At 32.6% G+C, this 57,671-nt stretch carries 55 protein-coding genes, 4 tRNA genes, 1 rRNA gene and 1 other annotated feature (1 of these 61 running past the window's edge); of the genes, 50 read left to right on the forward strand and 10 right to left on the reverse strand.

All coding sequences use genetic code 11. From position 1 onward, the window contains the following. The 4 genes from rrf to RD055328_RS02145 form a co-directional block, all read left to right on the forward strand. Window positions 1-92 (forward strand): 5S ribosomal RNA (gene rrf, locus RD055328_RS02130); the annotation flags it as partial. Window positions 93-97: 5 nt separating this feature from the next. Continuing rightward, window positions 98-170: transfer RNA gene (locus tag RD055328_RS02135), tRNA-Asn, on the forward strand. Window positions 171-245: 75 nt separating this feature from the next. Then, window positions 246-334: transfer RNA gene (locus RD055328_RS02140), tRNA-Ser, on the forward strand. Window positions 335-529: 195 nt separating this feature from the next. Then, window positions 530-2,329 carry a heavy metal translocating P-type ATPase gene (locus RD055328_RS02145; protein WP_244087168.1) on the forward strand — a complete coding sequence of 600 codons (1,800 nt, stop codon included), beginning with the start codon at window positions 530-532 and terminating at the stop codon, window positions 2,327-2,329. A gap of 32 nt (window positions 2,330-2,361) precedes the next feature. Here RD055328_RS02145 and RD055328_RS02150 read toward each other — a convergent pair whose 3' ends face one another. Beyond that, a complete protein-coding gene (locus RD055328_RS02150) occupies window positions 2,362-2,988 on the reverse strand; it encodes a DNA-3-methyladenine glycosylase (RefSeq protein ID WP_244087169.1) in 627 nt (208 codons plus the stop codon). Between the two features lie 63 nt (window positions 2,989-3,051). On the opposite strand from RD055328_RS02150, the gene RD055328_RS02155 reads away from it, so the two are divergent. The 3 genes from RD055328_RS02155 to RD055328_RS02165 all read left to right on the forward strand — a co-directional run bounded on the left by RD055328_RS02155 (window position 3,052) and on the right by RD055328_RS02165 (window position 4,042). Continuing rightward, a tRNA-Glu gene (locus RD055328_RS02155) sits at window positions 3,052-3,123 on the forward strand. Between the two features lie 8 nt (window positions 3,124-3,131). Beyond that, window positions 3,132-3,204, forward strand: a tRNA-Val gene (locus RD055328_RS02160). A 133-nt stretch (window positions 3,205-3,337) separates the two neighbouring features. Beyond that, window positions 3,338-4,042 (forward strand): DsbA family protein, encoded by a 705-nt coding sequence (locus tag RD055328_RS02165; protein ID WP_244087170.1) that lies wholly within the window; start codon window positions 3,338-3,340, stop codon window positions 4,040-4,042. 34 nt (window positions 4,043-4,076) lie between these two features. Here RD055328_RS02165 and RD055328_RS02170 read toward each other — a convergent pair whose 3' ends face one another. Continuing rightward, entirely contained in the window at window positions 4,077-4,772 is a 696-nt protein-coding gene (locus tag RD055328_RS02170; protein WP_244087171.1) for a hypothetical protein, read from the reverse strand. A 126-nt stretch (window positions 4,773-4,898) separates the two neighbouring features. On the opposite strand from RD055328_RS02170, the gene metK reads away from it, so the two are divergent. Then, entirely contained in the window at window positions 4,899-6,086 is a 1,188-nt protein-coding gene (gene metK, locus RD055328_RS02175) for a methionine adenosyltransferase (RefSeq protein WP_244087172.1), read from the forward strand. Window positions 6,087-6,192: 106 nt separating this feature from the next. After that, on the forward strand, window positions 6,193-7,665 hold the full coding sequence (locus RD055328_RS02180) for an MDR family MFS transporter (RefSeq protein ID WP_244087173.1): 1,473 nt from the start codon (window positions 6,193-6,195) through the stop codon (window positions 7,663-7,665). A 9-nt stretch (window positions 7,666-7,674) separates the two neighbouring features. On the opposite strand, the gene RD055328_RS02185 is transcribed toward RD055328_RS02180, so the two are convergent. Further along, complete coding sequence (locus tag RD055328_RS02185; protein WP_244087174.1) at window positions 7,675-8,280, reverse strand: phosphatase PAP2 family protein; 606 nt, start codon at window positions 8,278-8,280, stop codon at window positions 7,675-7,677. A 322-nt stretch (window positions 8,281-8,602) separates the two neighbouring features. Between RD055328_RS02185 and leuS the strand changes: the two genes are divergently transcribed. From leuS to RD055328_RS02205, 4 genes are all read left to right on the forward strand, one after another. Continuing rightward, a complete protein-coding gene (leuS, locus tag RD055328_RS02190) occupies window positions 8,603-11,023 on the forward strand; it encodes a leucine--tRNA ligase (RefSeq protein ID WP_244087175.1) in 2,421 nt (806 codons plus the stop codon). 235 nt (window positions 11,024-11,258) lie between these two features. Next, on the forward strand, window positions 11,259-12,662 hold the full coding sequence (locus RD055328_RS02195; RefSeq protein ID WP_244087176.1) for a helix-turn-helix domain-containing protein: 1,404 nt from the start codon (window positions 11,259-11,261) through the stop codon (window positions 12,660-12,662). Window positions 12,663-12,733: 71 nt separating this feature from the next. Then, the gene (locus tag RD055328_RS02200; RefSeq protein ID WP_244087177.1) at window positions 12,734-13,087 is read left to right on the forward strand and encodes a MarR family winged helix-turn-helix transcriptional regulator; all 354 of its coding nucleotides are present in this window, start codon (window positions 12,734-12,736) and stop codon (window positions 13,085-13,087) included. Window positions 13,088-13,209: 122 nt separating this feature from the next. Further along, entirely contained in the window at window positions 13,210-14,874 is a 1,665-nt protein-coding gene (locus RD055328_RS02205) for a polysaccharide biosynthesis protein (RefSeq protein WP_244087178.1), read from the forward strand. Window positions 14,875-14,883: 9 nt separating this feature from the next. Here RD055328_RS02205 and RD055328_RS02210 read toward each other — a convergent pair whose 3' ends face one another. Together RD055328_RS02210 and RD055328_RS02215 are read right to left on the reverse strand one after the other, a co-directional pair. Further along, a complete protein-coding gene (locus tag RD055328_RS02210; RefSeq protein WP_244087179.1) occupies window positions 14,884-15,708 on the reverse strand; it encodes an NAD(P)H-hydrate dehydratase in 825 nt (274 codons plus the stop codon). A 95-nt stretch (window positions 15,709-15,803) separates the two neighbouring features. Further along, window positions 15,804-16,046, reverse strand: coding sequence for a zinc ribbon domain-containing protein (locus RD055328_RS02215; RefSeq protein ID WP_244087180.1), 243 nt, complete (start codon window positions 16,044-16,046; stop codon window positions 15,804-15,806). Between the two features lie 142 nt (window positions 16,047-16,188). Between RD055328_RS02215 and RD055328_RS02220 the strand changes: the two genes are divergently transcribed. From RD055328_RS02220 to RD055328_RS02235, 4 genes are all read left to right on the forward strand, one after another. Then, window positions 16,189-16,347, forward strand: coding sequence for a hypothetical protein (locus RD055328_RS02220; protein WP_244087181.1), 159 nt, complete (start codon window positions 16,189-16,191; stop codon window positions 16,345-16,347). Window positions 16,348-16,393: 46 nt separating this feature from the next. Then, window positions 16,394-16,753: an iron chaperone gene (locus RD055328_RS02225; protein WP_244087182.1), complete on the forward strand. Its 360-nt coding sequence runs from the start codon at window positions 16,394-16,396 to the stop codon at window positions 16,751-16,753. 276 nt (window positions 16,754-17,029) lie between these two features. Next, the gene (argS, locus tag RD055328_RS02230; protein ID WP_244087183.1) at window positions 17,030-18,724 is read left to right on the forward strand and encodes an arginine--tRNA ligase; all 1,695 of its coding nucleotides are present in this window, start codon (window positions 17,030-17,032) and stop codon (window positions 18,722-18,724) included. 93 nt (window positions 18,725-18,817) lie between these two features. Beyond that, window positions 18,818-19,726: a prenyltransferase gene (locus RD055328_RS02235; protein WP_244087184.1), complete on the forward strand. Its 909-nt coding sequence runs from the start codon at window positions 18,818-18,820 to the stop codon at window positions 19,724-19,726. Here RD055328_RS02235 and RD055328_RS02240 read toward each other — a convergent pair. Continuing rightward, window positions 19,723-20,589 carry an RluA family pseudouridine synthase gene (locus tag RD055328_RS02240; protein ID WP_244087185.1) on the reverse strand — a complete coding sequence of 289 codons (867 nt, stop codon included), beginning with the start codon at window positions 20,587-20,589 and terminating at the stop codon, window positions 19,723-19,725. The two genes, RD055328_RS02235 and RD055328_RS02240, sit on opposite strands and share 4 nt — an antisense overlap. Window positions 20,590-20,681: 92 nt before the next feature. On the opposite strand from RD055328_RS02240, the gene RD055328_RS02245 reads away from it, so the two are divergent. The 5 genes from RD055328_RS02245 (at window position 20,682) to RD055328_RS02265 (ending at window position 27,993) form a co-directional block, all read left to right on the forward strand. Beyond that, window positions 20,682-22,748, forward strand: coding sequence for a PBP1A family penicillin-binding protein (locus RD055328_RS02245; protein WP_244087186.1), 2,067 nt, complete (start codon window positions 20,682-20,684; stop codon window positions 22,746-22,748). A 177-nt stretch (window positions 22,749-22,925) separates the two neighbouring features. After that, entirely contained in the window at window positions 22,926-23,270 is a 345-nt protein-coding gene (locus RD055328_RS02250; protein WP_244087187.1) for a YlbF family regulator, read from the forward strand. 150 nt (window positions 23,271-23,420) lie between these two features. Further along, window positions 23,421-24,605 (forward strand): DNA repair exonuclease, encoded by a 1,185-nt coding sequence (locus RD055328_RS02255; RefSeq protein WP_244087188.1) that lies wholly within the window; start codon window positions 23,421-23,423, stop codon window positions 24,603-24,605. A 3-nt stretch (window positions 24,606-24,608) separates the two neighbouring features. Continuing rightward, window positions 24,609-27,068, forward strand: a complete 2,460-nt coding sequence (locus tag RD055328_RS02260; protein ID WP_244087189.1) for an AAA family ATPase — start codon at window positions 24,609-24,611, stop codon at window positions 27,066-27,068. Then, window positions 27,058-27,993: a 3'-5' exoribonuclease YhaM family protein gene (locus tag RD055328_RS02265; protein WP_244087190.1), complete on the forward strand. Its 936-nt coding sequence runs from the start codon at window positions 27,058-27,060 to the stop codon at window positions 27,991-27,993. The genes RD055328_RS02260 and RD055328_RS02265 overlap by 11 nt, the downstream gene beginning before the upstream one ends. A 43-nt stretch (window positions 27,994-28,036) precedes the next feature. Here RD055328_RS02265 and RD055328_RS02270 read toward each other — a convergent pair whose 3' ends face one another. The 3 genes from RD055328_RS02270 to RD055328_RS02280 form a co-directional block, all read right to left on the reverse strand. Further along, window positions 28,037-28,927: a peptidylprolyl isomerase gene (locus RD055328_RS02270; protein WP_244087191.1), complete on the reverse strand. Its 891-nt coding sequence runs from the start codon at window positions 28,925-28,927 to the stop codon at window positions 28,037-28,039. A gap of 127 nt (window positions 28,928-29,054) precedes the next feature. Then, entirely contained in the window at window positions 29,055-29,336 is a 282-nt protein-coding gene (locus RD055328_RS02275) for a YtxH domain-containing protein (RefSeq protein WP_244087192.1), read from the reverse strand. A gap of 3 nt (window positions 29,337-29,339) precedes the next feature. Continuing rightward, complete coding sequence (locus tag RD055328_RS02280) at window positions 29,340-29,780, reverse strand: HIT family protein (protein ID WP_244087193.1); 441 nt, start codon at window positions 29,778-29,780, stop codon at window positions 29,340-29,342. A gap of 167 nt (window positions 29,781-29,947) precedes the next feature. On the opposite strand from RD055328_RS02280, the gene RD055328_RS02285 reads away from it, so the two are divergent. From RD055328_RS02285 to trmB, 3 genes are read left to right on the forward strand one after another with little or no spacing between them, the layout of a single operon-like run. Then, complete coding sequence (locus RD055328_RS02285) at window positions 29,948-30,682, forward strand: ABC transporter ATP-binding protein (protein WP_244087194.1); 735 nt, start codon at window positions 29,948-29,950, stop codon at window positions 30,680-30,682. Next, window positions 30,682-31,884 carry an ABC transporter permease gene (locus RD055328_RS02290; protein ID WP_244087195.1) on the forward strand — a complete coding sequence of 401 codons (1,203 nt, stop codon included), beginning with the start codon at window positions 30,682-30,684 and terminating at the stop codon, window positions 31,882-31,884. The genes RD055328_RS02285 and RD055328_RS02290 overlap by 1 nt, the downstream gene beginning before the upstream one ends. Window positions 31,885-31,899: 15 nt before the next feature. Next, window positions 31,900-32,541, forward strand: coding sequence for a tRNA (guanosine(46)-N7)-methyltransferase TrmB (trmB, locus tag RD055328_RS02295; RefSeq protein ID WP_244087196.1), 642 nt, complete (start codon window positions 31,900-31,902; stop codon window positions 32,539-32,541). Here trmB and RD055328_RS02300 read toward each other — a convergent pair whose 3' ends face one another. Further along, window positions 32,542-32,853 (reverse strand): hypothetical protein, encoded by a 312-nt coding sequence (locus RD055328_RS02300; RefSeq protein ID WP_244087197.1) that lies wholly within the window; start codon window positions 32,851-32,853, stop codon window positions 32,542-32,544. Window positions 32,854-32,967: 114 nt separating this feature from the next. Between RD055328_RS02300 and RD055328_RS02305 the strand changes: the two genes are divergently transcribed. From RD055328_RS02305 to RD055328_RS02425, 25 genes are all read left to right on the forward strand, one after another. Further along, window positions 32,968-33,291 carry a thioredoxin family protein gene (locus RD055328_RS02305; RefSeq protein WP_244087198.1) on the forward strand — a complete coding sequence of 108 codons (324 nt, stop codon included), beginning with the start codon at window positions 32,968-32,970 and terminating at the stop codon, window positions 33,289-33,291. A 51-nt stretch (window positions 33,292-33,342) separates the two neighbouring features. Then, window positions 33,343-33,960, forward strand: coding sequence for a YtpR family tRNA-binding protein (gene ytpR / locus RD055328_RS02310; RefSeq protein WP_244087199.1), 618 nt, complete (start codon window positions 33,343-33,345; stop codon window positions 33,958-33,960). Window positions 33,961-33,964: 4 nt separating this feature from the next. Beyond that, the gene (gene murC, locus RD055328_RS02315; protein WP_244087200.1) at window positions 33,965-35,293 is read left to right on the forward strand and encodes a UDP-N-acetylmuramate--L-alanine ligase; all 1,329 of its coding nucleotides are present in this window, start codon (window positions 33,965-33,967) and stop codon (window positions 35,291-35,293) included. A 90-nt stretch (window positions 35,294-35,383) separates the two neighbouring features. Further along, a complete protein-coding gene (gene polA, locus RD055328_RS02320) occupies window positions 35,384-38,035 on the forward strand; it encodes a DNA polymerase I (RefSeq protein ID WP_244087201.1) in 2,652 nt (883 codons plus the stop codon). A gap of 16 nt (window positions 38,036-38,051) precedes the next feature. Then, window positions 38,052-38,882 carry a bifunctional DNA-formamidopyrimidine glycosylase/DNA-(apurinic or apyrimidinic site) lyase gene (gene mutM, locus RD055328_RS02325; RefSeq protein ID WP_244087202.1) on the forward strand — a complete coding sequence of 277 codons (831 nt, stop codon included), beginning with the start codon at window positions 38,052-38,054 and terminating at the stop codon, window positions 38,880-38,882. Further along, complete coding sequence (coaE, locus tag RD055328_RS02330) at window positions 38,882-39,475, forward strand: dephospho-CoA kinase (protein ID WP_244087203.1); 594 nt, start codon at window positions 38,882-38,884, stop codon at window positions 39,473-39,475. The genes mutM and coaE overlap by 1 nt, the downstream gene beginning before the upstream one ends. Window positions 39,476-39,533: 58 nt before the next feature. Continuing rightward, entirely contained in the window at window positions 39,534-40,013 is a 480-nt protein-coding gene (gene nrdR, locus RD055328_RS02335; RefSeq protein WP_244087204.1) for a transcriptional regulator NrdR, read from the forward strand. A 12-nt stretch (window positions 40,014-40,025) separates the two neighbouring features. Further along, window positions 40,026-41,348 carry a DnaD domain protein gene (locus RD055328_RS02340; protein ID WP_244087205.1) on the forward strand — a complete coding sequence of 441 codons (1,323 nt, stop codon included), beginning with the start codon at window positions 40,026-40,028 and terminating at the stop codon, window positions 41,346-41,348. Window positions 41,349-41,358: 10 nt separating this feature from the next. Then, entirely contained in the window at window positions 41,359-42,297 is a 939-nt protein-coding gene (gene dnaI, locus RD055328_RS02345) for a primosomal protein DnaI (RefSeq protein WP_244087206.1), read from the forward strand. 264 nt (window positions 42,298-42,561) lie between these two features. Next, entirely contained in the window at window positions 42,562-44,502 is a 1,941-nt protein-coding gene (gene thrS / locus RD055328_RS02350; RefSeq protein ID WP_244087207.1) for a threonine--tRNA ligase, read from the forward strand. Window positions 44,503-44,547: 45 nt separating this feature from the next. Next, window positions 44,548-44,654: a sequence feature (ribosomal protein L20 leader region), on the forward strand. Window positions 44,655-44,698: 44 nt separating this feature from the next. Then, window positions 44,699-45,211: a translation initiation factor IF-3 gene (gene infC / locus RD055328_RS02355; protein WP_244087208.1), complete on the forward strand. Its 513-nt coding sequence runs from the start codon at window positions 44,699-44,701 to the stop codon at window positions 45,209-45,211. A gap of 15 nt (window positions 45,212-45,226) precedes the next feature. Beyond that, window positions 45,227-45,427: a 50S ribosomal protein L35 gene (gene rpmI, locus RD055328_RS02360; RefSeq protein ID WP_244087209.1), complete on the forward strand. Its 201-nt coding sequence runs from the start codon at window positions 45,227-45,229 to the stop codon at window positions 45,425-45,427. A gap of 53 nt (window positions 45,428-45,480) precedes the next feature. After that, window positions 45,481-45,837 (forward strand): 50S ribosomal protein L20, encoded by a 357-nt coding sequence (gene rplT, locus RD055328_RS02365; protein ID WP_244087210.1) that lies wholly within the window; start codon window positions 45,481-45,483, stop codon window positions 45,835-45,837. A gap of 74 nt (window positions 45,838-45,911) precedes the next feature. Continuing rightward, window positions 45,912-46,430: a YqeG family HAD IIIA-type phosphatase gene (locus RD055328_RS02370; protein WP_244087211.1), complete on the forward strand. Its 519-nt coding sequence runs from the start codon at window positions 45,912-45,914 to the stop codon at window positions 46,428-46,430. Further along, window positions 46,431-47,546 carry a ribosome biogenesis GTPase YqeH gene (yqeH, locus tag RD055328_RS02375; RefSeq protein ID WP_244087212.1) on the forward strand — a complete coding sequence of 372 codons (1,116 nt, stop codon included), beginning with the start codon at window positions 46,431-46,433 and terminating at the stop codon, window positions 47,544-47,546. Then, a complete protein-coding gene (locus tag RD055328_RS02380; RefSeq protein WP_244087213.1) occupies window positions 47,546-47,860 on the forward strand; it encodes a YhbY family RNA-binding protein in 315 nt (104 codons plus the stop codon). The genes yqeH and RD055328_RS02380 overlap by 1 nt, the downstream gene beginning before the upstream one ends. 14 nt (window positions 47,861-47,874) lie before the next feature. Continuing rightward, window positions 47,875-48,501: a nicotinate-nucleotide adenylyltransferase gene (locus RD055328_RS02385; RefSeq protein WP_244087214.1), complete on the forward strand. Its 627-nt coding sequence runs from the start codon at window positions 47,875-47,877 to the stop codon at window positions 48,499-48,501. Next, window positions 48,494-49,084: a bis(5'-nucleosyl)-tetraphosphatase (symmetrical) YqeK gene (gene yqeK, locus RD055328_RS02390; RefSeq protein ID WP_244087215.1), complete on the forward strand. Its 591-nt coding sequence runs from the start codon at window positions 48,494-48,496 to the stop codon at window positions 49,082-49,084. The genes RD055328_RS02385 and yqeK overlap by 8 nt, the downstream gene beginning before the upstream one ends. Window position 49,085: 1 nt before the next feature. Then, window positions 49,086-49,442: a ribosome silencing factor gene (gene rsfS, locus RD055328_RS02395; protein WP_244087216.1), complete on the forward strand. Its 357-nt coding sequence runs from the start codon at window positions 49,086-49,088 to the stop codon at window positions 49,440-49,442. Beyond that, window positions 49,442-50,170, forward strand: coding sequence for a class I SAM-dependent methyltransferase (locus tag RD055328_RS02400; protein WP_244087217.1), 729 nt, complete (start codon window positions 49,442-49,444; stop codon window positions 50,168-50,170). Before rsfS ends, RD055328_RS02400 begins: the two co-directional genes overlap by 1 nt. A gap of 8 nt (window positions 50,171-50,178) precedes the next feature. Then, complete coding sequence (locus RD055328_RS02405) at window positions 50,179-51,303, forward strand: nucleotidyltransferase (protein ID WP_244087218.1); 1,125 nt, start codon at window positions 50,179-50,181, stop codon at window positions 51,301-51,303. Between the two features lies 1 nt (window position 51,304). After that, complete coding sequence (locus RD055328_RS02410) at window positions 51,305-51,841, forward strand: DUF177 domain-containing protein (protein WP_244087219.1); 537 nt, start codon at window positions 51,305-51,307, stop codon at window positions 51,839-51,841. A 61-nt stretch (window positions 51,842-51,902) separates the two neighbouring features. Then, complete coding sequence (gndA, locus tag RD055328_RS02415) at window positions 51,903-53,324, forward strand: NADP-dependent phosphogluconate dehydrogenase (protein ID WP_244087220.1); 1,422 nt, start codon at window positions 51,903-51,905, stop codon at window positions 53,322-53,324. A 165-nt stretch (window positions 53,325-53,489) separates the two neighbouring features. Next, entirely contained in the window at window positions 53,490-56,825 is a 3,336-nt protein-coding gene (locus tag RD055328_RS02420) for an LPXTG cell wall anchor domain-containing protein (RefSeq protein ID WP_244087221.1), read from the forward strand. Between the two features lie 159 nt (window positions 56,826-56,984). Further along, a protein-coding gene (locus RD055328_RS02425; protein ID WP_244087222.1) for an LPXTG cell wall anchor domain-containing protein crosses the window boundary here: on the forward strand, window positions 56,985-57,671 show its beginning. Its footprint extends 2,607 nt past the window's final position; only the first 687 of its 3,294 coding nucleotides appear in the window; its start codon is at window positions 56,985-56,987; its stop codon lies off the right edge, out of view.

Below are 57,671 nucleotides of genomic sequence, written 5' to 3' on the forward strand. Positions count from 1 at the left end.
CACCTGTTCCCATGTCGAACACAGAAGTTAAGCTTCTTAACGCCGATAGTAGTTGGTGGGAAACTGCCTGCGAGGATAGGAAGTTGCCACGCTTTATTCCGGTTTAGCTCAGTTGGTAGAGCACCTGACTGTTAATCAGGTTGTCGTCAGTTCGAGTCTGACAACCGGAGTTATAAAAAAGCATTGAATCTTTGATTCAATGCTTTTTGTTTTAATTAATCAATGGTACAATCTTTATTATTGATGGAGAGTTGTCCGAGCGGCCGAAGGAGCACGGTTGGAAACCGTGTATATGTTTAACGATGTATCAAGGGTTCGAATCCCTTACTCTCCGGTTTGATGTATTCTGGATTGTTCAGAATTATCCATCTTCATATAAAAAGCCTACAAACGTTAATTTGTAGGCTTTTTTATTTTGCGCTACTAAACTACATTTAAATGATACAAATATGATATTCACTTATCTTTTGTTATTTAGAATTATTCCATGTTATAATTTATTTATCAAATAAACGATGGGAGTACACATATGAAAATAAATAATAATAAAGTTAAATTGAGTATTGTACTTATAATCGCATTAATTTCTGGAGTTTTAGAATTCATTTTCCATTATAAAATAATGGCACAATCCTTGATTACAATTCTTGGCTCTATTCTTGCATTAATAATGTTTATAGATATGATTAAAGTTTTGAAATCCGGTAAATTTGGAGTAGATTTGTTAGCTATTACTGCTGTGGTAGCAACTCTTGCGGTCGGACAATACTGGGCTTCATTAATTGTTTTGTTAATGCTTACTGGTGGAGATACATTAGAAGATTTTGCGGCTAGTAAAGCGAATACTGAGTTAAAAGAGCTTCTGTCCAATACTCCTAAAGATGCTCATCTACTTGTTGATGGGAAAATTTCTAACATCGATGTTGATGATGTAAAAGTAGATGATATTTTAATTGTAAAACCGTCAGAACTTGTTCCAGTTGATGGGATTTTGATTGAAGGTACTTCAGATTTAAATGAAGCATCCCTAACTGGTGAATCTGTTCCGGTCACTAAAACTGTAGGTGATTCAGTAATGTCTGGATCAATTAACGGTGACAATTCTATTTCTATGAAAGCCACTACCTTAGCTAAAGATAGTCAATATCAAGAGATTATTAAACTGGTTAAGCAATCAGAAGAAAGACCAGCTCATTTCGTAAGAATGGCGGATCGTTACGCTGTACCATTTACTCTTTTAGCATATTTGATCGCTGGAATTAGCTATTTCATAAGTAAAGATCCGGTGAGAATTGCTCAAGTCTTAGTTGTAGCTTCACCTTGTCCATTGATTCTAGCTGCTCCTATTTCGTTGATTTCTGGAATGAGTCGTTCTAGTAGAAATGGTATTATTGTCAAAACTGGTACAACTATTGAAAAGTTATCTAAGATTAAGTCGATTGCTTTTGATAAGACGGGAACAATCACTTCTGGTAAATTAAAAGTTGATGAAATTGTTAATGATTCACAATTGTCAGATAACGAGTTATATATTTTAGCAGCAAGTGTTGAACAACAATCAAATCATATTTTGGCTAGGTCTTTAGTGGAGTATGTTGGTGCAAGTAAATTAAAGATCGCTGACGACGTTAATGAGGTTACTGCTAAAGGTGTCAGTGGAGTAATTGACTCCAAATTAGTTAAAGTCGGAAAATTAAGCTTCGTTGATTCTAAAAAAGAAAAAATTGGCTTAGAAAAAACTGCCGTGCATATTTCAATTGATAATGAATATGCTGGGTCAATTCTATTCAGTGATCAAATTAGACCTGAAGCGGCTCAAACTATGAATGAACTTAAAGAAATGAATGTCCATAATATAATCATGTTAACCGGAGATCATCAATCTGTTGCTCAAAAAGTTGCTAAAGAAATAAATATTACTCAAGTTTATGCTGGTTGCTTACCTCAAGATAAAATTGATGTGTTAGACAAAACAGCTAAACAGGATAAGCCAATTGCCATGGTAGGTGATGGTGTTAATGATGCACCGTCCTTAGTAGTTGCAGATGTCGGTATTGCAATGGGTGCCAGTGGAGCAACGGCAGCTAGTGAGTCAGCCGATGCGGTAATTGTTAGAGATGACTTATCTAAAGTAACTAAAGCTATTCAAATTTCTAAAGATACAATGCGAATATCTAAGGAATCAGTTTTAATTGGAATTTTCATTTGTATTGGCTTAATGATAATTGCTGCTTTTGGATTTATTCCAACAATTATTGGTGCGTTGTTCCAAGAAGTTGTTGATACTGTAACAATACTTTATGCCTTGAAAGCTAGACGAGATAGATGATAAAAAAGAGTGTGCATTCGCACACTCTTTTTTTATTTCCAACCATAATTTTTTAAGTCGAATTCAGATTTTTTAGATTTAGAAACATAGGGATTTCCTTGAACATAATATCTTAATTTCTTTGAAGTCCAAGGCTCTTTATTATTTACACCAATTCTTGGTGAATTAGTAATTATTTTTGGTTCACGGATCCGCTCATCTGATAGGAATAGTTTGTCTGTATTTAACATAGTTCCGGATAAGTCTTTATCTAAAATTCCAAATGCACGCATCCATTTAGCTGGTCCGTTAGTTAACTCAAAAGGCTGACTAACCTGTCGATTATTATTCATTACGTCTATACCTTCAAGAGGTTCTAATCCGCGAATGAGGATACCGTTTGGATTACCAGAAACTTGAGCGCTAATGTCCATGTCTAAATAACTGTGAATTGAATAAATATATATTGTACCTCCAGATTGATATAAAGGATCGTTACTTGGCGTATGACGTCCATTATAGCTGTGTGCGGCCTTGTCTTTTATTCCTAGATAAGCTTCAGTTTCTACAATTAAACCCGATATAAGTCCATAATTTGTCTTATAAGAGAGAGTTCTACCTAATAAGTCTTGGGCAATTTGTTGAGTTGGTAAATTTTCGAAAAAGTCTTGAATATTCATAATTTCTCCTTGCCTTGTTAACTAGTTATACTATATAATATTTCTTGTACTTAAAACAGATATGGCCCCTTGGTCAAGTGGTTAAGACACCGCCCTTTCACGGCGGTAACATGGGTTCAAATCCCGTAGGGGTCATCTTAACTGGAGGATTAGCTCAGTTGGGAGAGCATCTGCCTTACAAGCAGAGGGTCACAGGTTCGAGCCCTGTATCCTCCATCTATAAAGAAACTAATAGAGAAATCTATTAGTTTCTTTTTTTATTCTCTACGCAGTCAAATAAATTGACAGTTTTTAATATCTAAGTTGTAATAATAGGATATTAAAGTGCTTGCATTATTAGGGGGATAATATGAAAATTGAGTTTTTTCATGATGTGATTTGTAGTTTTTGTTTTCCAATGTCATATAGAATGCATAGTATCAAAGAAGAATTACCCGAAGTAGAAATTATTCATAGGTCTTTTGCTCTGGGATGGGAACCTGACGCATTTGTACAGATGTTTGGATCAAGGGAAGCAGTGAAGCCTGAAGTATTAAATCATTGGGAGCATGCTAATAGAATAGACGAGTTACATAGATTTAATATTGATGGAATGAAAAAAGAAGATTTCTTATTTCCAACATCAAAATATGGCTTAATCGCTGCTAAAGCTGCAGGATTAGTTGGCGGACAAGATGTCTATTGGGAAGTATTTGATAAGCTTCAAGAGGGTCTATTCATGCGTAGCATGAATGTTGAAGACTTAGCAGTGATTCGTACTCTTGTAAAAGAAACAAGCATTGATTTTAATGCTTGGGAAAAACAATTTGAAGATTCTAACACTGTTGAAGCAGTTATGAGTGATTTTGAATTAGCTCAAAAATATGGAATTAATAGCATACCTACACTGATCGTGAATGGTAAATATCTTATCAATGGTGCTCAAAGAAAAGACAAAATTATTGAAACGTTAAAAATGATTCAACAACAAGAAGAACAAGAAAAGAAATTGGTATCTATCAACAATGAAGGTGGAACTTGTAACCTTAAAGATGGAAAATGGGAATGTGATTAAATAAAAAACCTGCTATTAATAGCAGGTTTTTTATTTAGAAAAGTTGCATCAAGCTTAGAAACAATCTTGCCCAACAAGATTTAAGTGAAATATTGAAGAAGTATTTTATTAATATAAATACTAGTAAAGTAGATGCCATTGATATGGCTTGCATTACTGAAATATATTCTGCAAGAACTATTAAAACCACTAACGTAATTACAGCAAGTAATCCAAATAATGATTTATAATTAACTTCAATATAATTTGTAGTTAACGAGAAGGTATTAATTAGAAGAATTAATATAATAATCGGATAACTAATAAATTTTGTTAATGAATATGTAAGAATAATCATTAAAAATGTTGGAGTAAGAAAGTTAAATATTAGATCAGTTAAGAGTGGAGTCGATTTTTTAACATATTTAGCAACAATGAAAAGTAATAATTGAAAAATACTGATAGTTGTAATTAAACTATTAAGTTTAAAGCTGAAAATAACACTTAGTATCAAGAAAATCGTTAAAAATAATATATCGAAATATTTATTAGGATTCTTTGGAATGAAGATATCTTTATAGACATAGATTAGTGCAATAAAGATAATTACATAAATATATCCTTTCATAGGAGTGATAGAAAATCTACTTGCAAAAATAAATGGGAAAAGAATGATACTTGCGATATCAATGATTGTATCGATTAATCTCAGTGACAAAGGTCTTTTTTTATTAATTTTTAAGTTTTTCATATTACTTATGTTAGTGAACTTTGTTTATTACGTCAATCAAATATGTTAATATTATTAGTTGTTACAATTAGGAATCCTGATGGGGTCCGTATAGAGGATCTTCCCTGTAACCGAAAGGTGGATATTATGAAAGAAAAACATTTTTTTACTTCAGAATCTGTTTCTGAAGGGCATCCTGATAAAATAGCTGATCAAATAAGTGATTCAATTTTAGATGCTATTTTAACTCAAGATAAGGATGCAAGAGTAGCTTGTGAGACAACTGTATCTACAGGATTAGTTTTAGTTGTTGGTGAAATATCAACATCAGCTTACGTTGATATTCAGTCTATAATTAGACAAACAATCAAAGATATTGGTTATGATAATGCAAGCATTGGCTTTGATGGCAATACTTGTGCCGTCTTAATTGCATTAGATGAACAATCTAGCGATATCGCTATGGGTGTTGATGACGCGATAGAATACCGTGAAAAAGGTATTGATCCGTTAGACAAGATTGGTGCTGGTGATCAAGGATTAATGTTTGGTTATGCAACCAATGAAACACCTGAATTTATGCCTTTATCATTATCACTTTCTCATAAATTAATGAGAAAAATTGCGCAAGTACGCAAAGATAATGAATTAGATTACTTACGACCTGACGCAAAGGCTCAAGTAACTGTTGAATACGATGAAAACGAAATACCTTTCCGTGTAGATACAGTTGTCTTGAGTACGCAACACAATGAAGAAGTACAATTGGCACAATTGAAAAAAGATATCGAAGATAAAGTTATTAGAAACGTAATTTCTGATGACTTGATTGATGAAGATACGAAATTCATTATTAATCCTACTGGCCGTTTTGTGATCGGTGGTCCACAAGGTGATTCTGGACTAACTGGTCGTAAGATTATTGTCGATACCTATGGTGGCTTAGCTCATCACGGTGGTGGTGCTTTTTCAGGAAAAGATGCTACAAAAGTTGATCGTTCAGCAAGTTACGCTGCACGATATATTGCTAAAAATATGGTTGCTGCTAAAATTGCTGAAAAATTTGAAATACAAATTGCTTATGCAATTGGCGTGGCTCAACCGGTATCAATTCATGTTGATACTTTTGGAACAAGTGAAATCAGTGAAGAAAAAATTATTGCCTGCATTCGAGAATTATTTGATCTAAGACCTGCAGGTATTATTGAAATGTTAGATTTACAAAGGCCCATATATAAACAAACTTCAGTATATGGTCATTTTGGACGTACAGATGTTGATCTTCCTTGGGAACATTTAGACAAGGTTGAAGATATTAAAAAATATCTAAATTGACGAGTTTAAGAGGCGTTCTTTGAAGAAGTATCTTCTTCAAAGCGTCTTTTTTTATGTGAAAAATGGTATGTGAATTGATGTTTTTAATTCATGCTTAGGAGAAATTATGAATCAAAAAAGAGAAACAAATGTAAAAGTAGTAACTGTAGCAGTCTTTGTTGCCACATTTATGACAGCCGTTGAAGGAACAATTGTTTCAACAGCGATGCCAACAATTATTGGGAGTCTGCATGGAGTATCATTGATGAATTGGGTTTTTTCAATTTATCTATTAATGACAGCTTTATCAACTCCAATTTATGGAAAAATGGCTGATATTATTGGCCGTAAGCCAGTATTTATATTCGGATTGATATTATTTACAATCGGTTCGTTATTATGTGGACTGTCTAATTCGATGGAAATGTTGATTCTGTCTCGAGTTATTCAAGGTCTTGGTGCTGGTTCAATACAACCAGTAGCCTTCACAATTATTGCAGATATTTATCCGATTGAAAAACGTGCTCGAGTAATTGGACTTAATGGATCAGCTTGGGGGATTGCTGCAATTATTGCACCATTAATTGGTGGATTTATTGTAGAACATCTTAGTTGGCATTGGGTCTTCATGATTAATATTCCAATCGGAATTATTACTATCTTTATGATTTATTATGGCCTAATTGAAAATGTTGAACGTAAGAAGACAGTAGTAGATTATAAAGGTACGATATTATTAGTAGCGTTATTATTATCAATGATGCTTGGAATGCAGAGTTTATCAAATAAAAGTGTAGTAGTACCTATCACACTTTTTGCAATATCTATCATTGCGCTAATTGCTTTTATCTATGTCGAAAAACGCGCTGAAGATTCCATTATTCCTTTGAAATTATTCACGAATAAAACATTCGTGATTCAGAATATGATAGCTCTTCTTGTTAGTGGTTATCTAATAGGTTTTGAAGCTTACATTCCAACATGGATGCAAGGGGTACTCGGATTACGTGCTTCTCTTGGCGGATTTGCTGTTACACCAAGTTCTATAATGTGGATTATAGCTTCATTATGGGCTGGTTATTTACTTAAGAAAATGGCACCTAACAGAATTATTTATATCAGTTTAATATTCTTATTTATTTCTGCTTTAGGGTTAGTCTTAGCTCCAATTACTTCGCCATTCTGGTATTTCTTATTAGTTGCAACTGTTTCGGGTATGGGCTTTGGTTTAACTATTACCACTACAACTGTTGCTACACAATCTGCAGTTCCTGAAGATGAAATTGGAGTTGCGACTAGCTTCAATACATTAAGTCGTATGATTGGTCAGACGTTAATGGTATCTGTCTTTGGAATTGTACTTAATCAAAAAATGATTAGTGGTGTAGCTGCTAACGATAAGTACACTATGGATATGATGAATAAGTTGATTGATCCACAGACGGCTACTTCATTACCACAAGAATTATTACCTGGATTACGTAAGATTTTGTTTGAAGGACTACATAATATTTACATAGTAGGACTTATCTTAATCATCTTGACATTAGTATTAAACTTAATGGAAATTCGCAACAAAAAATTAATAAGTGACAAATAAAAAGACGACCTAAGAAGGTCGTCTTTTTGTAAATAGTGAGGCAATTATTATAGTGATTGTAAGACTATAAGATAATCCGGCTAAGACATCAGAGAAGTAGTGAACTCCTAAGTATATCCGAGAAAATCCGATTAGAAGTGGCATGATAAATAGGATTATTTTTAACCAAGTGAATTTTTTCTTAGATATCATTGTAATAACAAAAATCAATCCAAGAAATAATGCCATTGAACTGGCTGAATGCCCACTTGGGAAACTGTAACCACCAGCATCAACTAAATGTAAGACACTTGGACGAGGTCTTTGAATAAATTGTTTAATAAGATGGTTGATTGTAGCAATTGCAGATACATTAATTGCTATAAACAAAGCAGGAGCAAACTTCTTGTTGAAAAATAGAGCTAAAACAACAATAGTTGTAATAATAGTGATACTTAATGTATTCCCGATAGTAGTGATGAATTTTATAATAGGCGTAATTGAAGGAGCACTATTATAGATTATATTAGTAATTTTAGTATCAAATAAATTCAGACTGTTTGGTGCGAAATATATTAAACTTGCAAACAATGAAAATATAAGAAAACCAGAAATAGCAGTTATTTTTTTTGTCATATTATATATCCTTTAGAATAATTACTTTACTACTGAAAGCATTTTAAGTAAAATAGATTGTGAACTTGATAGAAGTAGTAAATGTTGATTAACTTTTCAGAAAGTCTGCGGGAATGCGAGCAGATATTAATGACATTGAACTTAGCTATCGTAAGTAAGTTTCAATTATTAAATAATTGCGGTTATCTGCCGATATCAGATTAAAGAGCTATCCATTACTGGGTAGAATTTAGGTGGTACCGCGAGAAATCGTCCTATTGTTTATAAAGAACAGTGGACGATTTTTTTATTACTGTACATAAAAAATTGGAGGACATCAAACGTGACTTATAATCATAATGTTACAGAAAAAAAATGGCAAGAGTATTGGGCTAAAAACAAATCATTTAAAACTACTGAAGATGAAAACAAGAAGAATTACTATGCACTAGATATGTTTCCTTATCCATCGGGACAAGGACTTCACGTAGGACATCCAGAAGGATATACAGCAACAGATATCTTGTCACGTATGAAACGTGCCCAAGGGTATAATGTTTTACATCCAATGGGATGGGATGCTTTTGGATTGCCTGCAGAACAGTATGCTCTTGATACAGGGAATGATCCTGCCGAGTTTACTGAAAAAAACATTGAAACTTTCAAACGTCAAATTAATTCTCTTGGATTCTCATATGATTGGGAAAGAGAAATTAACACAACCGATCCAGAATATTACAAATGGACACAATGGATTTTTGAACAATTATATAAAAAAGGTTTAGCATATGAAGCTGAAGTTGCTGTTAACTGGAGTCCAGATTTAGGAACAGTGGTTGCTAACGAAGAAGTTATTGACGGAAAGACTGAACGTGGCGGTTTTCCAATTATCAGAAAACCAATGCGTCAATGGATGCTTAAGATTACTGCTTATGCAGATCGACTAATTGATGATTTGGATTCCGTTGATTGGCCAGAAAATATCAAAGAAATGCAACGTAATTGGATTGGTCGCTCAACAGGAGCAGAAATCACATTTAATGTTGAAGGTTCAAAGAAAAACTTTGAAGTATTCACAACTAGAGCTGATACCATTTTTGGTGCCACTTATATCGTTATGGCACCTGAACATGAATTAGTCAAAGAAATCATGACAGATGAACAACACTTCTCAGTTGAAAAATATATTGAAGAAGCTTCACACAAATCAGATCTTGATCGTACAGATCTTAATCATGATAAGACTGGTGTCTTCACTGGTGCTTATGCAATTAATCCAATTACTAATGAGAAAATGCCAATCTGGATTTCAGATTATGTTTTAGCAAGTTATGGAACTGGTGCAATAATGTCTGTTCCTGCTCATGATGAACGTGATTATGATTTTGCTAAGAAATTCGAATTGCCTATCAAACAAGTTATTGAAGGTGGTGACATTGAAGAAGAAGCCTATACAGGAGACGGTGTTCACATCAACTCAGACTTCTTAGATGGTTTGGATAAACAAACTGCCATTGATAAGATGATTGAAGTACTAGAAGAGAAAAAAGTTGGACACAAACAAGTAAACTATCGTTTACGTGACTGGCTATTCTCAAGACAACGCTACTGGGGTGAACCAATTCCTGTTATTCATTGGGAAGATGGTGAGACAACACTAGTACCAGAAGATGAATTACCATTGGTATTGCCTAAAACAAAAGATATTAAGCCTTCAGGTACAGGTGAAAGCCCATTAGCTAACTTATCAGACTGGTTGAATGTTACTGATGAGAACGGTCGTAAAGGACGTCGTGAGACAAATACGATGCCACAATGGGCTGGTAGCTCATGGTATTACTTAAGATATATCGATCCACACAATTCAGAAGCTATTGCAGATAAGAAGAAGTTAGAAGACTGGATGCCAGTTGATATGTATATCGGTGGCGCTGAACATGCTGTACTTCACTTATTATATGCACGTTTCTGGCATAAGGTAATGTATGATCTTGGAATTGTTCCAACTAAAGAACCATTCCAAAAACTATATAATCAAGGGATGATTCTTGGTGATAATCACGAGAAGATGTCTAAATCAAAAGGTAACGTTGTTAATCCAGATGACGTTGTTGAAGAATATGGTGCAGATACACTTAGACTTTATGAAATGTTCATGGGACCATTAGATGCGTCAATTTCATGGAGCGAAGAAGGATTAGCCGGATCACATAGATTCTTAGAACGTGTATGGAGATTGTTCATTAATGATGACGATGAAAGCACATTAAAGGATACAATTGTTAATGATAACGACGATATTCTTGAAAAAGTCTATAACGAAACAGTTAAGAAAGTTACTGAGGACTTTGAAGAAATGCACTTCAATACTGCCATTTCTCAAATGATGGTCTTCGTTAATGAAGCGAATAAAGCAAAATCTGTACCACGAGAATATGCTGAAGGATTCGTTAAACTGTTAGCACCAATTGCACCACATATGATGGAAGAAATTTGGAATAAGTTAGGACATGATGAATCATTAACTTATGCTGAATGGCCAAGTTATAGTGAGAATGCTTTGGTTGATGATCAAGTAGAAATTATCGTACAAGTAAATGGTAAGCTACGTGGTAAAGTAGAAGTACCGCTAGATACACCTAACGATATTACCCAAGAATTAGCTCTTAATGAAGAGAATGTTAAGAAGTTCATTGGTGACAAAGAAGTAGTAAAAATTATCGTCGTACCAAATAGAATTGTAAATATTGTTATAAAAGGGTAAATAAAAAGGACTCACCTAAGTGAGTCCTTTTTATTTCAAAAAAATTTCAACAAATCAACATACAAATATTTTATGATGGTGTATAAATAATTGATACGATGAAATATTTACTCAAATTTGATTTGTATGTGAATTAATGAAAATTAAATTCCAAAAAATTTTTAAAAATCAAAAATAGTTTGTAAAAAAATGTTTACGGTATCAACTATAATCAATAGTTGTATAGGTGGTATTTATGAATTCTAAATTTGATGTTCTTTTGTCTAGTAATAGTCGTTACAAGCTGTTAATTTATCAAACTCTTCAAGAAAAAAGAGAGAGTAGTACTGCAATTGTTGAGTTGAAACAACAGATGAAATTATCTGATTTTAAATTTAATAACTTGATTGATGAGTTACAACAAGACTTAGCTGAAACTGAATCATTAATGAATGTCAGTGATAAATATCTATCTATAGAACATTTTTCTTATCATGATTATCAAACTTTACAGTTGTTGTATTTTAAACAATCTATAGCTGTCGACTTATTAATTAAAGTTGGGTTGTTTGAATCTATAACAATTTCAGAGTTTGCGGAATATAACTTTTTGAGCTCTTCTTCGGTATATAATGTTAGATCAAGAGTGAATGAAGTATTGAAGACTTACGGATTAACATTTAAAAATTCACAAATAATTGGTAATGAAAAAAGTATCCGAAGCTTTTATTTTCAAATCTTGTTCAATTATTATGGTGGAATTGAGTCGCCGTTTTCTGAAAGTATAAAAAAGACGGTGCAAAGTTATATTCATGAAATTGAAAAATCATTTACCAAAGATATGACTATTGTTCAAAGAATAAAACTAGAAATCTTTTTGGGCGTTCAGCTTTATCGAATTAAGAATAACTGCTATATTGCTGAAAATGGAATTGTTGAAAAACAAGTTGAAGTTGAAGCTTTTTTCAAACAATACATACCGCGATATTCTTCATCAAAAATCCCAAGCTCGGAAGGGAAGGTACTGTATTTATTCTTGGTTTTGAATTGCTATATCAAAAGCGATATTAGACTAAAACCTACGGCTATTGGCCTTCAACTAATAGAATATTTGAATGAAAGAATTCAGATAGCAAAGATGGATAGTTATGAAGATATTCTTTACAATGTTGATCTAGTTTCACAGAGTTGGGTTCATTTTCAACTTGCAACATCTACTTTTGTTTATGCTGCGGACTTTAAAGTTTTTGAAAAAACTAGTCCTAAGTTGAAGAGCTTGATATATGACTTTGTTTCGCAACTAGACGTTATCGATGGACATAAAATTGCTGAAATAGAAAAACTACACCTATACTACGAATACATGATTAATTTATTAGCAGTTGAAGAGATTCAACTACTGGAAAGACAAATTAACATTTTTGTTGATTTCTCGAGTGGTAAAAGTTATGACCAGTTCATTAGAAATCATATTGGATATCATGGCTATATAAATCTTAATTTGATGAGTGAATTAAACGAAGATACTGATATTTATGTTTCTGATTTTAGTAATACAAATGTTAAATGTTTACAAGTCATTTGGAAGGGATCTCCGACTGACGTTGAATGGGAAGAACTGGTTAATGCCATAGCGTTTTTGAGAAATCAGACGGAGTAATTTTGGGGTATTTAAGTAACAGCTTATTTAATTCTTGAGGTGGAAAATCATAAGAATAAGTGGGTGGCATTATGGATTCAAACACTGATAATATGAAATCATTAGATAACTGGTTCATTAAACAAAGTAAGATGTTAAATAAATTAGATAAATTAGCTAATGAATATAAAATTTCATTTTTACAATATAATGTATTGCTTCATATTAAACAACGGGGAAGTATTTCGCCAACAGAAATAGCTGAAGCGATAGAAACATCTAAGGCTTCTATTTCGCGAATCTTACGAGTTTTGCAGAAGAAAGGGTTAGTTGATCGTAGTTATGGCAGTACTCAAGATCGTAGGAAAATTATGGTTTCCATAACGGAAGAGGCTGAAATAATTATTGAGAAGTTAACTAAAAAAATTGCAGAAATTCAATTTTAATAATCTAAAAAAAGACAAAAATAAGTTTTGTCTTTTTTTATTTATTTAAGAAATTTCAAGATAATAGTTACTTATTGGAATTTTTTGTTAAAATTAAAGCTTGAAGAGAAAGGCTTAATTCTATGGATAACGAAAATAATAAAGTCGAAGTAAATAATAGTACTAGCTCTGATAACTCCTTGGTAAAAGGTTCAGCATGGATGACTGCTGGAAGTATTTTTTCTAGAATTTTAGGGGCTATTTATATTATTCCTTGGAATGCTTGGTTAGGTGGCGCTACAGTTGCCTTAGCTGCCAATGCTTTATATGCAAAAGGATACAATATTTATAGTGAATTCTTAATTATTTCTACTGCCGGAATTCCCAGTGCTATTTCAAAACAAATTGCTCATTATAATGCATTGAATGAGTATGCTATTGGTAATCGCTTGTTTAAACAAGGAATTAAGTTAATGGCATTATTAGGTATAATTTTTGCGGCAATTATGTTTTTTGGGGCTTCTATGATTGCAACAATTTTTGCAGGTGGCGATATGGCAACGGTACCTGTTATTAAGTCATTAAGCGCTGCGGTATTAGTTATTCCAATTTTGAGTATTACTCGTGGTTATTTTCAAGGTTACGGTGAGATGGCACCATCAGCAATTTCACAATTTGTTGAACAGATTGCACGTGTTTTTTACATGTTACTAGCCACGTATATTATTATGAAAGTTCAACATGGTAGTTATGTTGATGCAGTAACACAATCAACTTTTGCTGCGTTCATTGGAGCTGTGGCTGCAATTGCAGTCTTGGGATATTTCTTTATACGACAGTTACCTAGATTACGTAAGCTATCGAGATCAAGTAGCAATATCGTTGAAGTCAATGATCGTAAGTTTATTGCTGAAATTGTTCAACAAGCAGTACCATTTATTGTTATGGGATCTGGATTTGTATTTTATCAAATGTTTGATCAAGCTACATTTAATGCAATGATGAATTCTTTAGGGCACTACCCTAAATCTATGTTAGATCAAATGTATGCATTGTTTGGCTTTAATGCTAATAAACTGATAATGATTACCATTTCGTTAGCTTCGGCAATGGCTGTTGCGGTAATACCTGTATTATCTAAAGCACATGCTCAAAATGATCAAAAAGGAATTGAAACACAAATCACTAAGGCATTTGAATTATTCTTTTTTGTCATGATTCCTGCAAGTATTGGTATGTATGGTGTGTCTAAACCATTATGGATTGTTTTCTATTCTTATAATGAAAAAGGAATCTCAATGTTACAGGTTTCTGCTATGTTGGCTATTATTCTTGGATTATTCACGGTATTGTCTGCGGTATTACAAGGGCTGTATCAAAATCGTACGGCTATTAATTACTTGTTAGTTGGGCTAGTGGTTAAAGTTATAGTTCAATGGCCAATGATTGCTGTATTTCGTGAATTTGGACCATTATTGGCAACTTTTATTGGAATGCTAATTACTGTTATTCTAATGATTCGGTCATTGATTAAGTTATATGACGTTGACTTGACTTCAACTATTGAGAGAGTTTCATATATTATCATGTACTCGCTTATTATGCTTGTAGTTATTTTTGTTACTAATAAGATCCTATATTCTTATTTAGGAATTCCTAATCGTCGGGTTTATGGATTTATTATTTTAATAATTGAAGCAGGAATTGGTGGTCTAATTTATACATATCTCGTATTAAGAAATCACTTAGCTGATGATATTTTGGGATATCAAATGAATCGTTTTAGAAAAATGTTAAGAATCAAATAAAAGCAGCCTTTAATGGGCTGCTTTTTTCATATATTCAGGTAAATGTTTGATTAGTTGCTCAGGTAGAACAACATAATTATTTTTGTATAGTTCATTAGCCAGATCACTGTGGGTGAAAACTGCAGCGTTAATAGTATCTATATTAGTTTTGAACTGGGAACAAAATGCGGCAATGATTCCAGTTAATGTATCACCAGAGCCGCCAGTTGCCATACCAGGGTTACCCGCGATATTTTTATAAATAGAGTTTTCGTGATGAATTTCAGTTTGATGCTTTTTAAGAATAATTGTAGGAGTACTAGATAGGCTATTTATATATTCGATATTTTTATCAGTCGTTTGATCGAATATCTTGATTCCAGATATTCGTTGCCATTCCATCTGATGAGGAGTAAGAATAACGAATGCCTGACAATTATTTAATATTGAAATGTCTTGTGCTAAGGTATTTAAAGCTGTAGCATCAATAATAAGAGTTTGCTTATTGGTTAAATGTTCAATCAAGTTTTTTAAAGAATTAATTTCAAAATTAGCCGGTAGTCCGGGACCAATTGCAATAACATCAGATCCTTCTAGTTCTTTACTGAAGTCTTTATTATAATTAACCGTCATCACTTCAGGAATTGTTATATTAATAGCCGTAAAAACAGAAGGATCAGTGGCTAATGTAACAAGACCAGCTCCGGCATAAACAGCAGCAGATGAAGCCATAACAGCCGCTCCAGCATATTGTTTTGAACCCGCAATTATTAATACGCGACCGTAATTTGCTTTATGAGAATTTGTAGGTCGATTTTTGATAACTTTTAAAATGGTTTTATTTAATTGTTCCATTGCTATTCACCCCCTAAGTGTAGTTTAGAACGAATAATAGGGATGTGCAATTATAAAAAGACCAGTAGGATTGTATTTTCTACTGGTCTTTTTGCTTAGTTCCAACGTTTTAATTTTTTTAACATCATTGGATAACTGGCTTTGATGAAGAACTTCTTAATTACTCCATCATTTCCGTCTTCTATACCTTTGATTCCCCGTGCTTTCATTTCTTCAAGAGTGATATCTGGTTCAATAAATTTGCCATTTTCATAACACATGTTACAATACATCTTGCTACCTGCAGCTAAGTTTTCTTTGGTAAGTGGCATACCGCAACTTTGACAAAATTTTTCCATAAAAAATTCCCCATTCATTTTTTGATAAATAAATAATATCATAATTCAAAAATAAGATGGTTGACAACATTTGTGAAAAGGTTTACATTAAGTAAGATATTTCGCTGCCTTCTAGTGTAACAATCGAAAGGAAGGTAATATTATGATGAATAAAAATACTCGTAATATGAAGAACATGTATCGTATTTCACTCGATACAGACAAACAGATTTTTATTGCAACAGATAAGAATAACGACAATTCCGGTACAGGAATTACAATTAAAGATGCTATTAATTCGTTAAACAAACAAATTGCGTAATAAAAATTTTGGTGAGTGAAAACTCACTTTTTTAATTGGTGAATAAATGAACAAGAACAAAGAAATAGACAATTATATTCAAGAACTAAAAGAAGACGGCGATATTGAATTAGCTAATCGAGTACGAAAGCTAATGTTTGAAAACTTACCAGCTGAATGCGTTGAGCGTTATACATATAGTATGTGTGGATATTATTTAGATAAGCCAGTTATTTACTTTGCAATTGCAAAGCAACATCTTGGTATTTATCCAACACCGGCAGGGGTAACAGCAGCAAAAGAACAAGGATTATTAACAAATTATTCTTATGCTAAAGGGTCAATTAGAATTCCCAAAGATGATGAGAATCTAGATTTACTAGTTAATCAAATTATTAATATTCGCGTTCAACAAATGACTGCATAATGTAATTGTGTAAATTGAATATTTATGATAATATTCAGTTATTGTTTGAGGAATAATCAACTGTTAATTTATAGTGAGATCAGGATAGTGAGAACTGATTAATGAAGGTTGAGTTCGCACCTCGGGTGTTAAATATTAATACTTTTTATGAGTGGATAATATCAATTAGAGTGGTACCGCGGGAAAATCTCGTCTCTTTCAGTTAACGCTGAGAGTGGCGGGATTTTTTTCGTATCAGTCTAAAATTTTATAATTATGCAACGACTTGGAGGATTTATGGATTTTAAAAATTTAGTAGTAGAAGCTTTAGTACCAGTTTTGCCTGATTCAATTAGCAAGGAACAAATTAGTAAGCTGATTGAAAAACCAAAGACATCAGATTTAGGTGATTACGCTTTTCCAACATTTATTTTAGCTAAAGAATTACGTAAAGCGCCTAATATGATAGCTAGTGAATTAGTGGACCAAGTTAATTCAAATAATTTTGAAAAAGTAGAAGCTAAAGGCGCATATATTAATTTCTTTACCGATAAAGATGCTTATTCAAATGATATTTTGCATGCAGTCTTAAACGAAGCTGATAATTATGGTAATTCAAATCTAGGTCAAGGACGTAATGTTCCAATCGATATGTCATCACCTAATATTGCCAAACCGATGTCAATGGGTCATTTACGTTCAACTATGATAGGTAATTCTCTTTCAAAAATAATTAGCAAGATTGGTTATAATCCTGTAAAAATCAATCACTTAGGTGACTGGGGAACTCAATTTGGTAAATTAATCGTTGCTTATAAACTATGGGGATCTGAAGAAGATGTTAAAAAAGATCCTATTACTAATCTTTTGAAATATTATGTTCGTTTCCATGAGGAAGCTGAAGAGAAGCCTGAGCTAGATGATGAAGCACGTTCTTGGTTCAAACGGATTGAAGATGGTGATGAAGAAGCTCTAGTTCTTTGGAAATGGTTCCGTGAAGAATCACTAAAAGAATTTAATCGTATTTATGATAGATTAGGAGTTACTTTTGATTCATACAATGGTGAAGCTTTCTATAACGATAAGATGGATGATGTTGTTAATGAATTAGAAGATAAAGGATTGCTCGTTGAAAGTCGTGGAGCAGAAATTGTTGATTTATCAGATGAGAACTTATCTCCAGCGTTAATCAAAAAATCTGACGGTGCAACATTGTACATCACTCGTGATTTGGCTGCTGCTATGTATCGTAAGAAGACTTACGACTTTGCAGAATCACTTTATGTTGTTGGTCAAGAACAAACTGACCACTTTAAGAAATTAAAAGCTGTCTTGAAGAAGATGGGCCATGATTGGTCTGATAATATCCATCATATTCAATTTGGATTAATCACAACAGGAGGTAAGAAGTTATCAACTAGAAAAGGTAATGTTATCTTACTTGATGAAGTATTAAATGATGCTGAAGCTCTAGCATTAAAACAAATTGAAGAAAAAAATCCTGAACTAGCTAATAAGCAAGAAGTTGCCAAACAAGTTGGTATTGGTGCCGTTGTCTTTCATGACTTGAAAAATGATCGTCGTGATGCTTTTGATTTCGATCTACAAGAAGTTGTTAGATTCGAAGGAGAAACCGGTCCTTATGTTCAATATTCAAATGCTCGTGCCTTAAGTATCTTAAGAAAAGCCGATACTAAAGAGTATGAAGCAGCTGAAAACTTAGTATTATCAGATGAAAATGCTTGGGATACTATTAAGTTGCTTGGCTCATTCTCGGATGTGATTAAGCGTGCTGCTAAAGAATATGAACCATCAATTATTGCTAAGTATGCATTACGTTTAGCAAAATCATTTAACCAATACTATGCTCATAGCAAGATTTTGGCTGATGATGATCAAAGAAATGCTCGTTTAGCTTTAGTAAAAGATGTTTCAATTGTCTTAACTTCAGCATTAGCATTACTTGGTGTAGAAGCTCCAGAAGAAATGTAAACAAAAAAAGACGCAGATTTTTTCTGCGTCTTTTCTTATGCATTGATAAGGGTTAAAATATCAGTATCTAACAGTAATATAGGGGAGTTTATTATGAATTGGAAATTATTTTATGAATTAACTGAGATTTATACTTCACCACTGGATTTATTATGGTTTATTTTTGCCGTTTCATATTCTTATTATAGATTTGGATCATTTAATTTTGTGTATGGAACAATTGGTTTTCTCTGTGTATTTAGTTTTCATTTGATTGTTAACATGCAAAACAATTATATGGATTATGTGAATGCAAAAGATGAAGAAGGGTACAAAAAGAATACTAGTACAATTGGAACTAATAACGTTCCTCTAGAGACTGTACGAAACTGGATAATTGGATTATCAGTTTTACCATTAATCGCAAGTCTTTGGTTGGCATATCAAACAGGCTGGACTACTTTTATTATCGGTGTAATCTGTGTACTAATTGGTTTGTTCTATTCATTCGGACCACGTCCGTTGAACAGCTTGCCAATAGCTGAGCTAGTTGTAGCATCAGCTATAGCATTCTTTATTCCGTTGGTTTATATCTACTTAGGAATGGCAAATCGTGACGCTATTAGTTGGTCAATTATTGCTGAAGTATTATTAATATGTTTACCTAATATGTTGATCTTCTTCAGTACATTGTTAGCCAATAATACTTGTGACCTTGATGAGGATATCAAGAACGGTCGTCACACTTTAGTATATTTCTTAGGTAAGAAAAATGCCGTTACATTATATAAAATTGTTTGGGCAATCGCCGCTATCTTATTACCAATATTAGCTATCATGCATGTTGCACCATATACGGTATTATTAGTAATGTTGACTTATCCAAAAGCATATAAGACTATTGAACCTTATCTTAAAAAACAAGTTAAAAAAGAGACATATTTCTCAGCTCTTAAAGGAGTTAATGTCGTAATTGTTCCAAGTATTGTTCTTTTTGCTATCGGAGTAATTTTTAAACTTTAATCAATATCAAATTCTGTAGGAATACTAATTTCTACAGAATTTTTTTTTGTCGAAAAAGGTTCAGTATATGACATTTTATATGCTAATAAGCGCATTGGCTTTGACGTTGATTCTGGATTATACAATGGATCACCGATTATCGGCCAACCATTATGAGATAAGTGAACACGTATTTGATGAGTGCGACCGGTTAGTAATTTCAAATCTAATAGAGCTTGAGTAGTAGTTCTTTTTAGAACTTTAAATTCCGTTATTGAATCTAAACCAGTTTCAATAACAGAACGCATTCTCCCATCTGTTGAGTGTTCTCCAATAGGTAATTCAATTCTTCCTGAATCAGGTAAAGAATTATTTATATCAACTACAGATAGGTAATCTCGTTTGAATTCTTTTCTAGTTAATTGACGATTTAATATTGGAACAATATAGGGATTCTTAGCAACCATTACTAATCCAGAAGTTTCACTATCAATACGATGAATCATGTAGGGATGTTGACTTGTTTTGCTTAAATAAGCTTCAGCTGAGTTCATCAAAGTGAAGTTCTCTTCGTCATAATTAGGATGTGTTTTTTGTCCAGCAGGTTTATTTAGTATTAATAAATCTTCATCTTCAAAAATGATATTCAAATCATCATTACCAGTTAAGTATTTCTGATTAGTTGAACGAGGTGGGAAATTGAAGTTAAGTTCTAATACGTCATTAGGTTGGACGTCATAGAAGAAAGATTCATATTTACCATTAATGGTAATCAAATGATCAACACGCAAATAATGTTGCCATTTTTTAGGTATTAACCATTGTTGCAACAAGGCACGTAATTTGATTTCTGTAGTTCCTGTATAAGTTATTTTCTTTTTCATAGTTATTATTATAAATGTTTTCAAATATTTTTCTTAAATTAGTTGATTTTTATAGCCTTGTGATAGAATCTAATACAATAACGAGGTAAATCATGAAGAATTTCTTTGCAAAAGTATCCGAATTTTTTCGACCATTTTTTGATTCTTTTGATAATGGCTTTAGAAGAGCATGGAAAAGATATCAAATAACTAGGTGGATTATTTTAGTCGGAGCTACAATTTTCTTAATTTTGAGTGCTTATTTCACTTTTAAAGCTAAGACGGCAGACGTTGGTAATCTGAAGTCACAGTTGCAAACTACTACTACAATTGTTGATGCAAAAGGTAATGACGCAGGATCATTGTATTCACAAAAAGGTACATTTGTAGATATTGATGAAATATCTACAAATATACAAGATGCAGTTATTTCCACAGAAGATAGAACTTTCTGGACTAATTCTGGAGTCAGCTTTAAGGGGTATATGAGAGCAGCTGTCGGATTAGTATTAAACCATGGGCAAATATCTGGTGGTGGAAGTACTATCACTCAACAATTAGCTAAAAACTCGCTTCTATCACAAAAGCAAACATTCATGAGAAAAGCTGCTGAATTCTTTATGGCAGTTGAAATTAACAAGACATATTCCAAAAAAGATATCTTGGCAATGTATTTAAACAATGCTTATTTTGGTAATGGAGTTTGGGGTGTTGAAGATGCTTCTATGAAGTATTTTGGGAAGCATGCCAATAGCTTAGATGTGGCTGAATCTGCCGTGTTGGCAGCAATGCTAAAAAGCCCCAGTTACTATAATCCAATTGATAATCCTGATAACTCAGTTCAAAGACGTAACTTAGTAATTGATTTGATGGTTGAAAACAATAAAATATCAAAAACTGAGGCTACAGCATATAAGAAAGAATCTTTAAACCTGATAGATCGTTATCAAGGAAATGAAGACTATAAGTATCCATATTATTTCGATGCGGTTATAGCAGAAGCAATTAATAAGTACGGTCTTAAAGAAGAAGACATCATGAATAAGGGGTATAAGATTTATACAAGCCTTAATCAAGATTATCAAAAATCAATGCAAGATACTTTTGAAAAAGATTGGCTTTTCCCCAATGCGGCAGCTGATGGAACTGAGCCTCAAGCAGCTTCAGTTGCTATTAATCCTAAGTCAGGAGGAGTAGAAGCTGTCGTAGGTGGACGTGGTGATCACGTGTTTAGAGGGTTGAATAGAGCGACTCAGATAAAAAGGCAACCTGGTTCAGCTATAAAACCGTTGGCTGTTTATACTCCGGCAATTGAAAATGGTTACCGATCTGATTCAATGTTGCCAAATGAAATCACTAGTTTTGGAAAAAACAACTATACGCCAAAAAATGTTGATGGAAGTTACAGTGAAGAAATTCCACTATACAAGGCAATCGCTTATAGTAAGAATATTCCAGCAGTATCCTTGTTAGACAAGATAGGCGTTAAAAAAGGTGTTAATTCTGTTGAGAATTTTGGTATTAATGTTCATAAAGATGATCAAAATTTAGCGTTAGCACTTGGTGGATTAGAAACAGGAGTATCTCCGCTTCAAATGGCTACTGCCTACACAGCATTTGCTAATGATGGTAAACTAGCTGATGAGCATTTTATTACTAAGATTGTTGACTCTACAGGGGCTGTTGTTGTAGACAATACTTCTTTGACAAATAAACAAATTATAAGTTCTTCAACAGCAAAAACTATGACTAGTTTGATGCTTGGAGTATTTAATTACGGAACGGCACAGAGTGCTAAGCCTTATGGATATGAAGTTGCGGGAAAAACTGGTAGTACTGAAGTTCCTAAATCTTATGGCTACGGAACTAAAGATCAGTGGCTAATTGGATATACACCAGATGTTGTTGTTGCTAGTTGGATTGGATTTGATAATACTGATGAAAATCATTTCTTATCTGGTACTAGTGAAACAGGTGTGTCTCATTTGTATAAAGCAGAAATGACAGGAATTCTACCATACAGTGATAAAACAGACTTTACTGAAAAAGATCCTGTGCAAACAAAGAATAGCTCTCAATCTGCTAATAGTGGTAATTGGGTAGACTCTATCCAAAATGGGTATGATTCAATCAAAGAAAATGCAACACAGTGGTATAACTCTATAAGAAATATATTTTAGTAAAAAAAGAACTACATTTTGTAGTTCTTTTTATTTTTAAGATGTATTTAAGCCAAATAATATAATATTTACAATGTTAATACTTAAAAAAATGGAATGGATATTTACTATGATTATGTTAGTATTAACAGTATTAAATAATTTAATAAGTAACATATTTCAGATTAGGAGAATTAAATGATTAATATTTATGATACAGCTAACCAAATGGCTTCAGATTTGGAAAAGACAGAAGAAGTAATCGCACTTAAAGATGTTTTTGGACGACTAAAAGCTGACACAGAAGCTTATGGTGTTTTTGATAAAGTTCAAAACTTGCAAATGGAATTACAACAAAAACAAATGTCAGGTGCTGAAATCACACAAGAAGACATTGAAAAAATGCAAGAATTCACAACACAATTCGAACAATTCCCAGTAATTAATGAATTGATGGAAGCAGAAAAGAAAGTTAATGATTTGATTAATGAACTAAACCAAATCATTACAAAACCAATTGCTACTATTTACCAATCAAAATAATGAACAGAAAAGACTGATAAGAATTTATTCTTATCAGTCTTTTTTATTTCTCATTATTAATTAAGAAAGCATAAGATTTGAGTTACGTTTCAATTTGAAAAATAAGGTATAATTACACTTAGATAATTTTGTTGGTCTAAGGAGAAAGATATGCGATTTATTCATGCCGCCGATATTCATTTGGGTCACCTGTTTCAAGGCGTAAAAAGAATATCTCAATCACTACAAGATGAGTTTAAGGAAGCTACTTTTAATGCTTTTGAAAGAATAATTGATACTGCGATAGCAGAAAAGGTTGATTTCGTCATATTAGCGGGTGATGAGTATGATCGTCATCAACGTAGTTTAAAAGAACAAGATTTCTTACGTATGCAATTTTTACGACTACAAGAATATGGCATTGATGTTTTTATGGTATATGGTAACCATGACTATTTAACTGAAGAATCTACGTTTATTGAATTTCCTGATAACGTGCATGTTTTTTCAAAGGAAGTAACCACAGAGACGATTTTAACTAGTGATAATAAGCGAGTAGGTATTTCCGGATTTAGTTATGACCAACAACATATTATGAATGACTATTTAGCTCAATATCCAGATAAGCAGAGTAATGAGGATTATCATATTGGAATCTTGCATGGTATGACTAAAACTCAAAGCCAAGATTATGCACCTTTTGAAATGACTGATATGATTTCTAAAGGTTACGAATACTGGGCATTAGGCCATATTCACAAAAGAGAAGTGTTGAATGAGAATCCTGCTATTGTTTATTCTGGTAATCCGCAAGGGCTAAATCGTACGGAGACAGGTGATAAGGGATTTTATTTAGTTGAAGTAAATAATGGACAAACTAATCTTGAGTTCATGAAGTCACAAATATTTACTTGGGATGAAATAACTATTTCTGCCGATGAAAATGATGCCACTGATGATCTCCGCCGCAAGATTATAGAAGCAAGTGATAATCTTGTTAAGGACACACTGATTTCTGTTAATATTCACAATGCACAAAAACTTAACTCTGAATTACAAAATCAAATTGAAGATACAGATTTCTTAAAATATTTACAGTCATATCTTGAAGAAATACATATTTATGCTTATAAAATTAATGTTAGCTATAACAATGAAGCCATGTTTGAAGATATGGACAAAGAATTCTGGAATCAATCACAACAAGAGATTTTTACCATTGAGAATGTGCGGAATTTAGATAAAAACATAGTAAATTACGATATGATTCGTAATCATATTGAAGAACCAGGTTATTTAAACAGCATTATTGAAAAAAGCAATAATGAATTGAATCATAAAAAGAAAGGTAGATAGAATATGTATATCAAAAGTGCTAATATTTTTGGTTTTGGTAAACTTGTAGATCAAAAATTTGATTTTCAACAAGATTATCAAGTTATTCGCGGTTTCAATGAATCTGGTAAAACTACCTTGTTGGCTTTTATTAAAGCCGTTCTTTTTGGATTCGAACCTGGGAATAGTACTGATGAACAATATATTCCTAAGAATGCTAATCAATATGGTGGCGAGTTAGTCGTAGTTGATAATGGAAGCCAATGGCTTATCCGACGAGTAAAAGTGAAAAAAGTAATTGGAGATGTCACTGTCTATAAAGATGATGTAGAATTTCCAGACTCAGCATTAAAGGATCTACTAAAAAATGTAGATAAAGATTTATATAGTTCATCATATATTTTGAATCAAAAAAACTTAGGTTCCTTTGATAAGTTAGAACGTGATGAATTAATCGATAATATTTTGACAGTAGGTGCTGTTGGCGGGAATGAGTGGCTAGATTTAGTTAAGCAATTAGATAGCGATGCCGGTGATATTTATAAAACTAGTAAAAATGCCAAGAAGCCTTTAAATATGGCTCTTCGTGAATATAATGATTTAATTAGTCAACAGTCTTCAATGCAAGACCAAAAAGCTGAGTTTGCGGCTAAGAACGCTGAGCAAGACAAGTTAATCGAAGATATTAAAATAATTAGTGAAAAAAAAGATCAATTATTTAAACAAGTTAATCAGCAACAAAATGTTCTTGATAAAAAATCTGAATATGATGAATATTTAACGTTAATTCAAGAATTTTCTGGGAATAATTTTCAGACTATATCTAATAGCGATTGGGACAGATTTACTAGTATTGATGAACAGATTAAAGCTCTTAAGAACAATCTTGAATCAACGCAAGCAAATACTGTGAAGTTAAGTACTGAGGAAGAAATGGTACTTAATAATTACGAATCGAATGAAGTAGCAATAAACAAAATTCATGATAATTTGGATGATATTTCGCATAAGGAATTTAATCTTGAACAATTAAATACTCAAATACAGGCAGCGCAAGCTGAAAAAAATACATTATTGACGGCTAATACTAAACTTGCTGAGAATATGACGTCATTATCAAACGAAGAATTAAGTGCTGTTAATAATGCCATTAAACAAGATGCAACAACAAAAACACCAATTAATTTGTATCTGTCAGGTATAGCAATAATTATTGCTGTTATAGGATTATTATTACCAGGCGCTTTGAAGGCTATTTCAATAATAGCTATTTCAGCTACCATATGGTTTTGGTATCAACATAATAATGAAAAAAAATCTATGGATAATAGTCCAGTTGATGAGTATTTGGCAAAGCACAATTATCGAGGGTTAACTCTTGATGAAGCAGTAATGTGGCAACCACAAATTGTGCAATTGCAATCTGCAGGTAATCGCCTTACACAGTTAACAAGTAATTACCAAGCAGAAAAAAATGATCTAGATGCTTGGCAAAAAGAAATAGATAATCTGAATATAGTGACTGATATTAATGTGAAGTCAATTAATGCCTATTTTGAGCAATTGAATTATTTACATAAAAAACAAAATGATATTCAAGAAACGCAAACGCAGACTAAAGCTAAGGTTGCAGAGATTAATCAACAATTAGTACAACTAAATAAAGATCAAAAAGATATAGTTACTAAATATCAACTTTCAACTGTTGCTGAATTTTCTCAAAAGAGAACTACTGATTTACAATTACAAAAACAACTACAACGAATTGATGTGTTAAAAGAATCATTAGATAATGATTTGTTAGAAAAAATCACTAAGAATCCTGATGAGTTTGATAAAGTAATTAATGAATTAACAATGAAACAAGAGCAGCTCAAAGATATTGAACAATCATTAAACGATAAAAAAGGGCAATTAGCGCAGTTGCAAGTTGAAATTAATAATCTAGCTAATGATGAAGATTATCTTCGCTTAGAACGAGTTATTAACGATAAGCAAGCAGAGATAATTGAATATTATGATGATTGGGTAGCTTTGAAGTTAGGATCGAGTTGGGTATATGATACTTTGAACCTTGCAAGCTCTAATCGCTTCCCTAAAATGTTAGAACGAACAAAGAGATATTTTGCGATTCTAACTACTGATAATTATAATGATGTTAAATTTGGCGAAAAAACAATTGAAGTTCAAAGCTCAGATTTTCAAAAATTTGAACTACATGAATTATCAACGGGAACTATCGCTCAATTATTTATAGCTTTACGATGTGCCTTTGTAATGGAAATTTCTGACTTAGTTAAGTTACCAATTCTTATCGATGATGCATTTAATGATTTTGATAGAGATCGTTATGAAGCAGCAGCTAATCTGATAAAATCAATGAGTCAAGAGAATCAAATTTTTTATGTGATGACAAATAATATTCCTGCTGATTACTTTGATGTTGATCATGTAATCGACTTAGGAGGGGAAAATGACAAATAAGTTAACTGAATACAAAGTAAATGATGTAATTGATCTGAACGTTTTAATTAAACAATCAGATTTACGAGTAGCTAAGAATGGAAAGAACTTCTTATCGTTAGTTTTTGAAGATGCTTCCGGAACAATATCAGGTAAATATTGGGATGCTAAAGAAACTGATGCACAAACTTTTGGCGTTGGAAAAGTAGTACATTTGACCGGAAAAAAAGAATTGTATCAAAACTCACCACAAGTTAAGATTGCAAGTCTTGATGCAGTTGACGAAGCTCTTATAGATAAAAGCCAATTTGTCAAAACAGCTCCCATGACAAAAGATGAAATGGAAAAAGAGTTTAATGAAATATTCTTTGAAATTACTAATCCAGTTTGGAATCGAGTAGTAAGAAATTTGATTCAAAAACACGAAGATATTTTCTTCACTCATCCCGCAGCTAAGAGTAATCATCATGACTTTGAAGGGGGCTTAGCTTATCACACCTTAAGTATGGTTCGCTTAGCCAAATCAATTAGTAGTCAATATCCAGAAATAAATAAAGAACTACTAATTGCAGGAGCAATGATTCATGATTTTGGAAAGACTGTTGAATTATCGGGATCAATTGGTACTGAATATACATTAGAAGGTAATTTATTAGGTCATATCGTCATTATTGATGAAGAGATCGTTTTAATTGCAAAAGAATTAGGTATTGATGACAGTGATGAAAATTTAATCCTATTAAGACATATGGTTCTTTCACATCATGGATTATTAGAGTATGGGTCACCAGAACGTCCTAAGATATTAGAAGCCGAAATATTACATACAATTGATGAGCTTGATGCTTCAATTAATATGATTACTAAAGCATTAGATAATACACAAAAGGGTAATTTCTCTGAGCGGATATTTGGCTTAGATAATCGAAGTTTTTATAAATATTAGATAATAAAAAAGACCTAGCAATTTGCTAGGTCTTTTTTATTTATTATTTTTTGCTTGTTGTAATGTAGTTTGATAATACATCTTTTAAGTCTGAGTCTTTAATTGAAACATCAGCTTTTTTAAGAACTTTAGAAATCACTTTTTGCATAACTGTTTGACTTTGCATCCAGCTAGCATAAATTTCTGTTTCAAGATCTTTCTTGTGATCACTCATCTTACCTTTAGCAGGTTTCTTGATAAGTTTGATTACATGGTAACCATAATCTGATTTAACAGGTGTTTTTGTATAGTCGCCAACTTTTTCTAATGTGAAGGCACCTTCTCTAAAGTCACTATCGATAGTTGAATCTGATTTGTTGAAAGGTGTCATCTTACCACCATCAGATTTTGTACCAGTATCAGTTGATTCTGATTTAGCGATATCTTCGAAGTTTTCACCGTTATCTAAGCGAGTGATGATTGCTTTAGCTTTGTCTTCACTATCAACTAAGATATGTTCAACAGTAATTTTAGGTGTATATTTCTTCCATTGTTTCTTCATTTTTTCATCAGTAATCTTCTTAGTATCTTTAAGAGCTACTTCTGAAAGAAGGTTAGTTTTGATACTTCTCTTAAATGAAGTTGTTGTCATACCATTTTGTGCAAGGATTTGACTGAATTGTGAACCATATTGTTTCTTATATGTATTGTATTGTTTGTTAACTTTACTATCAGAAACTTTATCTCCATATTGACTTTCTAATGCTTTAGAAATAATCAATGATTGAAGAGTTGATTTTCCTGAAGTTGATGATTTCATTTCATCATAATATTCTTGTTGAGTAACTTTTCCACCTTTAAGAGTTGCAACGGTAGAATTACCACAACCAGCAACTAGAGTAACTGATAAAAGAGCAGCTACCCCAAGTACTAGCTTATTAAATTTTTTGCTCATAAGTGAACACATCCTATTCTAATTTATTAAAACAAACATCAATTGTAGACTAACACAAAATTGAAGTCATTAGTTAGATTATAAAAAAAATCGGGGGAAATGCAACCATATTTTCCTTAAGTAAGTATTAACTTTGCAATTTGTCGAGATTAGTCTTTAGACTTTTTGTTAACGGTTCAATATCTTCTTTATAAGTTTCAATAGCCGATGAAATGCCATCTATCGCTTTAGGGAGAGTATCTGTTAATGAAGTACTTAAAGAAACAATATCGTCTTTAGTATCTAGAATTGTATCTTTAAAATCATTTGCCTTATTTTTAACATCATCAAGTGAGATGTCACTATTTTCAAAATAAGCTACGGCAGTACCAATTGTGGCACCAACTACGAATCCTGTAAAAAATTTCATTATTTATTCCTCCACATTATCTTTAATAGCATTTGCAATAGTTTGTAATTGTTCACTCGTGTAATTATTAGTGTTATCTGCCCAAGTCATTGAGAATCCATCATCATTAGAATAACGAGGGACTAAGTGAATATGAGAATGCATAACTGACTGATAAGCCAGTGCACCATTATTTTGGCAAATATTCATTCCTTTAATATCAGGATTAGAAGATTTAATTGCTTTTGCAATCATTGGTATTTTGGCAAAAACAGCTGCAGCTAGTTTGTCATTGTACTCAAATATATTTTCAACATGTGTTTTTGGGATAACTAAAGTATGACCTGGAGTAACTTGTGAAATGTCTAAAAAAGCTTTTACTTGATCATCTTCATAGACAGTAATACTTGGAATTTCATTTTTTATTATTTTACAAAAAATACAATTATCATCTAGTTTGTTCATAACTAAGTTTCTCCTTTTAAAATAAATTTCTTGATTGATTTAATGCTATCATAAAATAAATAGATAGAGAAACCTTTTACCGACAAACCGTACATATAATATGATATTATTATTGTTAATTTAAAAAGAAAATATTTTTACAGAATATTAAAAATAGGTGTATTTTTATGACTTTAGAAGTTAAAGATTTAACAGGTGGATATGGACCATTATCAGTCCTCAAAAATGAAACATTTGATGTACAAAAAAATGAAATAGTTGGGTTAATCGGACTTAATGGTGCAGGTAAATCAACTACTATTAAACATATTATTGGTCTATTGAAACCAAGATCAGGCGAAATTCTAATCGACAATCTTGCGTTAGCTGATAACGTTGAAGAGTATCGTAAAAAAATTGCTTATGTTCCAGAAATGCCAATTCTTTATTCAGAACTAACTTTAAAAGAGCATATTGATTTAACGATTATGGCGTACGACCTTGATCATGATAGTACATGGGATAAGGCAAAGATATTATTAGAAAAATTTCGTCTTAATAATAAGCTAGATTGGTTCCCTGAGAATTTTTCTAAGGGGATGAAACAAAAAGTAATGATTGTTTGTGCATTTATGAGAGATGCAAGTTTGTTCATTATTGATGAACCTTTTACGGGACTTGATCCTATTGCCGTACACGATCTAATAGAATTAGTTGAAGAAAAAAAAGCTAATGGATCATCTATTTTGATGTCGACTCATAATTTGGCAACAGCTGAGCAATATGCAGACCGATTTGTTCTAATTAATAATGGACAAATTAAAATAGAAGGTAGCATTGAACAATTACGTACTAGCTTTGAGATGCCTAATGCTAGTCTAGATGATATTTATATGGAATTAACAAAGGAGGTCATTAAGTAATGTCCTCGCTTTGGAAAAAACGATTAAGTAATCATCAAACTAGTCAATTGAAGTATTTAAGATTGATTTTTAATGATCAATTTGTGATTGCTTTAATTTTTTTAATAGGTTCACTTGGGTTTTGGTATTCTAATGTTTTAAAAACAATTACTACTGAACAATGGTGGGCAAAAATTATTGTTGCGGTTATTTTAACTGTACTAGTTTCCGTGGGTCATCTAGCAACTTTATTAGAGACCGCAGATAGCACCTTCTTGTTAGCAAAAGAGAATCAACTACCTGAGTACTTAAAAAAAGCTCGTAATTATAGTTATATCATTCCTTTTGTTGTGATTGCTTTAGGGATGTTTTTGCTATTTCCATTTGCTAATATTGCCGCAAGTATCAACTTAACAGAATATAGTATCTATATTATTGCTACATACTTGTTTAAAATTGTAGAAATAGATATTGAAAAATATGAGTTGTATATAGAAAAGAATTTTCATTTAGTCTTTTTAATGGGTGTAATGATTACATATCTTGTATCGATATATGTAAGCTATTTGATATTAGGTATAGTAGCTATAGCTATAACAATTATTGATATGGTTTATGCTAAACAATTGATCAGAGGAAAGTTGTTTCTTTGGAATAAAGCAATAAAAAAAGAAAATGCGCGTTCATTTAATATTAAGCGATTCTATAATCTATTTACTGATGTACCTGGAATGTCGAGCAAGATTGTTCGCCGTAAATATTTAGATTTTATAGTTAATAGATTTAAAGCCAGTCATGAACATTCATATATATACATATATATTCGTGGATTTATCCGTAATAATGAATATATTGGATTATTTTTACGATTGACAATTATTGAGATGGCTATTTTATTCTTTGTAAATAATATTTATGTTGCATCATTAATATCAGGATTATTTATTTATCTAGTAGGTTTTCAACTTAAGCCGTTTTATAAGCAATATGCCAGTAACCTGATGCAACAGATATATCCTGTGAATATTGGAAATAAAATAAAAGATTTTCAAAAGTTAGTGACATCTATTTTACTAACTCAGTTATTAATAAGCATAATTCCAGTAGTTTACGCATTTGGAATTAGTGTTAATACAATAGCCATTACAGGTATTGGTTTATTAGTAATATTATTATTTGTGTATATATTGTTACCAAAAGATTTAAAAAAATTTGATGAATAGGAATTATTAAAAAATATGAGACTTAGAAATAAGCCCTGGTCTAAGAAATTAATAGAAGAGAATCCTGATTATATTTTATTAGATCCAACAGATATGGCCGGAAGATGGCAAGAAAGATTTGAAAAACAACACCCCATCCAATTAGAACTTGGATCGGGTAAGGGACAGTTTATTATAGGCATGGCACAGATGTATCCTGAAATAAACTTTATTGCAATGGAAGTGCAAGAAGGTGCGATTGCTTTTATTCTTAGAAGCCAAGTTGAATTACAATTACCTAACTTACAATTAGTTTTGGCAAACGGACGTAAGTTAGATGAATATTTTGCTGAAAATGAGTTAGATAAGATGTTCTTGAATTTCTCTGATCCATGGCCTAAGACAAGGCATGAGAAACGTCGTTTGACTTATAAAGATTTCTTGAAGCAATATAAAAAAGTGGTCAAAAATGATGGTTATTTACAGTTCAAAACTGATAATCAAGGATTGTTTGAATACTCTTTAGCCAGTCTAAATAATTTTGGAATGAAGTATCAACGTATTTCATTAGACTTACATAACAACGAAGAATTAATGGAAACTAATATTCAAACTGAATATGAACAAAAGTTTACAAAAAAAGGGCAGAGAATTTATTATCTCAATGCCCAGTTTTAATTAAATTGTTTTTTTAAGATCTAGAATTTCACCTGAGAATGCATCAACCAAGAAATGATATTGAATGATGTTGAAGTCTTTTGTGATGTTGATGCCACCAACAAGACAAAGTTTATTGGTTCCATCAATTTCAACACGTTGATAAAAAGGTTCAGTCCAAGAGCTAACTACCTCAATATCAGGACCAATTTCTTCAGTAACTAAGTCAATTGCTTTTAGACTATCAATTTTATGCTTGTATAAAGTTCCAGCAATACCTGCTGTAATAGCTGTTGTTCCAATGAATAGTTTTTTGAAAAAATTCTTTGTCATAATAGTACCTCGTTTAAGTATTACGGATATTCTACAATACACTAAGCGATAAGTATTCTAAATTGACCAAAAAAATATAAAAAAGTATGATTGATTTATCAGGAGGTAACAATTATGAAACAATTTAATGAGTATAACGAAAATGATATAAAAAAAGTGGTAGGACAACAACGTACGATGTTGTTCTTTACTGCTGATTGGTGTTCTGATTGTCGGTTCATTAAGCCTAGAATGCCTGAAATTGAACAAGAAAATAGTGATTTCACGTGGATAGAAGTTGATAGAGATGATAATATGGATATTGCTCGTGAATTACGTATTATGGGTATTCCAAGTTTTGTTGCTTTTGACAAAGGTGAAGAAATTGGTCGCCTTGTAAATAAAGAACGTAAAACAAAAGAAGAAGTAGAGACTTTTATCAGTACTCTACCTAAATAAAATTAAGTATAAACGTATTCAATAATGTTGAATTACGTTTCAGGAGATAATATGCTGTTAAGTTTTTTTAATCCGGATACATTAGGTGATGTCTTATTAGTTGTGCTCGCAGAAGATGTTGAACATCAAGGAGCAAAAACATCTGGTGATGTTACTAGAATTTATAATCAAGATAATGATTCTACGATTGGATTTAATATCAGAAATGTTAAATCTAAGCTTCAATTAGATGAAATAGGTCAAATTATGTTGAATCAAGATCAAGTCAAGGCTTTAAATAACATTATTAAGGACGCCGGATTTGATGAAACTTTAGAATTTGATGATAGAGCTAAGTTTGTAGTTGGACATGTTGATGAGATTAGTGAGCATCCTGATTCTGATCATTTACACATCACAAAAATCAATGTAGGTAATGAACAATTACAAATTGTTTGTGGTGCTCCTAATATTGATCAAGGGCAAAATGTGGTTGTAGCTATTACGGGTGCTGTAATGCCAACAGGCAAAATTATTTGGCCTGGTAAATTACGTGGTGTAGAAAGTTTTGGAATGGTTTGTTCAGCAAAAGAATTAGACCTACCCAATGCACCTAAAGAACGAGGCATCTTAGTGCTACCAGATACTTTAACACCTGGTGCTGCATTTAATTTCACTATTGAAGGATAAGATTATGAATAATAAAACATTTCATTTTGTAGGTATTAAGGGTTCTGGTATGAGCTCGTTAGCACTAGTTATGAATGACTTAGGCTACAAAGTTCAAGGATCAGACATTGATAAATACACATTTACACAACGTGGGTTAGAACAAGCTGGAATTAAAGTTATGACTTTTTCAGCTGATAATATTGTTGAAGGTTTGACTGTTATTAAAGGAAACGCGTTTGATGATACCAATATTGAAATACAAACAGCTTTAAATAAAGATATTGAAATTGTTAAATACACTGATTTTCTAGGAAAACTAATTGAAGATTACACATCAATTGGTGTGGCTGGTGCTCATGGTAAAACAAGCACAACAGGCTTGATGGCACATGTATTAAGTGGTGTAGAAAAAACATCATACTTAATCGGTGATGGTAGTGGTAAAGGAATCAAAGATTCAAAATTCTTTGTATTTGAAGCAGATGAATATCGTCGCCACTTCTTAGCTTACAAACCAAACTATCTAGTTATGACTAATATTGACTATGACCATCCAGATTATTTCACTGGAATTGATGATGTTGTCGATGCTTTTGAATCTGAAGCACGAAATGTTAAAAATGCTATTTTTGCATGGGGTGATGATCCATACCTAAGAAAACTCGATGTTGATGTTCCGGTTTATTATTATGGACTTAACGACGATGATGATTTCCAAGCTATCAACATAACTAGAACTACTAGAGGATCAGCTTTTGACGTGATTCATAAAGGTGAAAAAGTTGGTAGTTTTGAAATACCTATCTTTGGTGAACATAACATTTTGAATTCATTAGCTGTTATTGGTATCAGCTATTTAGAAAAAATGGATGTTAAAGAAGTTAATGCTGAACTACAAACATTCCACGGAGTGAAACGTCGATTTAGTGAAAAAGTAGTTTCTGACATGGTAATTATTGATGACTATGCTCATCATCCTCAAGAAATAAAAGCCACATTGGATGCTGCTCGTCAAAAATATCCAGATCGTGAAATTGTAGCGATTTTTCAACCACATACTTATACTAGAACATTGGCATTAATGGATGACTTTGCTAAGAGTTTAGATTTAGCTGATAAAGTGTATCTAACTGATATTTTTGGTTCAATTCGTGAACAACAAGGAAATATTTCTAGCCAAGATTTAGGCAATAAAGTTCATAATGGTGGAGATGTATTGAAGTTAGAAGATATGTCACCTTTATTGGATTATGAAAATGCAGTTATGATTTTCATGGGTGCGGGTGATGTGCAAAAATATGAAATTGAATATGAAAAATTATTAAGTACTTTAATTCCAAATAAACAATAAAAAAAGAAGCGACTAAGTTTGAGTCGCTTCTTTTTTGTTGTTTTTATTGTTAGAATTAAACTATTAAATGTGCAGAGGTTAGGTTAAAAAATGAGCAAAGAAAAATTAGTATTAGTAGATGGTAATAGTGTGGCATTTAGGGCTTTCTTTGCTATGCATAATGTTCTAGACAAATTTGTTAATTCTGAAGGATTACATACAAATGCTGTTTATGCTTTTAACAATATGTTGGAAAGTATTTTAAAAAGTGAAAAGCCAACGCACATGCTGGTAGCTTTTGACGCAGGCAAAACTACTTTTAGAACAGAAATGTTTGATGATTATAAAAGCAACAGATCAAAAACACCTGGTGAATTCACTGAACAAATGCCTTACATTAAGGAATTGTTAACGGCAAGAGGAATTAAAAATTACGAATTACCTAACTATGAAGCTGATGACATAATTGGAACATTGTCTCGTGTTGCACAAAAGGCTAACTATGAAACAGTAATTGTTACAGGAGACCGAGATTTAACACAATTAACTACTGATAAAGTTAGTGTTGCTGTAACAGTTAAAGGTGTGTCAGAAATAGAAAAATATACACCTGAGCATGTAAAAGAAAAATTGGGAATTTCTCCCGAACAAATTATTGATATCAAGGGATTAATGGGCGATACTTCAGACAATTATCCAGGAGTTGAAAAGGTTGGAGAAAAAACTGCGCTTAAGCTAATCGATAAATATGGCTCAATTGAAGAGTTATATAAACATGTTGATGAAATGAAACCTAGCAAATTGAAAGAGCACTTGATTAATGATAAAGACAAGGCTTTTTTGAGTAAGCAATTAGCAACTATCAATATTGATGCGCCAATAGAGATCAGCTTAGATGACGTGATTTATGAAGGTGACCAAAACGAGGAACTAATCAAATTCTATCGAGATATGAACTTCAAGTCATTTTTATCAAGAATTGACATGGCTGATCAAGGTGTGGATTCAACAGAAATTGAATATAAAGAGCTAACATCAGATAACTTAACAGATGTTTTGAACAACAAAGATGTACGATATTTTCATATAGAAGTCTTTGGTGATAACTATCATCTTGATCCTGTCGTATCTGTTGGATTAGCCACAAAAAAAGAAGCTTATGTAACTGATGATGTTTCAATAATCACAATTCCTGAGTTTAAGCAGTGGTTAGAAAATGAAAATGTCGAAAAAAATGTTTTTGATTTAAAGAAGACAATTGTAGTCTTGAAGAAATATGGAATTGAATTTTCGGGTGCAACATTTGATACACTTTTAGCCGCATACTTATTGGATAAAAGTGATAATCAAACAGACTTTGGAATTATTGCACAGAACTGTGAACGCTATTATGTACAATCAGAAGAAGAATTTTATGGTAAAGGTGTTAAACGTGCTTTACCAACTGATGTAACTGAAATCTTAAAATTCAACGCTGCTAAACTTAAAGCAATTGCTGATTTGAAATCAGAATTTTTAAAAACATTGAAAGATAATAGCCAAGACAGTCTTTTTGATGAGATTGAAATTCCTTTAGCCAATGTACTTGCACAAATGGAAGCCCAAGGAATCACAGTGAATGCTCAAACTTTATTACAAATGCAGGCCGAATTAGGAAAGCGTCTAGAGGATATAGAAAAAGAAATATTTGAAGAAGCTGGAGAAGAATTTAATATTAATTCACCTAAGCAATTAGGGGTAGTTTTATTTGAACATATGGGGCTTAAACCCATTAAGAAGACAAAAACAGGTTATTCAACATCGGTTGAAATTCTTGAACAATTAGAACATGAATCACCGGTAGCAAGGGATGTTTTAAGATATCGTCAAATTTCAAAAATTCAATCAACTTATGTAACTGGATTACTTAAGGTAATTCAACCTGATAACAAAGTACATACAAGATATGTACAAACATTGACCCAAACAGGTCGTCTATCATCAATTGATCCAAATTTACAAAATATTCCAATTAGAATTGATGAGGGTAAGAAGATTCGTAAAGCTTTCTTACCACAAAAAGAAGGCTGGGAAATTTTCTCATCTGATTATTCGCAAGTTGAATTACGTGTTTTAGCACACATTTCCGGTGATGAAAATATGCAACAAGCATTTAAAGACAATTACGATATTCATGCACATACGGCCATGAATATATTTGGATTAGATTCTGTTGATGATGTTACGCCTGATATGAGACGTAAAGCAAAAGCCACTAATTTTGGAATTGTCTACGGAATTAGTGATTATGGCTTAGCTAAAAATATTGGAATAACCAGAAAAGAAGCAAGTGAATTTATTGCTGCATATTTTGCACAATACCCAGGTGTGAAGAATTATATGGACGATATGATTAAATTTGCTCAAGAAAATGGTTATGTTGAAACATTAATGCATCGTCGCCGTAATTTACCTGATATCCATGCTAAGAATTTCTCTGTGCGCTCTTTTGCTGAACGTACAGCTATGAATACACCAATTCAAGGTAGTGCTGCGGATATTATCAAAGTAGCAATGATTAATATGCAAAAAGTTCTAGAAAAAACAGGGCTTCAAACTAAAATGTTATTACAAGTGCATGATGAATTAATTTTCGAAGCACCAAAAGAAGAAATTGAGATACTTGAAGAATTAGTACCGAAGACAATGGATTCAGCTATTAAGCTAGACGTTCCATTGAAAGTTGAAACATCTCATGGATTAACTTGGTACGATGCAAAATAAATAAGGGGATATTGCTATGCCAGAAATGCCAGAAGTAGAAACAGTTCGTAGAGGTTTAATTGATTTAGTAAAGAATAAAACAATCTCATCAATTGAAATGCGTTATCCAGCAATCATAAATGGAGATAAAAAAGAATTCAGTGATATTTTGGTGGGGGCCAAAATTATTGATATTCGTCGACGTGCAAAATTTTTGATTTTTGATTTTGATAATAATTATTCAATGTTGAGTCATCTCCGTATGGAAGGTAAGTACCAAGTGCGTGATAATGTCGAAGATTTTGATAAGCATGTGCATATCATTTTTAAGTTCTCTGATGGTGATATGCTTGGATATCGTGATGTACGAAAATTCGGTCGAATGCAGCTATTTAAAACTGATGAGATCTTTAATAGTAAATCATTAACTAAGTTGGGACCCGAACCATTATCAACTGAATTCACTTTTGATAATATCTATCCAAGAATTATTAAACGTAAAAAGAGCATAAAGGCAGTATTGCTAGATCAAAATGTTATTTCAGGGCTTGGTAATATCTATGTAGATGAAGTTCTTTGGATGAGTAAAATTCATCCAGAAACGATAGCTAATAAATTAACCAAAGCTGATATTCAAAACATTATTAAAGCTTCAAATGAGGAAATAAAAAAAGCTATTGAAGCTGGTGGAACAACGATTAGAAGTTATGTTGATTCCAAAGGCAACTCAGGAACATTTCAATTTGGATTAAATGCCTATGACCAAGAAGGTAATCCATGTAAGCGTTGTGGAACTACAATTGAAAAAATAAAAGTAAGCGGTAGAGGGACTCATTTCTGTCCGAACTGTCAGAAGGTAGTTGAGTGATGGCTAAAATTTATGGTATTACAGGTGGGATTGCAACTGGTAAGTCTTATGTTGCTCAAATCATTAAAGAAGCTGGATATACGGTATATAGTGCTGATGAAATTGCACATGCTGTAGGTGAAAATACTCAAGTTATTAAACAAATAGCTAATCGATTTGGTACAGGAGTAATTATTCGAAACAAACTAAATCGTTCGAAATTAGGCGAAATAGTATTTACGGATGAAAAAAAACTTGCTGCATTGAATGAAATTATGGCACCAGAAATTAGAAAAAAGATTATGGCTATTATTGATAAGGTTCATCAACAATCTGAAAAGCCTGTATTTATGGAAATTCCATTGTTATTTGAACAAGGTTATGAAAATGAATTTGATGGATCAATTCTAGTAGACGCAGAGTTTGAAGTTCAGTTACAACGTCTAATGAATCGCGATCAAATTATGGAAGATTTTGCTAAGAAGAAAATTGAATCTCAAATGCCATTATCTGAGAAAAAAGATAAAGCAACATACATAATTGATAATTCTCAAGATGATGAAGTTGAAGAACTGGTTAAGACTCTATTACGTAAGCTTAATATTAACTTGTAGTTATTTAATTGATAAGATATTCTGATGTATAATAATTAAAAAAGATTAGGGGAATAATATGATTTGTCCACACTGTCATAAAAATTCATCAAGAGTTGTCGATAGTCGCCCTAGTGATGAGAACCGAGCAATTAGACGTCGTCGTGAATGCGAGAACTGTGGTTTTAGATTCACTACTTTTGAAAAAGTTGAAGAAACGCCATTACTTGTTATTAAAAAAGACGGTAATCGTGAGGAATTTAGCCGAGATAAATTACTTCGCGGGTTGGTTCGTGCGGGTGAAAAACGTCCAATTACAATTGATCAAATGCGTGATGTAGTTGCCCAAGTTGAAAACGAGTTACGTGCTTTGGGTGAAAGTGAAATTCGCTCTGAACAAATTGGGGAATATGTGATGCAGAAACTAGCAAAAATTGATGATGTTACTTATATACGTTTTGCTAGTGTATATCGCGAATTTAAAGATATGAATGTGTTTATGCAAGAAGTAAAAGATATGATGGCAAATAATGGTGCCGTTAATAAAGACAATAAATAATAGGAGAGGCTAATGATTGATACTAATCTTAATCCGATGACTGGATTTTGGATATTAAGACATAATGAATTAAGTGATGTAGATAAGAAAACATTAATCGACTTGTATCAACCATTGGTAGGTCCTATTGCTATAGGACAATATCTTTTATTGTGGAATGAATCTAAAAAGAAAACGATTGTTTCAAAACGTTTGAGTCACTCACATTTATTGTCATTACTTGATTGTGGTGTGAATGATTTTTATGAAGCGCGTATTAAACTTGAAGCATTAGGCTTATTGAAGGTTTATAAAAAGAGTGACGTTTTAGGTGACTATTTAGTTTATGAACTTTATAAGCCGATGGAAGCAGCTGATTTCTTTAACGAAAGTCTTTTAAGTACATTGTTATTTGAAAAAGTTGGTCGAAATGTTTTTGAAGAATTAGTAGACAAATATAGTAGTCAAACAAATGTGTTGATAGATGCCCAAGATATTACTAAGTCTTTCTTAGATGTATTTACTATCTCAAATGATAATCTGATTACTTCACCAATGGAAGTTAAAGACGCTCAAAGTAAAGTCATGGAACAACCAGACAATATACCATCAATCAAGTCAAATAAGATGGAACCAATTGATTGGAGTTTTTTAGAACAGTTAGTCTCTCAATATGGAGTTTCTGCTAATGAACTTCAAGCTAAAGAAGAGTCTTTATATAATATGCATGTTTTTTATGGCTTAGATGAGTTAGAAATATCCAATTTAGTTGCTAGATCTGTGAATATTTCTGATAATACAATAGATGAAAAACGTTTAGAACGTATCGCACAAACTAAGTACGAAAGTCGATCAAACATTATTCAAAAACCAATTGTTGAAACAACTAGCAAATCAACTGGTAATCCAGTTGTTGATAAAGCTAATGAACTAATTCCTAGTGAATATTTAGCATATGAAAAGCGCCAAAAAAATGGTTATGTAGCTAGTGGTGAAACAAGAATTTTACGTAATTTGCAAAACCGACATGTACTACCGGATTCTGTAATCAATATATTAATTCATTATTCATTACAAAATTCACCAACATTAGTTCAGGGATTAGTGGATCGAGTTGCTAACGATTGGATACAAAACAAAATTAGTAATGCTGAGGATGCTTTTAAGCGTATCAATGAATTTAATGGCACTAAAAACCCTAATCGTAGTAATAAAACGAAAATGTCAGTTGTAGAAAAAGGTACTGACTGGGATAAATTGGCTAATGAAAATAAAAACGATGATCAAGAAGCTAAGCGACTAATTGAAGAAGCTAATGCACGATTAAATAGTCTACATTCTGGTAAAGTTGAGTAGGAGATAATTCATGAAAAACATGGGTGAAGGAATACAGCAAGAAATGAAACGTATGAACGTTACAGCTAAGTATGAAGAGCTAATTGGAGATTCAATTAATGATTCTGAAGTGAAGCAATTTTTAAGCGATCATAAAGATGAAATTGATTCTGAAAATTTGCAGAGAAGTGCTGCTCGTATTTATGAATTCGTACAAGAAAAAAGAAAAATTGCTGCCGGTAAAGAGTCATTTGCTCGTGGTTATTTACCAAAATTAATTATCAATAATCGTACAGTAGATGTAACTTACGTTCCTGATCAAAAAACTCAACAAAAAGTCGAACAAAATCAGTTCAAACGTAATTTTGAATTAGTTGATTTGCCGTCTTATATTCGTGATGCTGAACTAACCGATTACCCAACTCGAAATGCAAGCGGAAGAGCTCAAGCATTCACTGCTGCTTCTAAGTTTTTAACCGCGTATAAGTCTAATAATGGATTTGCACCTGGATTATTCTTAGCAGGTAATTTTGGTGTTGGTAAGACCTATTTATTAGGAGCCATTGCTAATGAATTAGCTCGTGATGGTGTAGATGTTAAATTAGTTCATTTCCCATCGTTTGCGGGTACAATGAAAGGCGCTATTTCAGATAATTCAGTTTTAACAAGGCTTGATAAATTTAAAAAAACTTCAGTACTGATGCTTGATGATATTGGAGCTGATTCAGTATCTGATTGGATTAGAGATGAAGTATTAGGAGTGATTTTGCAATATCGAATGGAAGAACAATTACCAACATTCTTCAGCTCGAATTTTTCAATGCAAGATCTAGAAAATCATTTATCAATGAGTAAGAAAGGCGAAGAGCCAATCAAAGCTCAACGTATTATGGAACGAATTAAATTCTTAAGTAGAGAAGTTATTGTCTCTGGTGAAAACCAACGCCATCAAAATCAAATTGAGTATTGAAATTTTTAATATAACTGGGTATTATTAACAACAGAAAGACAACAGTCCAATTAATATGCAGGGAGAGTTCACATAACTGAAAGTGACTCATTAATAATTGGTTTTACCACTTTCTGAAAAATTGAATATTTTGGTGTAAATACCAATATCATTTTGAGATGGAACATTTTTTGTTCCAATGTGGGTGGAACCGCGTATTAATTACGTCCCTCAGATCTTTTGATCTGGGGGATTTTTTGTTGTTAAAAATGGAGGAATTGTCATATGACAGAAATAGAATTAGTTTTTCCCGATAATTCAAAGAGAAGTTTTGATAGTGAAACATCAGTTAAAGATGTTGCCACATCAATTAGTACATCATTAGGTAAGAAAGCTATCGCTGGACGCTTGAATGGAGTATTGCTAGATGTGAACCGTCCTATTAAACAAGATGGTAATATTGAAATTATCACAGCTGGTGATGAAGCAGCACTTGAAGTTCTACGTAACACTGTAGCTTATTTATTTGGATATGCCGCAAAAAAAATATTCTCAGATGTTAGTTTTGGTGAGCACAGTATTAATGAAGATGGATTCTTCTATGATACTGACAAGCCTGAAACTCAAATTTCAGTGGACCAATTAAATGATATTGCAATGGCTATGAATAAGATCATCAAGCAAAACGCAAGTATTGAACGTGTATTGATGGACAAATCAGAGCTAGAAAATATTTTTAAAGACGATAAGTTCAAAATGCTACAGTTGAAGTCAATTGATGCTGTGCAAATTCCTGTTTTTAAAATGGAAGATTACGTAGACTTTGGGTTTAACGCTATTATGCCTAAAGCTAGTGATGTGAAATTCTTTAAACTATTGTCAGTTGCTGGAGCTTACTGGCAAGGTAAATCAAGTAATCCAATGTTACAACGTATTTATGGAACAGCATTCTTTAAACAAGATGAGTTGGATGCAGATTTAAAACGTCGCGAAGAAATTAAAGAACGTGATCATAGAACATTAGGACGTGACTTAGATTTATTCTTCGTAGATCCTAATATTGGTGCGGGACTTCCTTATTGGATGCCAAATGGTGCAACTATTCGTCGTGTACTAGAACGTTATATTATTGATAAAGAAGTAGCTTGGGGCTATCAACATGTTTATACACCAATCCTTATGAACCTTGATGCATATAAGACATCAGGTCATTGGGCACATTATCGTGAAGATATGTTCCCTCCAATGGATATGGGTGATGGAGAAATGCTTGAATTACGTCCTATGAACTGTCCTTCACATATTCAAATCTATAAGCATCATGTACGTTCTTATCGTGAACTACCTGTTCGAATTGCAGAACTTGGAATGATGCATCGCTATGAAAAATCTGGTGCGCTTTCTGGATTGCAACGTGTACGAGAAATGACATTGAATGATGGACATACATTCTTGGCGCTAGATCAAGTTCAAGATGAATTCAAACGTACTTTGAAGTTAATGATGGAAGTATATCGTGACTTTGATATTAATGATTACACATTCCGTTTGAGCTACCGTGATCCAAAGAACACTGATAAATATTTCGATGATAACGAGATGTGGAATACTTCTCAATCAATGCTTAAAGGAGCAATGGATGATTTAGGACTTGATTACTATGAAGCAGAAGGTGAAGCTGCCTTTTATGGTCCTAAGTTAGATGTTCAAACAAAAACAGCTTTAGGTAACGAAGAAACACTTTCAACTATCCAATTAGACTTTATGCAACCAGAACAATTCGAAATATCATATATTGGTGCTGATGGTGAAGAACATCGACCAGTTATGGTTCACCGTGGAATTGTTTCTACAATGGAAAGATTTATAGCTTATCTTATTGAAATGTATAAAGGAGCTTTCCCAACATGGTTAGCCCCAACTCAAGTGAATATTATTCCAGTTAATATGGAAGCTCACGGAGAATATGCCGATAACCTAAGAAAAGAAATGGCTGAAAAAGGTATTCGTGTTAATGTAGATCAACGTAACGAAAAAATGGGTTACAAGATTCGTGAAGCACAAACAAATAAAATTCCATATACTATAGTTGTTGGTGATGAAGAAGCAAATGATGCAACTGTTGCAGTTAGAAAATATGGGCAAGAAGATACTAATTCAATGAATCGTAGTATGTTCATAGATAGTGTTCTATCAGACATTAATAATTACAGTCGTGAATCATAATTAATTCTTGACACTAAGTTATTAATAGTGTTTAATAGTCTTATTGAGATTAAGTAGGAACGCCCGTTTCTCGCCTAAGTCATTGGACCTCTAGGTTGATACAAGTTGGTTTATTAACGTGGGCGTTCTTGCGCCCACGTTTTTTGTTTGGGTTTTCTAATTTACTCGGAGGTGAGTCAAAATAGCAAAAGATTTGATGGTTAACGAAAATATTCGTGCCCGTGAATTGAGACTGATTTCAAATACAGGAGATCAGCTGGGTGTTAAGAGTACTACAGAAGCATTAGAATTAGCTGACAAGGCTAACTTAGATGTTGTTCTTGTTTCTCCCAATGCTAAGCCACCGGTTGCTCGTATCATGGACTACGGTAAGTATCGTTTCGAATTGCAGAAGAAAGATCGAGAAGCAAAGAAGAAACAAAAAGTTATCAATGTTAAAGAAGTTCGTTTGAGTCCAACAATTGAGGATAACGACTTCAATACAAAACTTAAGAATGCAGTTAAGTTCTTAGAAAAAGGCGACAAAGTTAAAGTTTCTATTCGTTTTAAAGGTCGTGCTATTACCCATAAAGAAATTGGTAAAGCTCAACTTGATAAGATGGCAGAAGAAACTAAGGATATTGCAACTGTTACAACCAGACCTAAGATGGATGGTCGTAGCATGTTCTTAATGCTAGATCCTATAAAAAAAGATAGTAATAAGAAATAATGGAGGTCATGTTTTATGCCTAAGCAAAAAACACATCGCGCATCAGCAAAACGTTTTAAAAAGACTGCCAATGGTGGACTAAAGAGAGCTCATGCTTTTACAAGTCACCGTTTCCACGGAAAGACAGTTAAACAACGTCGTCAACTTAGAAAATCAGGAATGGTTTCTAACAGTGATATGAGACGTATCAGACAAATGTTGTCACAAGTTAAATAATAACGAAATACAAGATTGGTTCTTAACCAAAGTACAAAGAAGGAGGAATTACTATGCCCCGTGTTAAAGGTGGAACAGTAACTCGCAAACGTCGTAAGAAGACATTAAAATTAGCCAAAGGATATCGTGGCTCAAAACATATTCAATTTAAAGCAGCTCATACTCAAATTATGAACTCATATGGTTACGCATTCCGTGACCGTCGTCAAAGAAAACGTGGTTTCCGTAAATTATGGATTGCTCGTATTAACGCAGCAGCACGTATGAACGATATTAGTTATAGTAAATTAATGCACGGCTTAAAATTAGCTGGTGTTGATATCAACCGTAAAATGCTTGCTGATCTAGCATATACAGATGAAAAAGCATTTGCCGGACTAGTTGATACTGCCAAAAAAGCTTTGGCTTAATTCAGCGCACATTAACGTGATTTGGGAAAGCCAAATTGCGTTTTTTTATTAGATAATATAATGAGGATTTAAACATGGCTATAATACGACCAACTTATATGGTAAATAGTACATTCAACTTAAAACCAGAAAAGTTAAAATTAATGGGAATTACTCATATCTTAAGTGATTTGGATAACACGCTAATTCCTTGGAATTCTCCTGAAGCATCAGAAGAATTAAAACAGTGGCAAGCAGAATTGAAAAAATATCATATTGAATTAATTGTCGTTTCGAATAATAGCTACGATCGAATTCATGAAGCGGTTGTTGATATGGATGTTAAAATTATTGCCAGAGCTAAGAAACCATTGCCTTTTGCAATTCGAAGCTTTGTTAATATGAGTAGTGTCTCTAAAGAACGTGTTTTATTTGTGGGAGACCAATTACTAACTGATGTTATTGCTGGTAATTTATCAGGAGTTCGTACAGTAATGGTTAAACCATTAGTAGATACAGACTTGAAGAAAACTCGTTTTAATAGATTTTTTGAACGTCCTATCTTAAAATTAATCAATAGAATTTATAAGCAGACCTGGAAGGATAGTATCTAATTGGATAATAATCAAGATCTATACTGTGTTGGTTGTGGTGCAAAACTACAAACTACTGATAAAAAGAAAGCAGGCTTTTTGCCAGAAAACACATTAAATAAATATCTAGAATCAGATGAACAGGAACTATACTGTCAAAGATGTTTCCGTTTAAGAAATTATAACGATATTATGGATGTCGATATGGAAGATTCCGAATTTATCGATATTTTAAATAAGATTAGTGACGAAGATGCACTAGTCGTTAATTTAATTGATATTTTTGATTATAACGGGAGTGTTATCCCTGGAATACATAGATTTATTGGTAATAATGAAATGATTCTAGTTGCTAACAAAGAGGATCTTTTACCTAAATCTGTTAACCGCGATAAGTTAAAACGTTGGTTCCATAAAGAAGCTCAAAAAGATGGGTTGAACCCAGTCGATGAGATTCTTATTTCTGCTAAGAAGAATACGAACTTAGATGACTTATTAACTATGATAAATAAGCATCGTGGTAAAAAAGATGTATATATTGTTGGAACAACTAACGTTGGTAAATCAACATTAGTTAATTCAATAATTTCAATGAGTTCTGATATTAAGAATCTTGTTACTACTTCTAGATTCCCAGGAACTACATTAGATCGCATTGAAATTCCTCTAGACGATGGGGCAATGATGATTGATACTCCAGGTATTATTCATCGTTATCAATTGGCACATTTCTTGAATGAAAAAGAACTAAAAGAAGTTACTCCTAGTTCTGAAATTAAGCCTAAAGTTTACCAACTTCGTGGTTTACAAACACTATTTATCGCTGGTTTAGCACGTATAGATTTTGTTGATGATATTAAGACGAATGCATTTGTGTATGTTGATAATAATTTGTTAATTCACCGTACTAAATTAGAAAAAGCCGACGAATTCTACGAAAAACATCAAGGCGATATACTTAATCCGCCATTTGAGCCAGGAACTTTACCGGAGATGAATCCAGTTAAATTCACGATTACTGAGAAGTCAGATATTGTTATTGCTGGTCTAGGATGGGTAACAGTTCAACCGGGAATCACTATTAAAGCTTATGCACCAAAAGGTGTCGAAATCACTTTAAGAAAGGCGATTGTTTAATGGTATTTAAAACAAAACAAAGAAAATTTTTGATGAGTAAAGCGCAAACTATGAAACCAATTATGCAAATTGGTAAACAAGGAACTACAGAAACAGTTCTTCAACAATTAGTAGAATTGATAAATAAACGTGAACTAATCAAGATTACTTTATTACAAAATACAGATACAACTGGAGAAGACTTCATTAATGAAGTAGTTCAATTTGATCCAGCAATTAAACCAGTTCAAACAATTGGTTCGAAAGTGATTTTATACAAAAAATCACCTAAAGAATCACATAGAAGAATTTCTGTAGAATTAGAAAAACTATAAAAGAGGTCAGATTCATGTCTTCAGTTATAACTTCTCAAAAAACTCAAAGTCAAACTATAAATAACAATCATAAGAAATCAATTGGAATATTAGGAGGAACGTTTAATCCTCCACATATTGCTCATTTAGTGATGGCACAACAAGTGCTAGATCAATTGTCACTGGATGAAATTTGGTTTATTCCTGACAATATTCCACCCCACGTTGATAGAAAAGATGCAATCGATGCGATTCATCGTGTGGAAATGGTAAGGTTGGCAATTGAAGATAATCCACAATTTAAGTTAGATTTAACGGAGATTAATCGAGGTGGAGTTAGTTATACTTTTGATACGATGAAACTCTTAAAAAAAGCTAATCCCGATGTTGATTTTTACTTCATAATGGGTGGTGATATGGTCGAATATTTACCAACATGGAATCACATTGATGAACTTACGAAATTAGTTCAATTCGTTGGAGTATGTCGTCCAGGATTTGAACAAGATTCGAAATATCCTGTTATTTGGGTTAATTCACCACTTTTAAACATTAGTTCAACAGATATTAGAAACAAACTGAATGCAAATCATACTATTAAGTATTTAGTTCCTAACAAGGTTGAAGAATATATCAAACAAGAAGGACTCTATCATGACTAATACTTACAATAAATTGAATTATAATCGTGATTTTTTAATTGAAAAACTTCAAGAAAATCTTGACGATAAGCGTTTTAATCATTGTTTAAGAGTAGAGAAGAAATCTCTTGAGTTGGCACGTCGATTCAATGTTGATGAGAGTCGTGCGACATTAGCTGGGTTAATACATGATTATTGTAAGCAAATGCCTGATGCAAAATTTATTGATGCAATTTATATATATAATTTAGATCAAGATCTTTTGAACTATGGTAATGGCATTTGGCATGGTAGTGTCGGTGCAGAGATTATCCGTGAAGAATTACAAGTCAATGATGAAATTGTTTTGAATGCGATTCGTAAGCATACTATTGCAGATCCTTATATGAATGATATTGACAAAATATTATTTATATCTGATTTTATTGAAGATGCTAGAGATTTTCCTGAAGTTCGAGCTGCACGTCAATTGGCGGAAGAATCTCTTGATAAGACAGTTGCATTTGAAATTGAGCATACATTGAAGTATTTAATAGATAATAAAAAGAAGATTTATCCCAAAATGTTAAATAGTTACAATAAATGGGTAATAGAGGAGAATTAATTTGGACTCACTTAAGTTAACGCAAATCGCTGTTGAAGCAGCAGATGATAAGCATGCTAATAATATAAAAGTTTTAGATATCCAAGAAATGTCAATTGTAGCCGACTATTTTGTCATTATGGACGCTAGTTCATCACGACAAGTAGAAGCAATTGTTAATGAAATCGAAGATCAAGTAGAAGCTAACGGTGGTCAAATCGGTCACAAAGAAGGTAATAAGAATTCTAGCTGGATTCTACTTGATATCGGAGATGTAATTATTCATGTCTTTTTAAATGAAGAACGTGAATTCTATAATCTAGAAAAACTTTGGTCAGACGCTAAAGAAGTTGATATAACAAAGTGGACTAAAGCATAATGATTTATTCTAAATTTGCTGAAATTTACAATGAATTGATGGATGATTCTCTTTATTCAAGATGGCAATCATATGTACAACAACGTACTTCTAAAGGTAAATTATTAGAATTAGCCTGTGGAACCGGTGACCTCGCTATCTTATTAAAACAATCTGGTTATGACGTAACAGCCACTGATTTATCAATGGAAATGTTAGAGATTGCTGCCGAAAAAATTGAAACTAATCATTTAAACTTCGAGTTAGGGCAAATGAACATGCTAGATTTAAGCGGTGTTGATAAATTCGATACTATTACTTGTTTTGATGATTCGATTTGTTATTTGACTGATGAAAGTCAATTGCAATTAGCTTTTGATGAAGCGTTTGAACATTTAAATACTGGTGGTAAATACTTATTTGATGCTCATTCTTTATATCAGATGGATGAAGTATTTCCAGGATATATGTTTAATTTCAAAAATGAAGAGAATGCATTTATGTGGAGTAGTTATGAAGGTGAAGAAGTTCATAGTGTAGAACACGATTTAACATTCTTTACCTTTAATGAAAAAACAAATTCTTACGATGTAACTGAAGAGCTTCATCATGAAAGAACTTATGACATAGACGTCTACATTAAAAGATTAGAGAAGTCAGGTTTTAGTAATATAAAAGTTACTGCTAATTTTGGAGATTCAGAGGTATCTGAAACTGTTGATCGTTGGTTTTTTGAATGCACTAAATAGGTGATGAAATGAAAGTTTGTGGAATAGTTGCAGAATTTAATCCTCTTCATAATGGCCATAAGTATTTAATAGATCAGGTAAGAGCTCAGCTTAATCCTGATTTTTTGATTGTTGTAATGTCTGGTAATTATGTACAAAGAGGCGAAGTTGCATGCTTTGATAAGTGGAATAGATCTAAGATGGCATTAGATATGGGAGTAGATTTAATTATTGAATTACCATTTCAATATGCTACTGCTGCAGTAGAGATATTTGCTCAAGGAGCAGTTGAGATTCTCAATGAATTGAAATGTGATTATATTGCTTTTGGAACTGAAGATGCCGGGTTTAACTATCTGGCAGCGGCACAACAAAGTATTGATAATATGTCTGAAATTGCTGAATTAAAAGACTACTCAAAATCATATGCCACTCAGTTAAACGAGTTTATGATGGAAGAATTAGGATTGGTTATCAATAATCCTAATCAGATGCTAGGTTTTAATTATGCGTTACAGATAGTAAAGAATAATTATTCGATGAAAATATTCCCAATTGATCGTATGAATGTTACACATGATTCTACAAATGTTGTGGGTAACATTGCCAGTGCTAGTAAGATTCGCAATGAACTAATTGCGGGGAATGATATTAGTAATCTAGTACCAATGAAATTAACTAATCATTTACAAGTAAGTAAAGAAGAGATGTTTAGTTTATTGAAGTATAGAGTAATAACAAGTAGTGCTGTTGAATTGTCTAATATTTATCAGATGGTTGAAGGACTAGAGAACCGACTTAAAGATGTCGTAATGGAATCAGATTCTATAGATGATTTATTAGAAAAATTAAAATCAAAACGTTATACATATGCTCGATTACGTCGATTAATGTTATATACTTTACTGAATGTTACAGAAGATGATATCAAACAATCGCAAAACTATTTACATATACTAGGGTTTAATGAACTAGGTAAAAAATATTTGAACCAAACAAAAAAGGATATGAACTTGCCAATTATAACTAAAGTATCTAAGCAAATAGGAGATATTAATGGTGTAATGTATCTGCAAGTCAAAGTAGATAATTTTGTTAGTATATTTAATCATACAGAACAGAATTTCAAAAGAAATCCCGAAATGGAGTTATAAAATGCTTATATTCAAGCTTGATGAATTACAAAAATTTAAAAATCATCCAACTGAATTCGATGAAGAATTAGACTTAACAGAAGATTTGAAAACACGTGACGATAGAATATTAGATGCATCACCAGTCAAAATCAAAGGGCATATTTTTTATGATAAAGGACTTTGGTATACAGACTTTGATGTGATATCAAAGGTAACTGTTCCTTCAACACGTAGTCTTGAACCTGTAGAAATTGAAATATCTTCACATTTCACTGAGGCTTATCAAGAAGATCCTGATGAAGAATTAGAAGTTGATGATGAGGAAATGGTAATGGAATTAGATGAGCAGGGTATTAATTTAGAACAAGCCGCTGCTGATAATTTATTATTGTCAATTCCAACACGAGTACTAACTAAAGAAGAGGCTGAAAGTGATTCTATGCCGCAAGGACAAAACTGGAAAGTTGTTTCTGAAGAAGAATACGAAGAAGCACAGGACAAACCAAAACCTAATCCAGAATTTGAAAAATTAAAAGACTTATTTAAGGACAAATGATAACTCATTTGTCTTTTTTTTGTTATTATATACATATTCATTAAATGGAGGCACTTTTGACATGAACAAACCACAAATTGGTGTTATAGGAATGGCAGTCATGGGTAAAAACCTGGCTTTGAATATTGAAAGCCGCGGATATACTGTTGCCGTTTATAACCGCACAGCTGCTAGAACTGAAACTATAATTAAAGAACATACAGATAAGAATCTGGTACCTAGTTATAAAATCAAAGATTTTGTAAATTCACTAGAAAAACCAAGAAGAATCATTATGATGGTTCAAGCTGGTAAAGGTACAGATGCTGTTATCAATGAATTGTTGCCATTATTAGATAAAGGTGACGTATTAATTGATGGTGGGAATACATATTTTGAAGACACAATTAGAAGAAATGCTGAACTGGATAAATCAGGGATTAACTTTATTGGTATGGGTGTATCTGGTGGTGAATTAGGTGCATTACATGGACCATCAATGATGCCTGGTGGACAAAAAGAAGCTTATGATCTTGTGGCTCCTATATTAGAAGAAATGTCTGCCAAGGCTGAAGATGGCAAACCTTGTGTAACTTATATTGGGCCTAATGGTGCAGGACACTATGTAAAAATGGTTCATAATGGTATTGAATATGGAGACATGCAATTAATCGCTGAAAGTTATGCATTACTACGTGAAATATTTAATGGAGATTTGGATCAAATTTCTGATGTTTTCACTGAATGGAATAAGGGTGAACTATCAAGCTACTTAGTAGAAATAACTGCTGATATTTTAAAACGTCGTGATGACGAAGGTAGTGATGATTATATTGTTAATAAGATTCTCGACAAAGCAGGAAACAAAGGAACTGGTAAATGGAGTTCACAAAGTGCTCTTGAACTAGGTGTTCCTCAATCTCTTATCACAGAAGCTGTTTATGGCCGTTATATTTCAACTTATAAAGATCAACGTGTAAAAGCTAGCAAGGTTCTTCCAACACCTGCAGCACACACTAATGATTTTGATAAAAAAGAGTTTGTTGAAAAAATCCGTGAAGCATTATACTTTAGTAAAATTATGAGTTATGCTCAAGGATTTGCACAAATGGATGCAGCTTCTAAAAATTATGATTGGGACTTGGAATTTGGCGAAATAGCAAGTATCTGGCGTGAGGGATGTATTATCCGTGCACAATTCTTACAAAAGATCACTGATGCCTATGATAAAGATGATCAATTAGACAATTTACTATTGAACGACTACTTTATGGATATTTGTAAGAATTATCAAGATTCTGTACGTGATGTTATTGCTTATGCAGTTAAGGCTGGTGTTCCTGTTCCTGGATTCATGGCTGCTATTTCATATTATGACTCATACAGAAGTGAAGTACTTCCTGCCAACTTAATCCAAGCTCAACGTGATTACTTTGGTGCTCATACGTATGAAAGAACTGATAAAGAAGGAATTTTCCACTATACATGGTATGAAGAACAATAATAATACTCAAAAAGACATTTCTTATAAGAAATGTCTTTTTTTATTTATAAAATAATAATGATGATTTTTTTGCAAGTGCTTTCAATGATGTTTATCTTATTATATAATTAACACTGATAACCATATTGGTTATTTATCTAATTTATACTCGGGGGGGATATAAATATGAAAAAACATAAACTTTTTTATATCGCAGGTACGATCCTGTTACTTGGGCAAGTATTTGCACCAGCAGTTAACGCATATTCATTATCTGCTATTGATGTAACGCATGTTGCGCCATCAAGTTTTCCAACAGGAAATTTTCAAGGGGATTTTACTATTGATGCACAGAACCAGTCGGTAAGTGCTGGGCAAACGGCTAATTTTAGTATTTATTTGAAATCAACAGGTGCCGTAACTAAACTAACAAATGTTAATTTAAAGGTTCAATTACCAAAACAAGATTATGTGTCTTTTGATCAGTCACTAACTGCACTTAAATTAGGTGATGCTGTTCCCACTTACGATGCTAATACAGGTGTGTTGACGTGGCATTTTGATACATTAGATGCAGGTCAAGTTAATAAAACTGTATTACGACTATCGACTGTAAATGGTGGATTTGCTGCAAAAACACCAATCACTGTAAGTGGTGAATTAACAGCTGATAGTACAAAAGGTGCAATTGATGCACAAACAAGTGGACAAACGGTTATTAATGGATCTAAGAGTCTGTCGACTACTAATAAATTTAAATCAATATACGATAATGACGAAGGCTCAACAGATTATCATACTAATCCAGCTATTGATGATGATATTCTTTGGAATGTAACGATTGGTGCACCTAAAAAGGTTGACGGGTCAATATTCTTAAAACCTGGATCAAAAATAAAAGTTACTTATACAATTGATCCTATGTTGGAATATGTAGAAATGGCTCATGCCGATTCTCCAAAACCAACCGTTGATGGTAATACATTAACTTGGGAATTAACTGCACCATCTATTGCTGAACAAATTGCAAATGAAGGTAGCTTCTTCACTAGTGATTTAAGTATGAAAATTCACGTAAAAAATGACATTGCTAGTGTATTTAAGGTTGCTACAAATACTCTGTCAGCAGAGGCAACATTTAACGATGGAGAAACTTTCTCACCAAAACCTATCGATGGTAAGATAACTATTTCACAGTCAAATCCAGATACATTACCACCAAACGTTGGCGGCAGTGGATTCACTGCTCCACATTATGGACCAATTGATGCTAATGGAAATGCATTACTTAAAACAAATGAATTTCCGGATATTTCAGTTGATGATGATGCTACTTTAGGATTTGCATTTTTACCGACATCTCTTTGGGCAGTGAGTCCCGTATCTGACTTTATATCATATAGTATTCATTATAAGGTGGATCCTAATTTAAATATTAAAAAATTCTTTACTGGTGATTTTGCATATCGTCCTAATCCAAATGTTGGTTCCAGTACTACACCATTAAAAAATGCTGCTCACTATTCAATTAGTGTACGTTATGATGAAGACGAAGATGATGCACCGGTTATCTGGTCGAATGAAAAAATGGATTCTATTGATCCAGTGACAGGTGAGCACGTTTCTTATACAGATGCTCATAAAAATAATTGGCATATGTTAATGCCAGATGTACCAAAAAATACATGGTTAACAGCAGAACAACTAGGAATTCCTAAAGATAAGCATGTAAAAGAAGTCTTACTTCATTTCCATTATGAAAAAGGAACGGTCCTAGAAGACTGGGATGGAACGCAATATTCTGTCTCAGGTGATGAAAATGGTTTGAGTAAATATTATGAAAACAATGTAGACGGAGATTCAGGTCAAACGCATACGGATATTCCAAAGGGAGAATTTTTGAATAACGCAGTACCAGCTGGTATTTTTGCAAGCAAAGTATTGCAGTTCAATATGACTCCTAAAAAAGGATATGTGGGACGTGTTGAAAATTCAATGTACTATAATTTCCGTGGGGGTAATATCGCTGATCCAAGTAAACCTAGTGCTGGTGCTTGGAATGGTAGTGAATATACTTGGTTAAATACTTATAAAGCTTGGTCAAAAACTTCAGGACCTCAAGGAGCTGAGATTATTAAGCCAACCGAAGGAGTTGATCGTCGTTTAAAGACGGGAGTTCAATTTGATCAATTAGCAACAATGCCTGATGGATCTAAGTCTCTTACTGAGGGTGCAAATTCTATTACAGCGGCAATTCAGAATACTAAAGAATCTAAGAATGATGTAACAGGTCCTCTTACTAGTTATGTGTTACTTCCAAAAGGAGTAACTTTTACAGGTAATGTAAGTGGAAGTAATGTTGCTAAAAAAGTTTCTGATAATTATAAAGATACTGGACAAACTTTGGTTAAAGTAACTTATAATGCTAATTATTTAACGGTTGATCAAACAAGTAACGCCACATTTAATGTAAATGTTGGCGCAAGTACATCAAGTGATCCAGAAATAATGGTATATAGTTTTGTACCAACCGAAAAATATTCAGTTCCAGATATTCAAGGGACACCAACAATTACGGATACTCAAAAAGATGTTGATAAAGATAATATGAATGGCCAAGGAACTGATAAACCAATGTTTTATTCCGGCCGTGATTATCATTTTGATAAATCTAGTACTCTATCTGTAAGTAGTAAAATTAGTAATTCAACTAATTCTGATGTTCAAAAAGTAGCAGGGGATATTGTTGATTATGAGCTGAATTTGAAGAATACGTCTGAAGATACGCTAAATAATATGATTTTAATGGATACATTGCCTAGTGTTGGTGATTTATCTATTACTACAAATGAAGAACGTGAGTCACAATTTAACATGGCTTTAATAGGACCAATAACACTTCCTAAGAGTTGGTCAGATAAAGTTAACGTTGTATATTCAACATCTAATAATCCTAAAAAAGCTGGAGTGGGTGTTAAGGGAATGTTAGATGAAAACACTGTATATCCATCATCAGCGCAAAAACTTGCTGACGCTGATGGGGCTGAAGAAGCTAACTGGATGAATGCTAATGATGTTAAAGATTGGTCATCAATCAAATCGTTCAAATTAGAATTAAAAGCTGATTCTAAGTGGGTTAGTGGTGCTGATATGAAAATTAAATTCAATCTAAAAGTACCAACTGATGCACAAATAGGCCAAAAAGCATTTAATTCTTTTGCCTTTGCTGCCAATGACTCACAAGTAATTGAACCATATCGTCAAGGAGTTGAAGTCAAAGAAAAAGATCCAGAAAAACCAACAGGGCCAACAGATCCAGCTAATCCAGAAAAACCTTCTAATCCAACAACATCTAAACCAAATATTTCAGATAAAAGTAATAACAATAATGGTAAAGCTGGTAAAAGCACATTACCAAAGACAGGTGATAATATTAGAAATACTACTATGTTATCAATAATTGGATTACTTATTTTAGGAATACTTGGAGTATTCATATACAAGAGAAAAAAAGAAAAATAATTTTTTTAAAAAGACCTTAGGGTCTTTTTTTATTTGTTAAAAAAAGTATATGACATTAATTATCATCGTTATCACATTTCTTGATTAAAAAAATTCTAATAGTTATCATTAAGTAAAGAGTATAAGTTGTCTAATATTTTAGAGAAAGTAGGTAAAGAGATGCTGAAAAAAATATTAATTATTTTTTGTAGTTTAATGTTATTTGCGCCGTCAATTGGATCTTCCGCGACGGTTATTGCACAACCTCCTAATAATATTAAACCTGTTGCTTTTCCTGAGGATAATTTCCAAGGAGATTTTACAATAGATGCTCAAAATTCAACCATTTCTGCTGGTCAAACGGCTAATTTTGATATTTATTTGAAGGCAACAGGAGCCATTACTAAGTTGTCTGATGTTAAATTAGTAATTCAATTACCGATTAATGAATATGTAAGATTAGATCAGCCAACATCTGAATTAAAAATTAATAAGGTGGCACCAGCATATGATAAAGATAAGCAAACTTTGACGTATTATTTTGACGAATTACCAGCGGGTCAAGTGGATAAAGCTGTATTACGATTAACTACTATCAATGGAGCTTTCATGAATGACACTCAACTATCTGTAACTGGTGTTTTAACTGCCAAAAGTTCATCAGAAGATATTACGGCACATACAGATAGCAAAGTTAATGTGCAAGCTACTAAAAACTTATCACTTGTGAATAAGTTAAAATCTATTTATGACAATAATCCCGACTCAGAAGATTATCACACAAATCCGATTATTGGTGATGATATTTTATGGAATGTGTCAGTGGGAGCACCTAAAAAATCTGAAGGGTCACTATTTTTAAAACCA

The sequence above is a fragment of the Companilactobacillus sp. RD055328 genome, assembly GCF_022835675.1.
Classification (GTDB): domain Bacteria; phylum Bacillota; class Bacilli; order Lactobacillales; family Lactobacillaceae; genus BQUT01.

Coding starts and splice junctions, on each gene's coding strand:
- RD055328_RS02145 (WP_244087168.1), top strand. CDS start 530: ATGAAAATAAATAATAATAAAGTTAAATTGAGTATTGTACTTATAATC.
- RD055328_RS02150 (WP_244087169.1), bottom strand. CDS start 2,988: ATGAATATTCAAGACTTTTTCGAAAATTTACCAACTCAACAAATTGCC.
- RD055328_RS02165 (WP_244087170.1), top strand. CDS start 3,338: ATGAAAATTGAGTTTTTTCATGATGTGATTTGTAGTTTTTGTTTTCCA.
- RD055328_RS02170 (WP_244087171.1), bottom strand. CDS start 4,772: ATGAAAAACTTAAAAATTAATAAAAAAAGACCTTTGTCACTGAGATTA.
- metK (WP_244087172.1), top strand. CDS start 4,899: ATGAAAGAAAAACATTTTTTTACTTCAGAATCTGTTTCTGAAGGGCAT.
- RD055328_RS02180 (WP_244087173.1), top strand. CDS start 6,193: ATGAATCAAAAAAGAGAAACAAATGTAAAAGTAGTAACTGTAGCAGTC.
- RD055328_RS02185 (WP_244087174.1), bottom strand. CDS start 8,280: ATGACAAAAAAAATAACTGCTATTTCTGGTTTTCTTATATTTTCATTG.
- RD055328_RS02195 (WP_244087176.1), top strand. CDS start 11,259: ATGAATTCTAAATTTGATGTTCTTTTGTCTAGTAATAGTCGTTACAAG.
- RD055328_RS02200 (WP_244087177.1), top strand. CDS start 12,734: ATGGATTCAAACACTGATAATATGAAATCATTAGATAACTGGTTCATT.
- RD055328_RS02205 (WP_244087178.1), top strand. CDS start 13,210: ATGGATAACGAAAATAATAAAGTCGAAGTAAATAATAGTACTAGCTCT.
- RD055328_RS02210 (WP_244087179.1), bottom strand. CDS start 15,708: ATGGAACAATTAAATAAAACCATTTTAAAAGTTATCAAAAATCGACCT.
- RD055328_RS02215 (WP_244087180.1), bottom strand. CDS start 16,046: ATGGAAAAATTTTGTCAAAGTTGCGGTATGCCACTTACCAAAGAAAAC.
- RD055328_RS02220 (WP_244087181.1), top strand. CDS start 16,189: ATGATGAATAAAAATACTCGTAATATGAAGAACATGTATCGTATTTCA.
- RD055328_RS02225 (WP_244087182.1), top strand. CDS start 16,394: ATGAACAAGAACAAAGAAATAGACAATTATATTCAAGAACTAAAAGAA.
- argS (WP_244087183.1), top strand. CDS start 17,030: ATGGATTTTAAAAATTTAGTAGTAGAAGCTTTAGTACCAGTTTTGCCT.
- RD055328_RS02235 (WP_244087184.1), top strand. CDS start 18,818: ATGAATTGGAAATTATTTTATGAATTAACTGAGATTTATACTTCACCA.
- RD055328_RS02240 (WP_244087185.1), bottom strand. CDS start 20,589: ATGAAAAAGAAAATAACTTATACAGGAACTACAGAAATCAAATTACGT.
- RD055328_RS02245 (WP_244087186.1), top strand. CDS start 20,682: ATGAAGAATTTCTTTGCAAAAGTATCCGAATTTTTTCGACCATTTTTT.
- RD055328_RS02250 (WP_244087187.1), top strand. CDS start 22,926: ATGATTAATATTTATGATACAGCTAACCAAATGGCTTCAGATTTGGAA.
- RD055328_RS02255 (WP_244087188.1), top strand. CDS start 23,421: ATGCGATTTATTCATGCCGCCGATATTCATTTGGGTCACCTGTTTCAA.
- RD055328_RS02260 (WP_244087189.1), top strand. CDS start 24,609: ATGTATATCAAAAGTGCTAATATTTTTGGTTTTGGTAAACTTGTAGAT.
- RD055328_RS02265 (WP_244087190.1), top strand. CDS start 27,058: ATGACAAATAAGTTAACTGAATACAAAGTAAATGATGTAATTGATCTG.
- RD055328_RS02270 (WP_244087191.1), bottom strand. CDS start 28,927: ATGAGCAAAAAATTTAATAAGCTAGTACTTGGGGTAGCTGCTCTTTTA.
- RD055328_RS02275 (WP_244087192.1), bottom strand. CDS start 29,336: ATGAAATTTTTTACAGGATTCGTAGTTGGTGCCACAATTGGTACTGCC.
- RD055328_RS02280 (WP_244087193.1), bottom strand. CDS start 29,780: ATGAACAAACTAGATGATAATTGTATTTTTTGTAAAATAATAAAAAAT.
- RD055328_RS02285 (WP_244087194.1), top strand. CDS start 29,948: ATGACTTTAGAAGTTAAAGATTTAACAGGTGGATATGGACCATTATCA.
- RD055328_RS02290 (WP_244087195.1), top strand. CDS start 30,682: ATGTCCTCGCTTTGGAAAAAACGATTAAGTAATCATCAAACTAGTCAA.
- trmB (WP_244087196.1), top strand. CDS start 31,900: ATGAGACTTAGAAATAAGCCCTGGTCTAAGAAATTAATAGAAGAGAAT.
- RD055328_RS02300 (WP_244087197.1), bottom strand. CDS start 32,853: ATGACAAAGAATTTTTTCAAAAAACTATTCATTGGAACAACAGCTATT.
- RD055328_RS02305 (WP_244087198.1), top strand. CDS start 32,968: ATGAAACAATTTAATGAGTATAACGAAAATGATATAAAAAAAGTGGTA.
- ytpR (WP_244087199.1), top strand. CDS start 33,343: ATGCTGTTAAGTTTTTTTAATCCGGATACATTAGGTGATGTCTTATTA.
- murC (WP_244087200.1), top strand. CDS start 33,965: ATGAATAATAAAACATTTCATTTTGTAGGTATTAAGGGTTCTGGTATG.
- polA (WP_244087201.1), top strand. CDS start 35,384: ATGAGCAAAGAAAAATTAGTATTAGTAGATGGTAATAGTGTGGCATTT.
- mutM (WP_244087202.1), top strand. CDS start 38,052: ATGCCAGAAATGCCAGAAGTAGAAACAGTTCGTAGAGGTTTAATTGAT.
- coaE (WP_244087203.1), top strand. CDS start 38,882: ATGGCTAAAATTTATGGTATTACAGGTGGGATTGCAACTGGTAAGTCT.
- nrdR (WP_244087204.1), top strand. CDS start 39,534: ATGATTTGTCCACACTGTCATAAAAATTCATCAAGAGTTGTCGATAGT.
- RD055328_RS02340 (WP_244087205.1), top strand. CDS start 40,026: ATGATTGATACTAATCTTAATCCGATGACTGGATTTTGGATATTAAGA.
- dnaI (WP_244087206.1), top strand. CDS start 41,359: ATGAAAAACATGGGTGAAGGAATACAGCAAGAAATGAAACGTATGAAC.
- thrS (WP_244087207.1), top strand. CDS start 42,562: ATGACAGAAATAGAATTAGTTTTTCCCGATAATTCAAAGAGAAGTTTT.
- infC (WP_244087208.1), top strand. CDS start 44,699: ATGGTTAACGAAAATATTCGTGCCCGTGAATTGAGACTGATTTCAAAT.
- rpmI (WP_244087209.1), top strand. CDS start 45,227: ATGCCTAAGCAAAAAACACATCGCGCATCAGCAAAACGTTTTAAAAAG.
- rplT (WP_244087210.1), top strand. CDS start 45,481: ATGCCCCGTGTTAAAGGTGGAACAGTAACTCGCAAACGTCGTAAGAAG.
- RD055328_RS02370 (WP_244087211.1), top strand. CDS start 45,912: ATGGCTATAATACGACCAACTTATATGGTAAATAGTACATTCAACTTA.
- RD055328_RS02380 (WP_244087213.1), top strand. CDS start 47,546: ATGGTATTTAAAACAAAACAAAGAAAATTTTTGATGAGTAAAGCGCAA.
- RD055328_RS02385 (WP_244087214.1), top strand. CDS start 47,875: ATGTCTTCAGTTATAACTTCTCAAAAAACTCAAAGTCAAACTATAAAT.
- yqeK (WP_244087215.1), top strand. CDS start 48,494: ATGACTAATACTTACAATAAATTGAATTATAATCGTGATTTTTTAATT.
- RD055328_RS02400 (WP_244087217.1), top strand. CDS start 49,442: ATGATTTATTCTAAATTTGCTGAAATTTACAATGAATTGATGGATGAT.
- RD055328_RS02405 (WP_244087218.1), top strand. CDS start 50,179: ATGAAAGTTTGTGGAATAGTTGCAGAATTTAATCCTCTTCATAATGGC.
- RD055328_RS02410 (WP_244087219.1), top strand. CDS start 51,305: ATGCTTATATTCAAGCTTGATGAATTACAAAAATTTAAAAATCATCCA.
- gndA (WP_244087220.1), top strand. CDS start 51,903: ATGAACAAACCACAAATTGGTGTTATAGGAATGGCAGTCATGGGTAAA.
- RD055328_RS02420 (WP_244087221.1), top strand. CDS start 53,490: ATGAAAAAACATAAACTTTTTTATATCGCAGGTACGATCCTGTTACTT.